This window comes from Clostridium pascui (genome assembly GCF_016908015.1).
GTDB lineage: Bacteria > Bacillota > Clostridia > Clostridiales > Clostridiaceae > Clostridium_AK > Clostridium_AK pascui.
Genome location: NZ_JAFBDB010000012.1, coordinates 1 through 43,332, shown reverse-complemented (window position 1 = coordinate 43,332; position 43,332 = coordinate 1). Strand labels below are relative to the sequence as shown.

Below are 43,332 nucleotides of genomic sequence, written 5' to 3'. Positions count from 1 at the left end.
GGGCCATAATGTGGTGGGAACAACAGGGATCGAACCTGTGACCCTCTGCTTGTAAGGCAGATGCTCTCCCAGCTGAGCTATGCTCCCACATTATAATGGTGACCCCTACGAGACTCGAACTCGTGTTACCACCGTGAAAGGGTGGTGTCTTAACCGCTTGACCAAGGGGCCTTATTTATCGGGTGTTTTGCTTTGTTGTGTCAGCCACCCGACATAGAATATAATACAGGAAAGTCTTCTAAGTGTCAACAACTTTTTCAAACTTTTTTTATATATTTTTTTATTTTTTATTTTTTCCCTGTTAAAGTACTGATTTTACTATATTTCTACAGACCCATATTTCTACAAAATTACACTTATTAAAATAAATTAATGATCTTTTGTTCCAATATAACCTATGGACTCCATTATTAAAAGTGCTGTATCTTCTATGGCTCTTTTTGTTACATCTATAATTTTACATCTTAATCTCCTCATCACCTTATCTGCAAATTCTAACTCCTGAAGTACTCTTTCTGCATTTGCATATTGTATTTCTGATGAAAGTGTAGAGAATTTATCCATTCTATGTTTTCTTATTTCTATTAATCTCATAGGTTCTATAGTAAGTCCTATTATCCTTTTGCTATCTATTTCAAGTAATTCCTGTGGCATTGGAATTTCAGGCATTAATGGAACATTTAAGGCCTTTATACCCTTGTTAGCCAAATACATACATAGTGGCGTTTTTGATGTTCTTGATAACCCAACTAATACTACATCTGCATGTTTTATACCACTATTGTCTTTGCTATCATCATACTGCATTGCAAATTCCATAGCCTCAATTTTCTTAAAATATTTAGCATCCATATCTCTGACTGCCCCTGGCTTGTAGTCAGGAAGCTTATTTAAAATTCTAGAAGCGGTACTAATGCAAGGTCCTAGTATATTTACAATACGTATACCCTTTTCAATACACCTCTCAACTAAAAATTCTCTAACATCAACTAAAACTATAGTATTTATTATCATGCTATGCTCAGGATCATCTATACTATCTATAAGCTCATCTACCGCCTCAAAAGTCTTCACATAAGTTATTCTCTTTACTTTTATATTTTCATTAAACTGCATTGCTGTAGCCCTTGCTACTTGTTCAGCAGTTTCTGCTATAGAATCTGATACCGCATAAATTGTAAGCATTAAAATATCTACCTCTTTCTATTGTAGTAGGAAAGTTCTACTAGTGCACATCCCTCTATAGCTATAATACCGTTTTCTCTACAAAAACTCAATATTTCTTCACTTTGTGCTCCTGGTTGTATTAAAACCTTATCTATTTCCAATTCCTTAGCCTCTATAAGCACTTTCTCACCTTGTATAGGATTTATACATAAGTCTATTACATCAATGCTATAAGGAACATCCTTTAACGATTTATATACACTTGGATCTTGACTACTAGGATGCATTCCTACAGCATTAAAATCATGCTCTTTTAAGCTATTTAATATTCTATGTGCATACTTTTCACTATTTAATACATCCCCTATTACTACCCAATTTTTATATTCTAGAAACTTTTGTCCATCCATAAAAAATCCTCCTTTATTCTCATTTTTTAGAACTATTATATGTTGAAAAATCATTGCTGTATTAATTATTTTTTACTATTTTTAAAAATATATAATTGATAAAGTAAAATTTATGATTTACTATATTGGTAAATAAACTTTAAAAGGAGAAAACTATCATGCATTATGATATTATAGTAGTTGGTGCTGGTGCCTCAGGTATTATGACTGCTATCACCTCTAAAGATCGTGGACTGGAAGTAGCTATTTTAGAAGGAAGCAATCGTATAGGCAAGAAAATACTCACTACAGGGAATGGTAGATGCAATATAACAAATAAATATTCAAATATAGAAAACTTTCACAGCTTAAACAATAACTTCCCCAAAAATGTGCTAAATAACTTTACAGTTAATGATACCTTAAACTTTTTTAAATCTATTGGTTTGCCACTAGTAGAGCTAGAAGAAGGAAAAATGTTTCCCTTATCCTTACAAGCTTCATCTGTATTAGATATATTAAGATTTGCTTTAGAAGAGCGAAATATACCTATACATTTAGATACAAAAATAAATAAAGTGAAATATGAAAAAAATATTTTTAAAATTTTTACAAAGGAATCTGAGACTTATACTTGCGACAAACTTGTACTTAGTTGTGGTGGCTCATCTGCTCCAAATACTGGATCTGATGGCAGTGGATATGCTTTAGCAAAGACCTTAGGGCATACTATAATATCACCAGTTCCTGGATTGGTGCAATTAAAGCTTGATTATTCTAAACTAAAAGCTCTATCCGGAATAAAACTTCAAGGTTCCGTAGAGGCCTTTTCAAATAGCATTTTTATACGTAAAGAGTATGGAGAACTTCTTTTTACTGACTATGGAATATCAGGCCCCCCTATACTACAAATTAGCAGCTTAATTTCCAGAGATTTATATAACAAACACCAAATAATCTTAAAAATAGATATGTTCCCTCATATAGACTATGAAAGCATGAAAGAATTTCTTGATAATCACTTTGGCGTATTTGGATATAGAAGCATTTCAGAGTCTTTAATAGGAATATTAAATAAAAAATTGATACCTATACTTTTAAAAGAAGCACATATTACTGATATACATAAACCTTGCTTTAACCTTTCATGGAAAGAACGAGAAGACATATTAAACCTTGTTAAGTCATGGAAATTTAATGTATATGACACAAATTCTTTTGCAAGCTCCCAAGTAACTTGCGGTGGAATAGATACTACTGAAGTTAACTCTATTACTCTAGAATCTAATAAGATGAAAAATTTATTCTTTACTGGAGAAATATTAGATGTAAATGGTGATTGTGGTGGATTTAATTTACAATGGGCTTGGAGTAGTGGCTATACAGTAGGAATGTCACTTTAAAAGATACTAATGATTTTTAATCTTTCAGGATTAAGGTATTAGGTCTGGGCTTTCAGAAAATTTCACTTAAGTGAAATTTTCAAATTTCCCAATTCCTAATCCTTATTCCTTTTACTTAAAAACTTCTAGCAAAACCTTTGCTATCTTGTCCAAGTAGTCTCCGCCACAGTTAATTCATTTCCTTCTTTATCCATAACTTTATGCTTACATACTGCCTTTCCATCTATCTCATGTACTTCAACACATGAATCTATAACTTCTCCATAGGTTGTTTCTTTTTCATAAGTTATAATTAAATTGCTTAAACTATATTGTGTAACTATATTTAATGGAACAGCTTCCAATATCCATGAGATATACTTAGAATTATTAACATGTCCATTAGTATCTATATCGCTATACCTTACATCAAAGGTTTTGCAAAACTCACTTTCATTAGGTGCTGTAATCCTTGGTATATCAATAATTTCATTATCATCCTTACTCAAACAGTAACCAGTATACATTTCCTCTTGTACCCTAACAGGCTTTCTAGTTTCAATGTCTATTAAAAACCACAGTGAATCAGCCTCTACTAGTACGCTTCCTTCAATATCTAGTATGTAAAACTTTCTATATGCATAAAACTTTCTAAATGAATAAGGAACTGTTCTTGCAATAATCTTTTCTCTATAAGTTGGATATCTATGTACTTTCACATTCCACTTATAAAGTACCCACGCCATATTAACTTTTTTTAAATAATCAATTCCCATGTTTCTATCTTCAGATTGCTTGCTTGATATATCCCCAAAATAATTCATCAAGCTAGTAAATAAAGCTCTTCCCTTATAATCAACTTCATAAAAGTGTATTTCATACTCTTTATCTGTTACAAGCTTACCCATTGTTATCCTCCCATTAATTAACCTTATTTTACAATAATTATATCACTAAAATATCTACATCTATATCTTATTAATATAAAATTAAGCTTTAAATAAATAATAAAAATACTCCTAGCTAAGAGCTAGGAGTATTTTTATTATTTATTTAAAGCTTCCATTAATTGATTTAAATCTAAACCATGAACCATAGCAGCCTGTTCTACTGTTTCAGCTTGAGCTGATGGGCAAAACACACAACCCATTCCAAAGCCTGCTAATACTTCTGCAGCTTCAGGTTTGTTTTTTATAACTTCACCTATAGTCATATCTTTAGTAATATTCATATTATCTACCTCGCTTTATTTATTTATTAAAGTATATAATAATAGTCTACTTTAGTTAATTATATACAACTAATATCGAAGTTTCAAGTACATACATAAAAATATTTATTAAATTTTAAAGTTCATCTACATTCATAGTTTGATTTCTCTTAGGACCTACAGATACTATAGATATTCTAGTTCCTGTGAATTCCTCTATCTTATTTAAGTATATCTTTGCGTTTTCTGGTAGATCTTCATAACTTCTAGCATTTTCAATACTTTCATCCCAGCCCTTAAATTCTTCATATACTGGTTCACATTTTGCTAAATCTTCTAAGCTTGCAGGTACATAATCTATTACCTTACCATTGAAATTATATCCTACACATACCTTTAAAGTGTCTAGGCCTGCTAAAGTATCTATTTTAGTTACAGCAAAGCTTGTAAGACCTGAAACTCTAGCTGCAGTTTTTAATATAACTAAATCTAACCATCCACATCTTCTTGCTCTTCCAGTAGTTACTCCATACTCATGGCCCTTTTCTCTTATCCATTCACCTGTTTGATCAGAAAGTTCTGTAGGGAATGGTCCTTTACCAACTCTAGTTGTATAAGCTTTTGCTATACCCACTGCATTAGTTATCATAGTTGGACCAACACCTGCTCCTGTACATACTCCACCTGCAATGGTATTAGAAGATGTTACATAAGGATACGTACCATAATCTATATCTAGTAGTGTACCCTGAGCTCCTTCAAATAATACTTCCTTTTTAGCCTTGATATTATCATGTACTACTACAGAAGTCTCTGCAACATATTCCCTCATCTTTTCAGCATAGTTTATATATTCGTTAAATATAGTTTCAAAATCAAGGGCTTCTTCTCCATATATCTTAGTTATAATATCATTTTTATCTTTTACATTTTCTGCAAGCTTCTCTTTGAAAACTTCAGTATGCATTAAATCACATACTCTTATACCGCTTCTTTCCATCTTATCTGTATAGCAAGGTCCTATTCCTTTTCCTGTAGTTCCGATATCCTTGCTTCCTCTAGATCTTTCTTTTATGCCATCTAATACTCTATGGTATGGCATTATAAGCTGTGCTCTATCACTTATTAAAAGGTTCTTAGGCGTAATTTCTACTCCAAGTTCCTTTAAATATTCCATCTCTTCAAACAACGCCTTTGGATCTAATACTACACCATTACCTATTATATTTAACTTATTTCCATAAAGTATACCTGATGGAATTAAGTGAAGTTTATACTGTTTCTCTCCAACTTCTACTGTGTGACCAGCATTATTACCACCTTGATATCTAACAACCACATCTGCATTTTCTGCAAGGTAATCTGTCATTTTACCCTTTCCTTCATCTCCCCATTGAGCTCCTAATACTATATATGCTGACATACAAATTCCTCCTAATCTTTAATTAAAATCATCTAAAGTTTTTTATCTATATCTCTAGCCACTACTACTCCTGTAACTGATGCTTGCATAAGCCCTCTAGTAATTCCGGCTCCGTCGCCTATTGTATAAAAGTTTTCTACGGCAGTTTCAAAATGATTATTGGTTTCAAATTTGCTTGAATAAAACTTTACTTCTACTCCATATAACAAAGTATTTTTGCTATATAGCCCTGGTGCTATTTTATCAAAAGCCTTTAAAGCTTGAACTATAGATGTCAGATGTCTTTGAGGTAATACAAAGCTTAAATCTCCTGGTACAGCTGACTTTAATGTAGGGATTGTCGTTGATTTACTAAGCCTTGAAGTATCTGTTCTTCTTCCATTTAATAAATCCCCAAGTCTTTGAACCATGATTCCTCCACCAGTTAACATGTTTCCTAACTTTGCAATATATTTTCCATAATCTATTGGTTGATTAAACGGCTCTGTAAAGGTAGTGGATACTAATAATGCAAAATTAGTATTTTCTGTTCTTAGCTCCTTTTCTGAGTAACTGTGTCCATTTACCACAGCTATATTTTCATCATAATGTTCCTCTGATACTACTCCTCCCGGATTCATACAAAAAGTTCTTACCTTATTTTCAAATTCATCAGAATAATAAACAAGTTTTGCCTCATAAAGATCCTTTGTTAAGTGATCCATAATGGAATTAGGTACTTCAACTCTGACTCCTATATCAACTGCATTATTTTTAGTTTTTATATTGTGAGCCTTAGCTTGTTTATTAAGCCACTCTGCACCACCTCTTCCTGGCGCTGCTATAACATAATCTGCATATATGGTTTTTAGTCCCTCTTTATTCTTAATAGTAATTCCTTTGATTTTTTCATCTTCCATTAACAGCTCTTCAACTTCTGTTAACTCACTAAAATCTGTGTTTGTATTGTTTATTAAATGATAATACATGGCTCTTAAAACATCATAAGCAAGCTCTGTACCTAAGTGCCTTACTGGGCATTCCACAAGTCTTATATTATGCTTACTTGCTTCATATTCTATTTTATCTACTTTCTCATTATTTAATCCATAAACTGTTTCATTTGCTCCAAATTTTAGATATATATCATCACAATATTTAATTAAACTCTTACATTCTTCTTCACTAAAATATTCTAGTATTCTTCCGCCAACTTCAGGGCTTAAAGAAAGTTTTCCATCAGAAAAAGCCCCTGCACCAGACCATCCAAATGTTATTCCACAAGGATTACAATTCACACATTTACCTGTGGTTCTAGCGGGACATGCTCTCTTTTCTATATTTCTTCCTTTATCTATTATAAGAACATTTATCTCTGGCCTCAATTTAGTAATCTCTAAAGCTGTAAATATACCTGCAGGGCCAGCACCTATTACTATTATATCATACTTATTTTTCATACTATCCCCTCCCGTATCATGGTAGCAAATTTGAAATCATCCGTCAATACATATACGAATATTTAAAGTAATTTTTCTTTTAAAATTCGTCAAAGCTGCATGTCATTAATTTTTTTATACATTTTCAAAATTTGTTTAATATTTTATATAAATTCATTATCAATTATTATATACATTGTTATAATATTAATATAACCATTTATTAAAGCTTACATTAATTATATAGGAGCGATTTAAATGAATATTCCTAATTTACTTACGCTTTTTAGAATGTTTCTTATCCCAATATTTATTCTTACATTTTTTTCAAATATAACTAATAGCTTTGCATATTCTATGTATGTTTTTTTTATAGCAGGTTTTACTGATGTATTAGATGGATATATTGCTAGAAAACACAACTTAATAACTAGATGGGGAACAGTATTAGATCCCTTAGCTGATAAATTAATGCTAATAACAGTATTAGCTTGCCTTACATTAAAAAATTTAATACCTAATCTAATTTTGATAGTTGTAGCTATCAAAGAAGTTGCTATGATTATCGCTGGAGTTGTGCTTTATAATAAAAACTTTATCATCCCTTCTAATATCTTTGGAAAAATGTCCACACTTATTTTTTATTTAGCCATACTAGTTTTAAGCTTTAATATTTTATATGGAAGATACGTTCTATATTTAGCAGTTATAAGTGCACTTGTAGCATTTTTTAACTATTTAATGTTATATATAAAAAAAAGAGATGAAGCATAACTTGCAACATCTCTTTTGCCACCTTGCTGAGCATTATTAATCCATAGCCACTAATTCAAGCTTTATTACATGATTCATGTCTCTAATCTCATCTAAAAAATCATTTAACTCTATGTTTAAACATGACATATCAAACGTAATATTTACATTTGCTGTATTATTCATAGGAATTTCCTGATTTATGGTTAATATGTTTCCCTTATAAAAAGCTACCTTATCTAATATTTTTGAAAGGGTTCCTGGCTCATGGTCTAAAGTTAAAGCTATTATAACCTTTCTACTATTTAGGTTTTCTGAAACAGCAAATACATAATCTTTATATTTATAGTAAGTACTCCTACTTATTCCAATAATTTTTACTGCTTCTGTTATTTCTTTTACTTTCCCTGATTTCATTAGCTCTTTTACTTCTAAAACCTTCTCAAACACATTTGGTAATACACTGGTATGTATCATTAAAAACTTACTTGTCATAATTTCACCTCATCAACACTATAATGATATGTTAATTATACAATAATGCTATCATATATAAAATAAACATACAACTGCTTTATTGTATTTAGTATAGGCTATTTAAGATTAATTATGAGTTTTTATTGACATATATATCTTTAGATGCTAGAGCAAACCTGTTTAAACCTTGGAAACACATGTATTTTTAAAGCAAACATGTTAATTCTTCCATATTGAAAAATTTAGAATTAATTTACTAGAACTTTTCATTAAACAACTGTCTATATATATGAAACCATGAAAATGGTTTAGGTACGCAAAAAAGGAGAACAAATCTTGCTCCCCTTTTTTATTTATATCATTGTTAATCTTGTATTACTACCAAAGCATTACGCGGAATATTATCATACATCCACTTAATATATGCATCTGGTAATCTTATACATCCATGAGATGCTCTTGTACCCAACTTTTCATATTCAGATGTCATAATAGAACCATCTAAGTTATGAAGTACACTATGGAACAAATAATCATAATTTATTCTTATAAAATTATAACATATATATCCCTTTTCTTGACCAAAGGATGGCCCTCTTCCCCCTACCAAATACCTTCCTGTAGGAGTAGGTGTATAATATCCTCCCGTTGAACATATAAAGGTTTTATAAAGCTGTCCTGATTTATATATATATACTTTTTGATCACTTATATCTACTACTATACTATATGAATTTACAGGAGTTATCTTTTTAACATAATCTTTTCTTATATATCCCTTTATAACATTTGAGGTTTCATAATCTCTTGTTTGTACATAATAAAAGTCTCCACTTGTTCCTAATACATTTAATACTTGAGTACTCCCATAAATATACCCTAATATTTTAGAAGAAGTGCTTGCACTCTGTCTTACATTAATTCGTTCAACTTCACTAGCATTACCTACATACACCGGCTCAATTTTTGGTGCTTCTGGATATGCTGGTTTAGGTGGTGCTGGCCTTTTTACAGCTTTTACATCATAACTTTGTAATGTATCGTAATCTCCTAAAGAATCTTTATACTTCCCTGGTATATTAGCTTTTTTTACTCTAACTTGTATTTTATAATCTCCTAAAGCAAGCTTGCCTGTCTCTATTTTTGTTTCTTGAGTTCCTAAATATGCAGTTGTGTATGCCGAAGTTACTTCAGACCACTTTTTACTACTATTTGAATATATAAAAACCTTGTATTGAACATAATCATTAAAGTTAGAGGTTAACTTTATTGTTACTTTATCTCCCTCATATACATTACTTGATGCTAAAGTAGCCTTTAATTGTGGTAAGATATCTTGCTCAGATGTTACATCTATCACTTTTAAATCTTCATATTTAACTTCTGCAGTCCCAATCTTCATGGATTTAGTCCCTTCTGAATCTAAAAGTTTAGCAAAGACATATACTTTATATTTTCCTGCTAGAAGTTGAGGCATTACTTTAACATAGCTATCTTTAGCTTTAATGCCTTCTGAATAATTAGTGGTGATGTCTGTCCATTCGTTTCTATCTATTGATTGAAGTACAACCTTATATTGAACTTCTTTATCATAAGTAGATTTTATAATAAGTGTTGCCCTATCCTTTTCAAAAATACTTTGCTTATCTATTTCTATTGTTGTATGTTTTAATATAGTGTCTTGTTCTTTAACATCGTTAGTAATTATTTCATCCTCGTTATCTTCTTCAGTATTATTTATAATTACTGTATTACCATCTTCTGCCTTAACTTTATTAACAGGTAAATACATAACCATGCTAAATACCATTAGAATAATAAAAAATAAATTAATACGCTTTAACTCTTTAACCATACCCGGCCTCCATTTTTATATAAGTTAGTACAAGCTATGACTATATTATAATACAAAACCAGACTTTTATGGCGATAAGTTTATATATTAAGTTAAATTTAATAATTGTTTTATTGATAAAAATCTCCCTTAAATTTCAATAACTTGGTGCTCCCGACAGGAATTGAACCTGCGACCTACTGATTACGAATCAGTTGCACTACCAACTGTGCTACAGGAGCATAATCCATATATATACTACCATAATTATACATTTATATCAATTTATAAATGTATAAAAACAAGTAGGGAATCCCTACTTGTTTCTTATTCTTGATGTATAACATCCAATCTTCCAAACTTACTATATTGTCCTAACCATGCAAGTTTAACTGTTCCAGTAGGACCATTTCTTTGTTTAGCTATAATACATTCTGCCACGTTTTTCTCTTCAGTTTCCTTATTATAGTACTCATCTCTATATAAGAACATAACTAAATCCGCATCCTGCTCTATAGAACCTGACTCTCTTAAGTCAGATAACATTGGTCTATGATCTGTTCTTTGTTCAGGAGCACGAGAAAGCTGAGATAGTGCTATTACAGGACATTGCATTTCCTTTGCTAGTGCCTTAATAGATCTAGATATTTCAGATACCTCTTGTTGTCTACTTTCATTACCCTTACTTCCTGACATAAGCTGTAGGTAATCTATAAGTATTAAATCTATTCCATGTTCTATCTTTAACTTTCTACATTTAGATCTCATTTCCATAACAGAGATACCTGCAGTATCATCTATAAATATTCTAGCTGTTGAAAGTGGTCCTGATGCCTTTGCTATACTTTCCCAATCCCTATCCTCCAGATTTCCTGTTCTAAGCTTCAACATATCTACATTAGCTTGTGAGCATAGGAGTTTGTATGCTAGCTGTTCCTTAGACATTTCCAGTGAAAATACAGCAACACTTTTTCCTTCTCTAAGTGCGGCATATTCTGCTAAGTTAAGGGCAAAGGTTGTCTTTCCCATAGAAGGTCTAGCTGCAATTAGCACCATATCTCCTCTTTGAAAACCAGAAGTTTTGGAATCCAGCTCAGGAAAACCTGAAGGTACGCCTGTTACACCGCCTTTATTATTGAAGAGTCGTTCTATTTCTAAAAATCCTCTTTCAAGTACAGTGTTCATGGCCTCAAAATCACTTGTATCTCTATTACTGCCTATATCAAAAATCTTTTTTTCCGCTATATCTACAACAGAAGCTACATCATCTTGCTTATTATAACTTTGTTCTATAATATCAGTAGATGCACGTATAAGTTTCCTTAGTGTAGATTTATCTTTAACAATCTTTATATAAGATTGAAGATTAGCTGTAGAGATAACTGAAGTACAAACCTGACTTATATAAGTTATTCCCCCAGCATCTTCAAGTCTCTCCTTTGATTGCAAATGTTCTGTAAGAGTTATCAAATCTACCGCTGTATCTTTTTGATATAAGTCCATTATTGCATTAAATATTACTTGATGAGCATCTTTATAAAAATCTGAGGCTTGTAAAACTTCTGCTGATTGTGCTATTGAAGTTTTATCTATAATCATGGAACCAAGCACACTTTGTTCTGCCTCTATATTATGGGGCATGCTTCTTAATACTGGTGTATCCAAACCTCATCTCTCCTTAGTCTTTAAACACTAGCTTCATTAATTCCTCTATATCTTCTACTGCCTTTACTTCTATATCCTTTAAACCAACAGGGACTTCTTTACTATTGTCCTTAGGTATTATAATTTGTCTTATACCTTTTCTTCTAGCACCGTATATCTTTTCAAATATACCCCCTACAGGCTTGACTTTTCCTCTTAAGGATATTTCTCCTGTTATTGCTATATCTTGTTTTATAGGTTTGTTTAATAGTGAGCTTATTATACACATAGTAATAGCAGCACCTGCTGAAGGGCCATCAATACGTCCTCCACCTATTATATTTACATGTATATCATAATCACTCATATCCTTATCGGTTATCTTTCTTATTACAGATGCAGCATTAAACACTGAATCCTTAGCCATAGAACCTGCAGTATCATTAAATCTTACCTTGCCTTGTCCTTTTTCTTTAGCATCAAATATAGCCGCTTCAATTTCGATGGTAGAACCTATATATCCACTAACTCCTAATCCATAAATGTGACCTATTTCATACCTATCTCCATTTTGCACTTCTTCATAAGGAGTAAGCCTATTTATGGATATAACTTGTTTTAAATCCTCTAGTGATATTATTACTTTTTCATTAGCATCTATATTATTCTTGTATAATACATACCCATATACATCTGCAAGTATATTTACTGCTTTTCTTCCTTCAATGGTATATCTACTTATAATTTCTGCTAATCCATCTTCCATTTCTATATTTAACTTTTTTGCTGCATTTTCAATTATAATTTCTATATCCTTCGGGGTCAATGGTTCAAAGTATACCTCAGTACATCTTGATCTTAAGGCAGGATTTATTTCTTCAGGTTCCCTAGTAGTTGCTCCTATAAGTATAAAATCTGCAGGAGCCCCTTTATCGAATAAGTATTTAATATACTTAGGTGTACTTTCATCATCTGGGTCATAATAAGAAGATGAAAATTCAACTCTTTTATCCTCTAAAACCTTAAGAAGCTTATTTTGAAGTATATTGTCTAGTTCTCCTATTTCATCAATAAATAGAACTCCTCCATGAGCCTCTGTTACCAGGCCTGGCTTTGGTTCAGGCACTCCGATTTCTGCTAAATCTCTCTTACTTCCTTGATATATAGGATCATGAACAGATCCAAGCAGGGGATTGGTTATTTCTCTAGGATCCCATCTTAAAGTAGTTCCATCCACTTCAACAAAGTTAGACTCTTCTTTAAATGGAGTATTTTTCATTTTCTTTGCTTCTTCTAAGGCTAATCTTGCAGCAGTAGTTTTGCCTACTCCTGGAGGTCCATAGAGTATTATATGCTGAGGGTAAGGAGATGCAATTTTAGAAAGTAGTGATTTTATTGCCCTCTCCTGACCTACAATTTCATCAAAACATTCTGGTCTCAAAAGAGATTGGATATTCTTAGTAAGCTTTTGTGAATCCAAAACTTCTAGCTGAGCATATTTTTTAAGTGTTTTGGCATTCTCTGGTCCTTTTTGCTTTTTAATTATTCCAAGCCTTATCTCATCTATATATTTTTCTTGCTTCTCATTCAAAAGGGTTTCAACTTCTTTTTCAATATTACTTTGAACATATCTTTTAGCAAGTATTTGTGATATCCATTCATTTGTATTTTGAAGAGCGTCATATACGCTTTTTTTATCTGGAATAATTTCTATACCTTTTCCATCACTTATTATTTTATTTAAGGCATATAACCTCTTATATGGGTCTACACCACTGATATATTTTTGCAACTTATATTTTACTATTCGTGATTTTATAGTTTTTTCATCTACTATTTTGCCTAACATTTCCCATAACACATTTACTTGTGTTTCCATAGATAGAGAATCAACTATATCCTTTTCAAATTCACCAACAAATTGAGATTTCAACTCATATCCTCCTTATTGATGGTCCACAACAACTTTAATCTTTGTAGAGATTTCAGGGTATATTTTTACTTCTACCTCATAAGTTCCTAACTGTCTTATAACATCAACTACTATCTTTTTCTTATCTATATCTATGTTAAACTTTTTCTTTAACTCCTCTGAAATGTCTTTACCCGTTATGGACCCAAATAATCTTCCATGTTCTCCAGTTTTAACTTTAATAAGTATTTCCTTGCCTTGTATTTCTTTAGCTAACTTTTGTGCCTGTTCTATTTCTGCAGTCTTTTGTCTTCTTTCTGCTTCCTTTTTATTATTTAATACATGCATATTAGAATCATTTGCCTCTATTGCTAATTTTCTTGGAAATAAAAAATTCCTTGCATATCCATCAGATGTATTAACTACATCACCTTTCTTTCCCAATTTTTTAACATCTTGTAATAATATTACCTTCATTTATAGTCACCTTCCCTTAAGTATTTATCTATAGCATTTTTTAATTTTTCTACAGCTTCTTCTATTGTATTAGACTTTAATTTAGCTCCTGCCATAGTCATGTGCCCACCACCACCTAAAGCTTCCAGTATTACCTGCACATTTATATCTCCTAAGGAACGACCACTTATGTGTATATCATCTTCTATTTTAGCAAAAACAAATGATGAATGAATACCTGTAATATTTAGTAGTTCATCCGCTGCTTGTGCAGCTAATACAATATTTTCTATTTCTGGCGGACATATCGATATGGCAATTCCATTTATTACTTCAGCTGACTTTATTATCTCATATCTTTTTAAATAAGTGTCTAAGTCATCTGAAAACAACTTCTTAACATCTATAGTATCAGCACCTAACTTTCTTAAAAAAGAGGCCGCCTCAAAAGTCCTTACCCCTGTCTTAAAATAAAAGTTCTTTGTATCTACACATATTCCTGCAAGCAAAGCCTCAGCTTCTAATACCTTTAATTGTGGCTTGTCACTCATATATTGTATCATTTCTGTTACCATTTCTGAAGTAGATGAAGCATATGGCTCTATATAACTCAATAAAGTTCCTTCTACAAAATTAGAGGACTTTCTATGATGATCTATTATAACTGTTTTCTTTGCCTTTTCTACTAATCTTATATCTTCCACATGGCCCTTACTATGAACATCCACTAATATAAGTAATGTATCTTCATCTAACTTATCTATAGCATCAATTGTACTTATAAATGCATTATTATAATCCTTTTCATTCTTAAGTTTCTCCATTATTATTTTAATACTGTTATTTACCTCATCTAACACTATATTACATTGCTTATTTAGAGAGTTAACAGTACTATAAATACCAACTGCTGCTCCTAAACAATCTATATCCATATTTACATGACCCATAATAAGAACTGCACTACTTTCATTTATAAGATCTAAAAGAGCATGAGCTATGACTCTAGCTCTCACCTTAGTTCTTTTTTCTACTTCCTTAGTTTTTCCTCCATAAAAGGAAAGTTTCTCTCCATTTTTTACAACCGCCTGATCTCCCCCTCTTCCCAGGGCCAAATCTTTAGCTGATGCTGCAAATTTTTGATTTTCTATAGGATTTTTTCCACCTCGTCCTATACCCATACTTAAAGTTACTGTAAGTTTATTTCCTATATCTATTTCACGTATATTATCTAAGACATCGAACTTTTTCTCCATTTCTTTTTGAATATACTTGTTTTGAACAGATAATACATATTTATTTGAATCGTATTTTTTTGACATAGCATTAAGATTTTGAGAATAGCTATTAATAACTTTTTCTATTTCTGCTATCAAAATAGGCTTCTTATCTTCTTCAGTACTCTTTATTACTTCATCTAGATTATCTACCTCAATAAGCATTACAGTTTCCTTATTTTCATCAACACTTGTCATCATATGATAAAAATCTGTTACATCATATAGGTATACAAGAATCATCTTTTCCTTATTACTTGCCTTGCTTTCATTACCTTCAACTATATTAGTATAAATATCGAAGTAACTATCCTGTAGTTTTACATATTTAAATGAATTTTTTTTACCTTCTAATATTTGCCTTATATTTAATTCTTTTATAAAATCGTTTATATTTTTATCTAATATATCTTGGTTACTTAAAACTTGAGAGAAATTTTGATTATACCATAATATGTTTCCCTTTTTCCCTATAATAAGCATTGGAAATGGTAGATTTACCAATGTGTTTCTAGTAGCATTATCTAATTTAGAAGAAAAGTTTTCTATAAACTTTTTCCACTTGTTTTTCTTAGTTTTATTTGTTCTTATATTGTATACTATAAGGCCAATATATATGAAGCTAGCTAATAAACCAATTATATAATTATAATAACTTACAAACATAACCAATATAGCTATCATTATCATATAAATTTTGTTGGTAGTAAAAAAATAATTATAATTATTATCCATACGGGACCCCCATTAACTTGTTTTCCAAATCCTATTTGGGTCAAGCTTCCTAAAATCTGCAATGATATCTATTACTCCAAGTATTATATACACAATTGCTAATTGAGAAACTGTTGTAAATACTATTAATGCAACAATAACTCCCTTGGATAAACTTAATTTATTACTTAGATAATAAGTTACTAGTGCTATTCCATCAAATAAAAATGCATACAAAAGCATTAACTCCGAAGAAATCGATATATACTCACCTACAGTTATATTTAACCTTATAAGTATAATTCCTATAAGCATTATTATAGCTAATACTGTTACAAATCTTATATCAATATACATTCTGGAAAACTTAGGCATTTCCTTTATATTATATCCTAATTTTCTGAGTATTAATCGAGTAATTATATAACTTAAAAATGCAAATATAACCGAAGAAATAAGAAGAGCTGATGGTATAAGCTTCATCATATAATCTACTGTAAAAATACCTATCATACTTTTAAACATCTTAATTTGCTCTGACGGCATTCCCATTTTCTCGTAAAAACTTATACTCATATTCATAGATTCATTTATAGTCCTAACAACTTCACTCATAAACTTTGTTACACTTGTTCCACTAATTAATGTTATATATACAGTAAAGTCAATAACAGATCCTATTAAAGATGCTACTGCTAAAAGCATTATAGTGGTAGGTACACTTAGTTCTCTTTTTATACTATACCCTAATGCAATACCCGTAAGCCCAAACATTATTGCACTAGTTAATCCGGATAGCGGGTTGTTAATTAAAGAAATTAATATACCACTTGCAGCTAAAGCTGTAAATGTAACCTTTGAATTATGTCTTAAATACAACAATGTAACTGGAATTGGAAGAATAAACTTTAATACATATGAAAATATAGGCATGTATATATTTATTAACATTAGAATTAAAATAATACATGTCATAATTCCAGCTTCTACAGTACTTTTAGTAGCATATTTTTGATCTTTCATATTATTCCACCTTACTGCCTTTCCTTAAGATGAGAATATAATCTGCTTAAATCCTTATTTTCTTTTTCTACTTTATCTTCCTCGAGTATTCCCATTTTTAATTTTCTTTTCATATTTTCATCTACTGCAGTATAAGAATATCCAAGTCTTTCTGCTAATATATATAATACTGTTATTGACCCTGCAATGCAGTCAAGTATAGCTTCTTGAGCTACATTACTTCCACGAGTTAATAATCTAAAAAAATCTCCTATTAAACATAACAGTTCTGCCTTTAGTTCCTCTATTACTTTTATGTTATGCATTATATTAAAATCATCCTTTTTCATGTTTTCACCTCTTTTAATCCCTTTTTGCTAAAACCCGGTTATCTAAAGTTATACACATAATATAATTATAAGTTTACTATAAATATTTTACAATAATTATATTCCATTTTACCATTTATAATCCTTTATTGCATAAGGTTATATATCGATTAAAGCTCATTATATATTTATATTGTATATAAAAAAAAGAAAGGATAAATCCTTTCTTTAAGCAATCTATATAAACTTTATTATTCTGTTGTGAATGGTAATAAAGCTATGTTTCTTGCTCTCTTTATTGCATCTGTAAGTGCTCTCTGATGCTTTGCACAAGTTCCGGAAATTCTTCTTGGAAGAATCTTTCCTCTTTCAGTTATATATTTTCTTAATTTGTTTATATCTTTGTAGTCAATGCTTTCTGCTTTGTCTACACAGAACATACAAACTTTTCTTCTTGATCTTCTCATTTTTCCAGAAGATCTTCTGTTTCCGTTATCTCTATCTCTATCTCTACCAGATTCTCTGCTCATTTTTCAACCCTCCTTTATTATTAAAATGGTATCTCTCCATCATCTATAGGAGTGATATCATCAGAATAGGAACCATCAAATCCTCCTGGCATGCCAGTCTGTGGGTAGCCTCCATTGATTGGGTCTGCTGTGGATTGTCTGTTTCCCCATTCAAGAAATTGAACCTCTTCTGCAACTATCTCGGTTATGTACCTTCTAGTTCCGTCCTTAGCTTCATAACTTCTTGTTTGAATTCTACCGCTAACTCCCATAAGTTTACCTTTGCTCATGTAATTAGCTGTAGATTCTGCTTGTTTTCCCCATACCACTACAGGGATAAAGTCCGCTTCTCTATTGCCATCTTTAGAAAATCTTCTATCGACAGCTAATGTAAAGGTGGCTACTGCTGTACCATTCCCAGGAGTAAATTTTAACTCTGGGTCTTTGGTAAGCCTTCCTATTAAAACTACTTTATTCATTTTAGCACCACACCTTATTTTTCTTCTTTAACTATTATATGTCTTATAACTGAATCATTGATTCTAAATAATCTATCTAATTCTTTTGGTAATTCTGGGCCAGCGTTGAAGTTAAATAATGTATAATAACCTTCGCTGATTTTGTTAATTTCATAAGCTAATTTTCTTCTACCCCAGAAATCAACATTTTCTACTACTCCACCATTGCTTTCAATAGCACCTTTAAATTTTTCCACAGTTGCTTTAACTGCTTCCTCATCTAATGATGGATTAAGTATAAATATAGTTTCATATTTTCTCATTAGATTTCACCTCCTCCCCTTGGACTTACGGCTGTGATTTTCACAGCAGGGACTACCGATATATTTTATCATCTATTTTTATAAAAATCAATAGTTTTTATATCTATTTTAAAATATCTTCTTTATTTTCTTCGTTACTACATTTTACTACCTTTTTCATATCCTTTTCAAATTTACTTCTTGGAAGCATTATTATTCTTCCACATCCGCAGCATTTTATTTTTATGTCTGCTCCCATTCTTATAATTTCCCACTCCTTACTTCCACATGGGTGATCCTTTTTCATTTCAACGATATCTCCCAAATTAAAAATTTTAACCATTTTGCTCCTCCTTTATTATTTTCATTTTAGTGTATGGTCTCTTAATATTTTCTCTATCTAATAAATGCATTATTTTTTCTCTTAATTCTACTTCAACATCCCAATGTGTTAAAGGCTTAGACTTTCCTACTATCCTTATAGTAAATGAAGTTTCATTCATTGCTGTAACTCCTATAACTTTTGGCCCTTCTACTATATTTTTATTTTCTATCTTAAATTCCTTACACATTTCTTTTATCATCTTCATTACATTATCTAAATTCTCATCATTTGAAATACTTATATCAAGAAGAAATCTCACATTTCCTCTAGAATGATTTGTTACATTGCTTATAGTACCGTTAGGGATTATATGTAAATCTCCATTAAAATTTCTTACTCTCGTTATTCTAAGCTCTATAGTTTCTACAATGCCAGCATTTCCATCTATTGTAACATAATCTCCTACAGCATATTGATCCTCAAATAATATAAAAAATCCGTTTATTACGTCCTTTATGAGATTCTGAGCTCCAAGACCTATAGCCACACCACCAAAGCTTGCAAAGGTAAGTCCTCTAATTCCAAATAACATTTCTACAATTATAAATATTCCTATAGAATATATGGAATATTTTAGTATACTTTTAAGTATTGCACCTAATGTATTAGATCTCTTTTCATTTAGCGAAAACCTCATATTACTTTGTTTACTTACAAATCTATTTATTACGTTATTTCCTATTTTTCTTAATAAATACATTAAAATAAGTATAATTAAAACCTTAATAGTTGTATAAATTGCTCCATATATATTTAGCTTATCTAAAAAACTACTTATATTACTAAAACTATACACTATGTATTCCTCCCTGATAATTATAAAGCACTATTCTTCATTATTATATATTCTCCTATATGCACTTTCCTCTCTTCCAAATATAGCCTTTGCTGTGAGCTTATTTTCTGTTATTAGTTCCTTTATTTTATTTATATCATCTGAACTTACTTTAATGCTTATGCCACAGCTTTGAGTAATTCCTGTAGGGGTGGGCATTATAGTCATATCTATACTATTTTCTTTTAAAAATTTTTCTGCCTTTATTGAGTCAAGTGTATTTTTAAAAACTAAAACATAATACTGTGTCATTATTATCACTCCATTTACAACTTTATCACTTTACTAGAATTACTTATTTTCTCTACTATAAAATACATGTTGGAAATCTCACCCAATTTCAACTTATCTTTTACATTGTAAAAATCTAAACATGTTCCACAACTTGAGATAGCTACCCCCTTTTTACTCATAGCCTCTAAAACATCTAATATTTGAGATCCTTCTGTTGTAAGAAAAACACCGCTATTTAAAAATATTATATTTGAAGGAAGTTTATCATTTTCTGAAACAGCATAAAAATAACTTTTCATTAATATCTTCCCTAGTTCTTCACTTCCCTCTCCCAATTTATCCGTGGTAATTAAAATAGTATACCCATCATTTAATGAATCTTTATCTTTTATATTATCTACTTCTTTAACCACTTTTATATAGTACAATTCATTTTCCATCTTTATTATTTCTGATAAATAGTTATTATTTTTAGCAAACTTTATTATATTGTTTTTAGCAACTTCATTATCTACTATTACTGTACCTTCTCCTTGACTAATAGAATCAAAATACTTTTTTGTATTAATTACAGGTTCTGGACAATTAAGTCCCTTGCAATTTATTATATTATCCATTTTTTTCACCTCTACCTTGTAAATTTAATAGTAATTACCTTATAATATATTTAACACTTTTATTATACTATAACTTTGTAAATAATTTTTAATATGAATTTATTTTTACAAATATATTGATACAAAATTTATTACATAATTAGGATGGTGATTACTATAAGTATATATTTAGATAATGCAGCAACAACCTTTCCAAAGCCCAATGAAGTTACAGATTCTATGATAAAATACATGACAGAAGTAGGTGGAAATCCCGGGAGAGGTGCCTATAAAAACTCAATTAAAAGTAGTGAAATTGTTTTTGACTGTAGATTAAAACTTGCTGAACTTTTTAACTTTGATAAATTGGAAAATGTAATTTTTACACCAAATATTACTACATCATTAAATACTTTATTAAAATCATCTATAAAAGATGGATGGCACATAATTACTACTTCAATGGAGCATAACTCTATATTAAGGCCTCTTGCATCTCTTCAAAAATCTAAAAACATTGAAGTTGACATAATATCCTGCAATGGAAATGGGATCATTGATATAAATACTCTTAAAGAAACAATAAAAGAAAATACTAAATTGATTGTTCTTTCTCATGCTTCTAATGTAGTAGGTAGTGTACAGCCAATTAAGGAAATAGGTGATATATGCAAAGAAAAGAATATATACTTTATTATAGATTCTGCTCAAACAGCAGGAAATTTAAATTTAGATTTTAAAAGTCTTAATTGTAGTGCATTAGCATTCACAGGACATAAATCATTATTAGGACCTCAAGGAATAGGTGGATTTTTACTTACAGATAAGTTTAATGATGAAATGTCCCCCTTTATAGAAGGCGGCACAGGTAGTGAATCCTTTAATACAGAACAACCTACATTTTTACCAGACAAGTTTGAAAGTGGCACATTAAACATGCCTGGAATAGTAGGCTTACTTTCTTCTTTGAAATTTATAGAAAACTTCGGTTTACATAATATAGAAAGCACAGAACAAAGCTTATTTAAAATGTTTATACAAGAACTTTCGAATATAGATAATGTAAATATTATAGGATATAATAGTAATTTAAAGTATGTTCCTACTATTTCCATGACCTCTTCTAAAATTGACGTTGCCGAACTTGGTATGCTGCTTGAAAGAGATTTTGGTATTATGACAAGAACAGGGCTCCATTGCGCTCCATTAGCCCATAAAACAATAGGAACCTTTCCTACTGGAACTTTACGTTTTAGTCTAGGACTATTTAATACTAAGGAAGATATTGACTATACTATAAATTCATTATACAAACTTTTAAAAAGGGAGTGACATAATGGGACGGTTTTTACAACGATTTGATAGAACAATATTGTTCTTTATAATTTATACACTTATATTTGTAACATTTTTTAAGACCTTGCAGTATACCTTACCCTTTGTATTAGCATTAATTTTTGCACTTATATTAAGAAAACCAAGTAGATTTATTTGTAGAAAATTGAAGTTGAAAAACTCTATATCTTCTTTGTTAGTTACATTGGCTTTTTTCGCAGTGATTTTATCTCTCTTATATACTGTGATTTTTACTCTTACTAGAGAAGCTATACAATTAGCTAAGAATATTCAGCTATATTTAAATACTAATAGCAATAACATAAACTATCTTCTTCAAGATTTAGAGCAATATTATAATAATTTAGATCCATCAGTTATAAATGCTATAGAGAAAAACTTATCATCTTATATATCTAAAATTTCTAATTTAACTGTATCAATTACTGGTAAGATAATACAAGGAGCTATATCATTTTTAGGGTATATACCTTCTGTTTTTATGGTAGTATTATTCACTTTAATATCAACATACTTTTTTACAAGAGACTTAACCTCTGCCAAAACTAAGTTTTTGCATGCTCTAGAAAATGAAAACTCAGATAGACTTATTCATATAACTCATGAAGCTAAAAGAATGCTTACAAATTATGCCATGTCTTATTTGCTTGTTATCTCTATTACATTTATAGAGACACTAATTGGCTTTACAGTCTTAAAAGTAAAGTATTCTGGTATATTAAGTATTGTAGCTGCTATATTTGATATTCTTCCTGTGCTTGGAGTTGGCGGCATATATATTCCATTAGCTTTAATTTACTTCTTTATAATTAAAAATTACTTTACTGCCTTTGGAATATTAATATGGTATATAGTTGTAACTGTAGTAAGACAAATAGTGGAGCCCAAAATAGTATCTGCATCATTAGGGCTACATCCAGTATCAGTAATTGCTGCTATATTTATAGGATTAAAGGTAAATGGCATCTCGGGAATGTTCTTTTGTATCTTCTTAGTAGTTTTTTATAAAGTATTAAAATCTGTAGATGTATTATAATTCATGTATAATAAACCTCCGTTTGGATATAATCCTAAACAGGAGGTTTTGCTTATATGGAAAAAAAAATTATGTTTGATTCATCTGTTACATCTTCTATATTTTCTTTAAGAGATACCTTAACTGAATTCTTAAGTCCTGTAGTGAAATCCAATAAAACTATTGTGCTATTATGTATAGGTTCTGATCGTTCTACAGGTGATAGTTTAGGTCCTTTAGTTGGACACAAGCTTAAATTCTTAACTAGGGATAATTTCTATATTTATGGAAATTTAGAAAATCCAGTTCACGCTAAAAACTTATGTGAAACAATTGAAGAAATACATATAAAATTTAAAAATCCATATATAATAGCTATAGACGCTTGTCTTGGAAGTATTCAAAACATAGGTAAAGTTTGCGTTGAAGAAAAGCCCTTGAGCCCTGGCTCAGCTATGAATAAGAATTTGCCCGAGATTGGAGATTTAAGCATAACAGGAATTGTAAATATTTCTGGTTCCTTAGAATTTATGGTTCTTCAAAATACTCGTCTTTATACGGTTATGCAGTTAGCTGAAATCATATCTGAAGGTATATATCATTCTGTACTTAAAACCATAGGTGGTAAAAAGATTGAAAAAAGTAGAAAGGTAATTTTAAATAACTAATACTTGTAGTTTTTAAAAATGAGGCGATACTTAATAATTTAATTATTATCATATATAATTGAGCATCGCCTTATATAAAATAATCTAAAATATAGAGCTATACGTTCTATTGTTAAGTATGTTTTCTATTTCATCAATATTTTTACTTCCAAGGTCTACTATAAGAACACCCTCGTTTTTCAAGGTATGTTCCATAGTTAATCTATTTAATCCCCCATCCTTTAGATTGCATATAATAACATCACAATTACATTCTCCAAGAGATTTTATTATATTATATCCTCTTTTTTTTAATTCATTTGATATATGATTAAGTTCTTCTGAAACACATATGACCATAGTAAAAAACCTCCTTTAAGGTAAATATTGCCCTAAACGAGATTTTTTATACTTAAATATTATTCACTATCATTCATTGCATCTTGTAATACTTGATCTTCTTCATCAGATAATTCATATCTTGATATACCCTTATCTATAGGTTTTGCATAAGTTGTGCTTTCATTTCTTCCATAAAGCCCAGTAAGAATTATTCCATTATTATTGCTATCTAATAAAGCTATTGAATAGCTTAGGTCACTTCCAACATCCTCAAACGCCCTATATCTTACAATTGAAAATTTTTGAATGCATGAGTTAATCTTAATGTTTAACTCATTATATAAATCATTGATATGTTCAGTTTTTTCTACAGATTCATCTATTTTATCTAAATAACTCGTTATTATCTTTTCTAAATTTTTATTATCTACTCCCCTCACAAGTCTTTTATACTTTACCTCTAATCTACTTATTGCCTTTCCCTGTACAGCTATAGCTATAATTAATATAATTACAATTGCCACAAGAGCTATTATTATAAAGGGCTGAACCTCATTTAGTGCTGCAATTAAGCTTTCCATATAGTATCTCCTTTCATATTATTGTTTCACGTGAAACATTTTATAATTTACTTAAAGTTTTAATATATCTAATATTCTTTGAAGATCTTCTTCAGAATAATATTCAATTTGAATCTTCCCTTTATCATTATTGCTATTCAAAACTACCCTTGTTCCAAATAACTCTTCTAACTTATTTTTTATATCTTGATAATATAGGTTATTAATTTCATTATTATTTCTTGACTTCTCTTTTTCTCTATTTAGTGACTTTATTAACTTTTCAGTTTCTCTTACACTTAATTTATCATCTATAATCATTTGAGATATCTTATATTGTAATTCCTTATTTTCAATAGCAAGCAATGTTCTACCATGACCTTCAGTTAAAACTCCATCTATAACATAATCTTGGACCCTTTCGTCTAAATTTAAAAGCCTAATACAATTTGTAATAGCTGTTCTAGATTTGCCAACTCTTTTACTCAATTCTTCTTGAGTCAACTTAAAATCTTCTAAAAGATTTTTATATGCTTTAGCTTCTTCAATGGGATTTAAATCTTGTCTTTGTATATTTTCTATTAAAGAAATTTCCAAAATTTCTTTTTTATTTAGTTCCTTTATAATAACAGGTACTTCTTTAATACCAGCAAGCTTTGCTGCTCTCCATCTTCTTTCTCCAGCTACAATTGTATATGTATGGGTACCATCATCTTTTGTAATAAGTATAGGTTGAATAACTCCATACTGTTTTATTGACTCTGATAATTCCATTATCTTTTCTTCATCAAAGCTCTTTCTAGGTTGAGTGTTATTAGCTCTTATAAGAGAAATATCTATCTTTTGCATCCCATTTAGCAAGACATTATCTTCTGATGTATCCTCAGGAATTAATGCACCTAATCCCTTTCCTAATCCAAACTTCTTGCTCATATTTTATTTTTCCTGCCTTTCTAAGAATTCCTTAGCTAGTTTTTCATATGCCTCTGCACCCTTGCATTTATTATCGTACAACATTATAGGCAATCCAAAACTAGGGGATTCTGCCAACCTTATATTTCGTGGAATAGTTGTATTATATACTTTGTTCTTAAAGTACTTTTTAACTTCACTAACTACTTCATTAGAAAGATTAGTTCTACTGTCAAACATACTTAAGACTACTCCCTCAATATCAATATTAGGGTTTAATGACTTTTTAACAAGTTGAATAGTGTTAACAAGTTGTCCAACTCCTTCTAATGCATAAAATTCACATTGTATAGGAATCAATACACTATTAGAAGCTGTTAAAGCATTAATAGTTAAAAAACCCAATGATGGAGGGCAGTCAATGAATATAAAGTCAAACTTTCCTTCAACACTTTTTATTTTTTCTCTCAATATTTTTTCCCTATTAACCTTATCTATTATTTCCACTTCTGCTCCCGCTAAAGACATAGTTGAAGGAACTATGTAAAAATTTTCTACAAATTCACACTTTATCATAGCATCTTCTATAGATGTATCATCAGTGATTACATCATAAATAGATGTTTTAATTTTTCTCTTATCGAAACCCAATCCACTAGTGGTATTTCCCTGTGGATCTATATCCATAGAAAGAACTCTGTACCCTTCCATCGCTAAGTATGAACATAAATTAATATTAGTTGTTGTCTTACCCACTCCACCCTTTTGATTAAATACTGTAATTACCTTCACCATATTCACCGCCTCATAATAATAGTTATAGTTTTATTATATAGTCATATAATACATAAAAAAAGTACTTATTTAAAAAAGTTGTATAAAAATAAAAAAACTATGTGCTAAAATGTTATTTTCACTCATCACATAGTTTTTAATGTTTCACGTGAAACATTTATTATCATATTATTAAATTATTTATTCTTTGGAATTGTAATCATAATTTGAATACTTTCTTCTGAATCCTGAGATGAATACTGTGCATTTAAACCATACTTATCAAATACTTGCCTAATGGTATTTATATAGACCTTAGGACTAAAAATACCTTTAATTTTTTTTCTTTCCTCTTTTGAAGAACTCTTTTCTATTAACTTATTTAATTCTTTTTCTATAAGCTCTTCTGACTTTTTTACATTTAAACTTTTTTTAATTATAACACTTAAAACCTTTTTCTGAAGTTCTTCTGCTGGCAACTTAAGAAGAGCTCTAGCATGTCTTTCTGTAAGATTATTTTCTATCAAAATCTTTCTAACTCCAGAAGTTAATCTTAGCAGTCTTATTTTATTAGCTATAGTAGATTGCTTTTTACCTATAATTTCTGATAACTGTTCCTGAGTGTAATTATGTTCTTTGATCAAGTTGTAATATGCTTCGGCTTCTTCTAAAAAATTCAAATCTTCTCTTTGTATGTTTTCTAATAACGCTATTGCTGCTGAATCCTTATTAGACACATCAACAATTATAACAGGTACCTCTTGTAAACCTGCCTTCTTTGCTGCCCTTAATCTTCTTTCTCCTGCTATTAATTCAAACTTATCTTCACTAACCCTTCTTACAGATAAAGGTTGAATAATGCCATAAACCTTTATAGATTTTGATAATTCCTCTATGGCTTCTTCGTTAAAAAACTTTCTAGGTTGATACACATTAGGAGAAATCAATTCAGTATTTATATAACTAACTTTTTCTTCCATATTAACCCATCCCTCTTGTGCTTTCATTTATTTAAAATTTCTCTATTAACCGTTAAAATTCCTTCTATAATTAAATAAAATTTTTATCTTAAAGGACTCTTAGTAACTAATCCAGCCTTTCTAGGATACTTACCTGGGGTTTCTTTTATCTTCTTTATAATAACTAAATTATGTCTTAAGTCACTTTCTTCTATGTCGATTGCTATTATATCTTCTATCTTTCCTCCTAAAGTACTTATTGCATTTTTAGCTTCTTTAATTTCTTCCTCTACAGCTGGCCCTTTCATTGCAATAAAGTATCCATTTAATTTTACAAATGGTAAGCAAAACTCACTTAATACACTCATATTCGCTACAGCACGAGAAACTACACCATCAAAACGCTCTCTATAAGCTTTATCTTTTGCAACATCTTCTGCTCTTCCATGAACAGTTTGGATATTCTCTAGTTTAAGCGTATTAATAACTTCATTTAGAAAATTTATTCTTTTGTTTAGTGAGTCTAATAAAACTACCTGCTTCTTTTCATCAACTATTTTAATAGGTAGTCCTGGAAATCCTGCTCCAGTTCCTACATCTATAATCCTCTTCATATCCTTTAAAGGAGAAAATTTATATATTTTCATGCTATCTATAAAATGTTTTTTTATTATTTCTTCATCTTCAGTTATAGAAGTAAGGTTAATTTTTTCATTCCATTCTTGTAATAAGTTTTTATATTGTATTAACTGATTATACTTATTTTCATCAAAATCAACATTTATATCTTCACAAGAAGCCTTAAGTATATCAAAATATTGCATGTTTACCCTCCATAAATCACTTATATATGAATTATATGATTCATATATAAGTGTAATTTATATTTTACTTAAAATTAATTTATTACTTTGAAATTCTATATTTATGTTCTAAATAAATAAGAAGTACAGAAACATCTGCTGGAGACACTCCAGATATTCTAGATGCCTGACCTATGTTCATAGGTTTAATTTTACTCAATTTTTGTACTGCTTCAATTCTCAAACCATGCACTTCACTATAATTGATTTCAGATGGAATAAGCTTTTTCTCAAATTTCTTGAACTGTTCTACCTGGTCTAATTGTTTTTGTATATACCCCTCATATTTAGCCATAGTATTTACTTCATATTGAACTTCATAAGGCAATTCAATTCTATCTTTATCTAATTCGTCAACTTTAAAATAATCTAATTCAGGTCTTTTTATAAGCTCATATAAGCTTATTGGCTTTCTCAATTCTGATGAATTTAAAGCTATTAACATCTCATTTATCTCTTTTTTATTTGTTATTTGATGGGCTTTTATACGGTCTATTTCTCCCTCTATGGCTTCTTTTCTACTTATGAAGCTTTTGTATCTTTCTTCAGTAACAAGTCCTATTTTATAACTCATTTCTGTAAGTCTCAAATCTGCATTATCCTGTCTTAATAATAGCCTATATTCTGAACGTGAAGTCATCATTCTATATGGTTCATTAGTTCCCTTTGTAACTAAATCATCTATAAGAACTCCTATATATGCATCAGACCTTTGTAGTATAAAAGGTTCTTGTGCTCTAACCTTCAAAGCAGCATTTATTCCTGCTACAAGTCCTTGTGCTGCTGCCTCTTCATATCCTGAGCTTCCATTGACCTGCCCTGCTCCAAATAATCCTTCTATTTCTTTAAATTCTAAGGATAACTTTAATTGTGTAGAATCTATAGAATCATATTCTATTGCATATGCTGTTCTTAAAAATTCTACATTCTCAAGACCAGGAACACTGCGATACATTGCAATTTGAACATCTTCTGGTAAGGAACTAGACATACCTCCTACATACATTTCCTCAGTATTTTCTCCTTCAGGCTCGATGAATACTTGATGCTGTTCCTTATCTGGGAATCTCATTACCTTATCCTCTATAGAAGGGCAATATCTAGGGCCTACTCCTTCTATAGAACCGTTATATAACGGAGATCTATGTATGTTTTCTCTTATTATTCCATGAGTCTTTTCATTTGTATAAGTTAAATAGCATGAAACCTGATCTCTAGTTATTTCCCCACTCATAAATGAAAATGGAACTATCTTTTCATCTCCTGGTTGTTCTATCATTTTAGAAAAATCTACTGTTCTTCTATTTATTCTCGCTGGCGTACCAGTTTTAAATCTTCTTAAACTTATTCCTAAGTCTATAAGGCTTTGTGATAAGTCCTGCGCAGGAAACAATCCATTTGGTCCACTGCTATAGCTTACATCCCCAATTATCACCTTACCTTTTAAGTATGTTCCTGTGGCAAGAATAACAGCTTTAGTGTTGTAATACGCACCATTTTTTGTAAGCACACCTTTAATTTTACCATCTTCTACATCCAATGCAACTACTTCTATTTGTTTCATTGTTAGATTTTCTTGGCTTTCTAAAACATTTTTCATTCTTTGAGAATACTTCTGCTTATCTGCCTGTGCTCTTAATGAATGTACGGCAGGTCCCTTTGAGGTGTTAAGCATTCTAGATTGAATAAAGGTATTATCTATATTTATACCCATTTCCCCACCTAAAGCATCTATTTCTCTTACTAAATGTCCTTTTGCTGTTCCTCCAACATTAGGATTACAAGGCATCATACCTACACTATCTAAGTTTATTGTACATACTAGCACCTTCGATCCCATTCTAGCAGCTGCAAGACCAGCCTCACAGCCTGCATGGCCTGCTCCTACTACTACTACATCGTAATCTCCTGCATAATACTTCATATACTCTCCCTACTTTCCTAAACAAAATTCTGAAAATATCTTATCTATAATATCTTCTTCTAATGTATCGCCTGTAATTTCTCCGAGCTTTGACCATGCATTTCTTATATCTATAGATGATAGATCTATTGCTAAAGTATTATTTAACGTATCTAGAGCTGAGCTTAAGCTTTCCTGTGCTCTAATCAGTGCTTCTTTATGTCTAGCATTAGTTATAATTATATCTTGATTCTTTACTTCCCCTTTAAAAAATAGCTCTTTTATAGAATCTTTAAGCTTATCTAGTCCCTTGCCACTTTTAGCTGAACTTTCAATTATATATTTTAAATTTAACCCTATTAAATCTTCTTTAACTACTTTATTTTCCAGATCACTTTTGTTTAGTAAAACAATATATTTCTTATCTCGTATATAATCCATTATTTCTTTATCTTCATCGTCTAATTCCCTGCTTAAATCTATCATGAAAATGATTAAGTCAGCTTCTATTATCTTTTCCTTTGATTTTTCCACACCAATTTTTTCAACAATATCTTCTGTTTCTCTAATTCCTGCTGTGTCTACTATTTTAATAGGTACACCATCTAAATTTATATATTCCTCTATGACATCTCTTGTAGTTCCTGGTACCTCAGTTACTATAGCTCTTTGTTCTTTTAATAAAGCATTTAATAAAGAAGATTTTCCTACATTAGGTTTACCTACTATAACTACATTTAATCCTTCTCTTAAAATCTTGCCTTCATCTGCAGTACTTAAAAGTTCACTTACTTCATTTATTATATTTTCAACTTGGATACTAACTTGATTAGATGTAACTTCCTCTAAGTCATCCTCAGGAAAGTCTACTGTTGCTTCAATATGAGCTATAATCTGAAGTAATCTATTTCTTAGAGAGTCTATCTCCTTAGAAATTCTACCATTGGATTGAAGTACCGCTGACTTCATGGATAATTCTGTTTTAGCTCTTATTATATCTATAACAGCTTCTGCCTGGCTTAAATCAATTCTACCATTTAAAAAAGCTCTCTTTGTAAATTCACCTGGCTCTGCAACTCTTGCCCCAGCCTTTATAATTTCTTGAAATATTCTTTTAGTTGGCGTAACGCCACCATGACAATTTATTTCTACTGTGTCTTCTGCAGTGTAACTTCTTGGTCCCTTCATATACGTTACTAAAACTTCATCTAATATATCTTCCGTTTCTTTTTCTATTATAAAACCATATCTCATGCTATATGGATTTATATCCAATAAATTTCTATTGTTTTTCCCCTTGAAAATACTATCCACAATATCTAAACTCTTACTTCCAGAAATTCTTATAATAGAAATACCGCCTTCGCCGAGCACTGTTGCAATTGCAGCAATAGTATCAAACTCTTTCATAAGTTTCACCTCATATTTAATAATGTTTAACTAATTAACTCATTTTACTATAAATTTAAAAAGAAAGCCATATTAGGCTTTCTTTAAATCTACTACAACTCTTCTATAAGGTTCTTCTCCCTCACTATATGTTTTTACTTCTGGGTCATTTTGAAGAACAGAATGTATAACCCTTCTCTCATAAGGATTCATAGGTTCTAATTTAACAACTTTTCTTGTCCTTCTAGCCTTATTAGCTATCTTTAAAGCTAACCTTTTAAGAGTTTCTTCTCTCTTTTGTCTATAATTTTCTGTATCTAATATAACTCTCTTATACTCTTCTTCATGATCCTTATTTATAACAAGGCTTACAAGATACTGCAGCGAATCTAATGTCTCTCCTCTATATCCTATAAGTAAGCCCATTTCAGGACCTGCAAGAATTATCTTTAAAGCATCTTGTTCTTCTCTAATTCTTATTTCAGCCTTTATCCCCATAGAATTTAAAACTTCTCTTAAGAATTCTCTTGCTTCAGATATATAATCCTTTTTAACTGTAACCCTTATCTTTGCTGGTCTAGAACCAATTAAATTAAACAGCCCCTTATTTCCTTGATCTAGAATATCTATCTTTACCTTATCTTCTGTAACATCTAATTCCCTTAAAGCGTTCTTTGTAGCTTCAGCTATGGTTCTTCCAGTTATATCAATATATTTCATACCGCAAGCCCCCCTTTAAGCATTAAGTGCCTTATGTCTTTCCTCTAATTTCTTTGTAAGAAGTGTCTGACCCATTTGAATTATGTTACTTATTACCCAATATAAAACTAAGGCTGCTTTAAGCCTCCAGCTTATAAATATCATAAATAATGACATACTAATATTCATTGTGCCAGTTTGCTTAGCCTGAGGACTGTCTCCCGGAGGTGCCATTAATAATGATGCATAATATTGAGTAGCTCCAGCTAAAACTGCAAGCACTACATCTGCCTGTGCTAAATCTTTTACCCATAAAAAGCTTACACCATTTATTCCTGAAATATTATTAAATACATAATATAAAGCTATTAATATTGGCCATTGAATTAATATAGGTAAACATCCGCCTAATGGATTTATACCTCTTTCCTTATAAAGCTTCATTACTTCTTGCTGAGATTTTTGTGGATCATTTTTATATTTTTCTTGAATTTTCTTTGTCTCTGGTTGTATTTCATTCATTCTCACGCTAGAACGAATTGATTTAATATTTAACGGTAACAATATTAATTTTATTATTAATGTAACTAATATAATGGCTATACCATAGGAATAGTTAGGATTTGTAATAAAACCTGTTACTAACTGATGAATGAAAACAAAGAATTGAACTAACGCATTGTTTAAAATACTCATTATATACCTCCAGTCAAATTATTCAACAGGATCATATCCGCCTGGATTAAAAGGATTACACCTTAAAATCCTTTTAATTGACATAAAACTTCCTTTTAATGCTCCATATTTATTGATAGCATCTAATGCATATTGAGAGCAAGTGGGGTAAAACCTGCAACATGGTCTTTTAAGAGGTGAAATATACTTTCTATATGCTTTAATTATTAATATCATAATACTTCTCAATTCTTAATTAGTCCCGCCTTATCTAATAAATTTAATATGGATTTTTCTATAAGATGATAATCCTTATCTTTAGCAGGATTTCTTGCTATGATTACACAATCGTATCCTTCTTTTATGCTATTATATTTAAGACGTATATTCTCTCTAATTAACCTTTTAACCCTACTTCTTACTACACTTTTGCCTACTTTTTTACTAACTGATATGCCAAATCTGCTATCTTTATTTTTATAATTTTTATACACATATAAAACTAATAATTCATTAGAAAAAGACTTTCCTCTTCTGTACACCACTCTAAATTCTGCATTCTTTCTTAACTTATACTTCTTCATATACTATTGCTCCTTTTTTGCGGTTGCAGAAAAAGGCCACAATATGCGGCCTTATGCTGTCAATCTCTTTCTACCTTTTTGTCTTCTTCTTTGAAGAACATTTCTTCCTGATTTAGTCTTCATTCTTTTTCTAAATCCATGTTCTTTCTTTCTCTGCTTCTTTTTTGGTTGGTATGTCATAAACATTGAGCTACACCCCCTTTTTGTATAATGTGTATAGCAATTAACTTACTACCTTATTTATAGTTTTACTATTAAATTATATATATACCTACCCTTTCTGTCAAGAAAAAGGGTTTGTTAATATTTTAAAATTATTTTTTGTGGATAACTTCTTGAATACCTATATACGTTTTGATATTATTAATAAAGGACTGTTGATAACCTTTGTTTATATTAACTTATCCACAATTGTTGATAACTTTGTGTATAAGTTGTTATATTTATTCTTTTTATTCTTTATGATATATATTCTAAGCCTGTTTTTACCTGGTTATTCATATGTTAATAGTGTTATCAATTATTTATTAACACATGTTGATAAATAATTGAATAAAAAACTATGTACAAAAATATTAACATGTGAATATTTTTATTAATAATTGTCAACAACCTATAGTGATGTGTATAAATTTGTAGATTTACTGTTAATTAGGGAATTTTCTATTTAAATTTAATATTTAATATTTTGAACTGGAGGATAAAATATGAATGCCCAATTAAAAGATATATGGGAAAATGCATTAACTATTATTAAAGGAGAGCTTACAGAGGTAAGTTTTAATACTTGGATTAAAAGCATTGTTCCTTTAAAAATAGAAGCAGATTGTTTTTATTTATGTGTCCCTAATGATTTTACTAAAGGCATTTTGAGTAGTAGATATAAAGATCTAATTATTAATGCTTTAAAACTCATAACTTCTAAAAGATATAGTGTAGAATTTATAGTATCTACAGAAGAAGTAATAGACTTAGAAAAAAGTCCTTCTAATAATATACCTGAAAAAAGTAATAATATAGTTGTAAGTGATGAAATGTCAGCTATGCTAAATCCTAAGTATACTTTTAAATCTTTTGTCATAGGCAATAGTAATAGATTTGCTCATGCAGCATCTTTAGCAGTAGCTGAAGCCCCTGCAAAAGCTTACAATCCACTTTTTATATACGGAGGAGTCGGACTTGGAAAGACTCATCTAATGCATGCTATTGGTCATTATATTCTTGATAATAATCCTAACTCTAAGGTTGTATATGTTTCTTCAGAAAAGTTTACAAATGAACTTATTAATTCTATAAAAGATGATAGAAATGTAGAATTCCGTAATAAGTATAGAAATATAGATGTACTTTTAATAGATGATGTTCAATTCATAGCAGGAAAAGAAAGAACTCAGGAGGAATTTTTCCACACATTTAATGACTTACATGAGTCAAATAAACAAATAATTCTATCAAGTGATCGACCACCTAAGGAAATACCTACACTAGAGGATAGGCTTCGTTCTAGATTTGAATGGGGACTTATTGCAGATATTCAGGCTCCTGATTTTGAAACTCGAATGGCAATACTAAAGAAAAAAGCTGATGTAGAAAACTTAAGTATTCCAAATGAAGTGTTAGTATACATAGCCACTAAAATAAAGTCTAATATAAGGGAACTTGAAGGAGCATTAATTAGAATAGTCGCCTTTTCCTCATTAACCAACAAGGAAATTAGTGTAGACTTAGCTTCAGAAGCACTTAAAGATATTATATCTAATAAACATTCTAAGCAAGTTACTATAGAATCTATACAAGATATAGTTTCTAGTTATTTTAATTTGCGAGTTGAAGATTTTAAATCTGCAAGAAGGACACGAAATGTAGCTTTTCCAAGACAAATTGCCATGTATCTTTGTAGAAAGCTTACTGATACTTCACTGCCTAAAATAGGTGAAGAATTTGGAGGAAGAGATCATACTACTGTTATACATGCATATGAAAAAATTTCTTCAAGTTTAAAGGAAGATGAGTCATTACAAAACGCAGTTAGTGAACTAACTAAGAAAATAACTCAAAAATAGCTAACACTTGTGTATTATTATTTTATTAATAGCTGTGGATAAAAATAAAAACTTTTATTTTATATAATTATGTGGATAAAGTTAGTTGATGCAGAACAACTTATCCACAATTATTTTTTCTTATTTTTCGTTGATTTATCTGACCTAATGGTACTTATCAACAATTCCACAGCCCCTACTACTATTACTACTATAAATATCTATTATATCTATTCTATCTAAGAAGAATATTTAGTGTTGATAATTAAGGAGGATTACATATGAAATTCACATGCGAAAAAAGCAATCTTCAAGAAGGTATATCTATTGCTCAAAAGGCTGTTACAGGAAAATCAACAATGCCTGTATTACAAGGTATTTTATTAAAAGCTTTGGGCTCATCTATTATATTAACAGGATCAGATATTGATCTAAGTATAGAAACAAAAATAAAAGCAGACATAATTGAAGAAGGAGACATTGTTGTTGATTCAAAAATATTTGGAGAAATAATAAGAAAATTACCCAACGATATCATTGAAATAACTACAAAGGACAATAATTCAATAGAAATAATATGTCAAAAATCTAAGTTTACTTTAATTCATATGAATGCAAAAGATTTTCCTGAGCTACCGACTATAAATGAAAATACAATTTTTCAAATTCCTCAAAGCATACTAAAAAGCATGATAAAATCAACCATATTTGCTGTAGCACAAGAAGAAACTCGTCCAATACTTACAGGATTATTGTTTGAAATAAAGGATAAAAGGCTTAATTTAGTAGCGCTTGATGGGTACAGACTAGCAGTAAAATCTGAATATATCGATAGCGAAAGTACAATAAACGCTGTTATACCAGGGAAGACTTTAAATGAAGTATCTAAGATATTAGAAGAAACTGATGAAAATGTTAATATAACATTTACTCCAAATCATATTTTATTCACAATAGGAGAAACTAAAATAGTATCAAGACTCCTAGAAGGTGAGTTTATTAAATATCAATCCATAATCCCAGATGAATATAATCTTAAAGTAATAGCTAAAAGATCAGAATTACTAGGATGTATAGAAAGAGCATCGTTAATGGGCAAGGATGGGAATACGAATTTAATAAAATTAGATATACAAGGAGAAAATATGATTATCACTTCAAATTCTCAATTGGGAATGGTAAGAGAAGAGTTGAATATAATCTTGCAAGGGCAGCCGCTCCAAATTGCATTTAATTCAAAGTATTTAATTGATGCCTTGAAAATAATGGATGAAGAAGAAATATCAATGGAATTATCTAGTAGTGTAACGCCTTGTATTATAAAGAATAATGAAGTAAACAATTGTACTTACCTTGTATTACCAGTTAGATTATTAAACAACTAAGGGGAATAAATGATATGATTGAAATAAAAATAAATACAGATATAATAAAGCTAGATGCCTTTCTTAAATGGTGTGGGGCTATATCAACGGGTTCAGATGCAAAGTACTATATTCAAAATGAAATGGTAAAGGTAAATGGAGAAGTTGAAACCAGGAGAGGAAAGAAGTTAACAAAAGGTGACAGAATAGAAGTAGATGGGGAAGAATTTATAATAGTTTAATATAATAAGAGTTAAGAGAGTTTAAGATATATAAATAAAAGCTTTGACAAAGGCATGATTTTAGGCGGATCTTAACTCTTTTATTTATATTTAGCTGAATTGAAAATATTATGATATAATTATATAATAGGTGTTTTGTATGTATATAAAGTATTTACAGTTAATTAATTATAGAAATTATAAAGAGTTAAGTATAGAATTAAGTAAAAATGTCAATGTTTTTATTGGAGACAATGCTCAAGGAAAAACCAACATTTTGGAAAGTATTTATTATTCAAGTATAGGAAAATCCCATAGAACAATTAGAGATAAAGAACTCATAAGTTGGCAAGAAGAAAGTGCTTATATAAAACTTTACGTTAAAAAAGAAAGATTAGATAAAAAAATTGAAATAAAGGTTTTTAAAGAGGGAAAAAAAGGAATTAACATAAATTCTATTAAGATAAATAAAATTTCAGAGCTTTTAGGAGTATTAAATGTGGTAATGTTTTCCCCAGAGGATTTAAAAATTGTAAAAGAATCCCCATCCTTTAGAAGAAAATTTTTAGATATAGAATTATGTAAGTTGAGTAAAGCATATTATTATAACTTAGTTCAATATAATAAGATTTTAAATGAACGAAATATGATTATTAAACATAAAAATGAATCTTTAATCAATATGTTGGATATATATGATGAACAATTGTCTAGTTATGGAGCAGCTATTGTAAGGGACAGAAAAGCCTATATTAAAAATTTGAATAGTAAGGGAAAGCTTATACATAAAGAAATAACATCTGGAAAAGAAGACATAAGTTTTTCTTATTGTTCATCTATAAATTTCAGGGAGTGTAATAAAGGGGAGTTTCTAGATGCAATTACAAGTAATAGGGAAAAAGATATAGAAAAAAGGACTACTTCCTTGGGTCCACATAGAGATGATTTTATTATTAAAATAAATGATATAGATGCAAGAAGTTTTGGTTCTCAAGGACAGCAGAGAACTTCAGTTTTAACTATAAAATTTGCATCTTTAGAGATAATAAAAGAAATTGCAGGAGAATACCCAGTACTATTGTTAGATGATGTACTTTCAGAACTTGATTCGAAGAGACAAAGGTATATATTAAACTCCATTAATAATATACAAACAATAATAACATGCACTGGATTTAATGATATAAAAAATTATCTAAAAAAAGATGATTCAAAAATATTTACAGTAAGTAATGGAAATTGTATGGAAAAAAATTATACACTCTAAATTAAGGAGGAATATTGGTGTTTTTACATTTAGGTGAAAATGTTGTAGTACCTTTAAAAGATGTAATAGGTATTTTTGATATAGAAACTTGTATGTATAGTTCAGATACAGCACAATTTTTAAGAATGGCAGAAGAGGATGGATTTATATATCGCATAACTAAAGAAAAACCAAAATCATTTATTATTGCAGAGGTAGATAAAAAAAGTAAAATATATCTATCTCCAATTTCATCGTCTACTTTAAATAAGCGATCAGAAGCAATATATTATGAACTTTAAGGCTAAGGAGGATATATATGGAACAAAATAAGAATGAAGCATATGATGAAAGTCAGATACAAGTCTTAGAAGGATTAGAAGCAGTAAGAAAAAGGCCTGGAATGTATATAGGAAGCACAAGCCTTAGAGGTTTACATCATTTGGTATATGAAATAGTAGATAACAGTATAGATGAGGCTTTAGCGGGTTATTGTGATGAAATAAATGTATTTATACATGAAGATAACTCCATTACAGTTAAAGATAATGGTAGGGGGATGCCTGTAGGTATGCATCCTAAAATGCAAAAACCAACAGTAGAGGTTATTATGACCATACTACATGCAGGAGGCAAGTTTGGTGGAGGAGGATATAAGGTTTCAGGAGGCCTTCATGGAGTTGGTGCTTCTGTTGTAAATGCTCTTTCAGAAACTTGTCAAGTTGAAGTTGCAAGGGAAGGATACATTTGGAAGCAAATTTATGAAAGAGGAAAGCCAATTACAGGTCTTGATAAGTTAGAACCTACAGATAAACATGGAACTAGAACTTATTTTAAGCCGGATCCTGAAATTTTTGAAGAAATTGATTTTGATTATGATACATTAGCTCAAAGATTAAGAGAACTAGCATTTTTAAATAAAGGAATTAAAATTATATTAATAGATGAGAGAGTGGATAAAGAGGATGAATTTTATTATGAAGGAGGAATAAAATCCTTTGTAACTTATTTAAATAGAAATAAGGAAACTTTACATGATGAACCTATTTATATTGAGGGCAATAAGGATGATTATCTAGTAGAAATAGCTCTTCAATACAATGATAGCTATACAGAAAATATATTTTCATTTGCAAATAATATAGACACTGTAGAAGGGGGAACCCATTTAACAGGTTTTAAAAATGCTTTAACTAGAGTATTTAATGATTACGCTAAGAAATTTGGATTTTTAAAGGAAAATGATAAAAATTTTTCAGGTGAAGATATAAGGGAAGGCCTTACAGCAGTAGTTTCAATTAAATTAACTGATCCACAGTTTGAAGGACAAACAAAGACTAAGCTTGGAAATAGTGAAGTTAGAGGTATAGTTGATAGTATAGTTGGTGAAGGCGTATCTATTTTCCTAGAAGAGAATCCTCAAATTTCAAAAACTATAATAGACAAATCATTAACAGCTTCTCGTGCAAGAGAAGCAGCAAGAAAGGCAAGAGAGCTTACTAGAAGAAAATCTGTTTTAGAAAATACAGCATTACCAGGAAAGCTTGCTGATTGTTCATCAAAGGATCCAAAAGAATGTGAAATTTATATAGTAGAGGGAGATTCTGCGGGGGGATCTGCGAAGCAGGGTAGAAACAGAAGATTTCAAGCCATTTTACCTTTAAGAGGAAAGATAATGAATGTCGAAAAACAAAGATTGGATAAAATACTTAATTCAGAGACTATTCGATCAATGATAACAGCTTTTGGAGCAGGGATCGGAAAAGATTTCGATATCTCAAGAATACGATATGACAGAATAATAATAATGACAGATGCTGATGTAGATGGTGCGCATATAAGAACACTACTACTTACTTTTTTCTATAGGTATATGAGAGAATTAGTAGAACAAGGGCATGTTTACATAGCACAACCACCATTGTATAAAATAGCTAAAAATAAAAAAGAACAGTATGTTTATTCAGATAAAGAGCTAGAAAAAATACTATTTGAGATGGGTGGAAGAGATAATAATACAGATATCCAAAGATATAAAGGTCTTGGAGAAATGAATGCTGAACAGCTTTGGGATACAACTATGAATCCAGAAAATAGAGTTCTTCTTAAAGCTACAGTAGAAGATGCAATGGCGGCGGATGAAATATTTACCATACTCATGGGTGACAAGGTAGAGCCTAGAAGAGAATTTATACAAGAAAATGCTAAAAAAGTTGTTAACCTTGATATATAGTTGGAAGGTGAGAAATTAATGTTCAATGAAGGTAAAGTTTTAGAAGTAGATATAAAGCAAGAAATGAAACGATGTTATATAGATTATGCTATGAGTGTTATAGTAGGTCGTGCACTTCCTGATGTACGTGATGGTTTAAAACCTGTGCATAGAAGAATATTATATTCTATGCAGGAATTAGGACTTTCTCCAGAGAAAAGTTATAGAAAGTGTGCCAGAATAGTTGGGGATGTATTAGGTAAATACCATCCTCATGGAGATAGTTCAGTTTACGATGCATTAGTAAGATTGGCTCAAGACTTTTCTATAAGATATACAATGGTAGATGGCCATGGAAACTTTGGATCTGTAGATGGTGACTCTGCAGCAGCTATGAGATACACAGAAGCTAAGATGAGTAAGATTGCGGTAGAAATGCTAAAAGATATTAACAAAAACACTGTGGATTTTGTACCAAATTTTGATGGTTCTGAAAAGGAGCCATTAGTACTTCCTTCACGTATTCCTAATCTTCTAGTTAATGGTTCAGCTGGGATAGCTGTAGGAATGGCTACCAATATACCTCCTCATAATTTAGGTGAAGTAATAGAAGGTATACACTTATTAATAGATAATCCTGATGTTACTGTGTTAGATTTAATGTCTAAAATAAAGGGACCTGATTTTCCTACAGCAGGTATAATACTTGGAACTAATGGTATAAGGGAAGCTTATGAAACTGGAAGAGGGAAGGTACTTGTAAGAGCTAAGGCTGAAATAGAAGAAGAAAAGGGAAGACAAAGAATTATAGTAACAGAATTGCCTTATCAAGTAAATAAGGCAAAACTTATAGAAAATATGGCTGACTTAGTAAAGGATAAAAGGATAGAGGGAATTTCTGATCTTAGAGATGAATCAGACAGAGATGGTATGAGAGTTGTAATAGAAATTAAAAGAGATGCTAATGCAAATATCGTTTTAAATCAACTCTATAAACATACAAAAATGCAAGATACCTTTGGAATAATAATGTTATCACTAGTAAATAATGAGCCTCAAGTTTTAAATTTAAAGCAAATACTAGTTTATTATATAGAATTCCAAAAGGAAGTAATAAGAAGAAGAACTAAGTTTGAGCTAGATAAAGCAGAAGCTCGTGCTCATATTTTAGAAGGATTAAGAATAGCTCTAGACCATATAGATGAAGTAATTAAGGTAATAAGAGGTTCCAAAAATACAGAAGAGGCTAGAAATGGCCTTATGAGTGGATTTGGATTATCTGAAAAACAAGCTCAAGCAATTCTTGATATGAGACTTCAAAGGCTTACAGGACTAGAAAGAGCTAAAATAGAAGAAGAATATGCAGAACTTTTAAAGACAATTAATTATTTAAGAGAGATATTAACAAGTGAAGAGCTTGTGCTAAAAATTATAAAAGATGAGTTAAACGAAATAAAGAATAAGTATGGAGATGAGAGAAGAACTCAGATCGAAAAGAGAATAGATGAAATAGATATAGAAGATTTAATACAAGAGGAAGAAGTTGTTATAACTCTAACTCATTCAGGATACATAAAGAGAATTTCATCTGATGCATACTCCTCACAAAAAAGAGGAGGAAAAGGAATTCAAGCTATGACCACTAAGGAAGATGACTTTATAGAAAGAATATTTGTAACATCCACTCATAGTAATTTACTATTCTTTACTAATTTAGGTAGAGTATATAAGCTTAAGGCTTATGAATTACCTGATGCAGGAAGAGTAGCAAAAGGGCTAAATCTTATTAATCTTATACCATTAAGTCCTAATGAAAGTGTTAGAGAAGTTATATCTATAGCCGATTTAAATGATGATGGATACTTATTAATGGGAACTAAAAATGGAATCATTAAGAAAACTCCATTAAGTGAATTCTCTTCTATAAGAAAGAATGGATTAAATGCTATAAACTTAAGGGAAGATGATGAATTACTAAAGATTAAGAAAACCAGAGGAGATGCAGAGATATTTATAGTAACTGCAGATGGGTTTGCAATAAGATTTAGTGAAAAAGATATAAGACCTATGGGAAGATCAGCTACAGGGGTAAGAGCTATTACCTTAAGAAAAGGTGACATAGCTGTAGGTATGGACATAGTTGAAGAAGATAAAGATGTATTAGTAGTTAGTGAAAATGGATTTGGAAAAAGAACACATCTATCTGAATATAAAGTTCAAAGTAGGGGTGGTAAGGGACTAATTACTTATAAAGTTACAGAAAAGACAGGCAAGATAACAGCAGCAAGAATTGTAAAAGATGAAGATGAAATTATGCTTATTAATAGCAGTAATATTGCTATAAGAATATTAGTTTCAGATATAAGCATAACAAGCAGAAATGCTATGGGTGTTACCTTGATGAAAACAGAAGAAAATGAAAAGGTACTGGCAATTGCAAAAATAAATACTTCAGTAGAAGCTGAATAATTTTAATAAAAATGCCCTTTAATTAACTTAAAGGGCATTTTTATGTTTAAACTTAAGTACAACTTTTTCCGGTGTATCAATATGAGAAAAATTAAGAAAAAATAAGAAAAACAATGAAATATGAGTATATTATTCTATAATAAAAGATATAATAATAGAGCAATAGTATATACATGATAAAATAACACATATCGTCACAATAAACGACAAATAAGTCGACAAAGATTTAAAAAATATTTTAAAAAGTTGTTGACAAGAAGAAATAAAAGTGTTAATATGTAAAAGTCGCTTGAGGCGATAGGGTCTTTGAAAATTGAACAGAGAATAGAAACCAGTCAATTACTTAACAGTTAAATGTTAAGAAACGCGATGAGCGAAACAGATTAAACTTTTA

46 protein-coding genes and 3 tRNA genes are annotated in these 43,332 nt (G+C 30.2%); 12 read left to right on the top strand and 37 right to left on the bottom strand.

Features of this window, described 5'->3' with window-relative positions:
• Positions 1–11: 11 nt before the first annotated feature.
• The 4 genes from JOC70_RS18475 to JOC70_RS18460 form a co-directional block, all read right to left on the bottom strand.
• A tRNA-Val gene (locus JOC70_RS18475) sits at positions 12–87 on the bottom strand.
• Positions 88–96: 9 nt separating this feature from the next.
• Positions 97–171: transfer RNA gene (locus JOC70_RS18470), tRNA-Glu, on the bottom strand.
• Positions 172–369: 198 nt separating this feature from the next.
• A complete protein-coding gene (locus tag JOC70_RS18465; protein ID WP_204600339.1) occupies positions 370–1,185 on the bottom strand; it encodes a pyruvate, water dikinase regulatory protein in 816 nt (271 codons plus the stop codon).
• 8 nt (positions 1,186–1,193) lie between these two features.
• A complete protein-coding gene (locus JOC70_RS18460; RefSeq protein WP_204600338.1) occupies positions 1,194–1,577 on the bottom strand; it encodes a CoA-binding protein in 384 nt (127 codons plus the stop codon).
• Positions 1,578–1,735: 158 nt separating this feature from the next.
• Here JOC70_RS18460 and JOC70_RS18455 point away from each other — a divergent pair, with 158 nt between their 5' ends.
• A complete protein-coding gene (locus JOC70_RS18455; protein WP_204600337.1) occupies positions 1,736–2,959 on the top strand; it encodes a BaiN/RdsA family NAD(P)/FAD-dependent oxidoreductase in 1,224 nt (407 codons plus the stop codon).
• Positions 2,960–3,099: 140 nt separating this feature from the next.
• Here the strand turns inward: JOC70_RS18455 and JOC70_RS18450 are convergent, their stop codons facing one another.
• From JOC70_RS18450 to JOC70_RS18435, 4 genes are all read right to left on the bottom strand, one after another.
• Positions 3,100–3,846 carry an acyl-[acyl-carrier-protein] thioesterase gene (locus tag JOC70_RS18450; RefSeq protein WP_204600336.1) on the bottom strand — a complete coding sequence of 249 codons (747 nt, stop codon included), beginning with the start codon at positions 3,844–3,846 and terminating at the stop codon, positions 3,100–3,102.
• 137 nt (positions 3,847–3,983) lie between these two features.
• A complete protein-coding gene (locus JOC70_RS18445; RefSeq protein ID WP_035310136.1) occupies positions 3,984–4,169 on the bottom strand; it encodes a DUF1858 domain-containing protein in 186 nt (61 codons plus the stop codon).
• A gap of 115 nt (positions 4,170–4,284) precedes the next feature.
• On the bottom strand, positions 4,285–5,571 hold the full coding sequence (locus tag JOC70_RS18440) for an adenylosuccinate synthase (RefSeq protein ID WP_204600335.1): 1,287 nt from the start codon (positions 5,569–5,571) through the stop codon (positions 4,285–4,287).
• Positions 5,572–5,603: 32 nt separating this feature from the next.
• Complete coding sequence (locus JOC70_RS18435; protein ID WP_204600334.1) at positions 5,604–7,010, bottom strand: NAD(P)/FAD-dependent oxidoreductase; 1,407 nt, start codon at positions 7,008–7,010, stop codon at positions 5,604–5,606.
• Between the two features lie 237 nt (positions 7,011–7,247).
• Here JOC70_RS18435 and pgsA point away from each other — a divergent pair, with 237 nt between their 5' ends.
• Entirely contained in the window at positions 7,248–7,763 is a 516-nt protein-coding gene (pgsA, locus tag JOC70_RS18430) for a CDP-diacylglycerol--glycerol-3-phosphate 3-phosphatidyltransferase (RefSeq protein WP_204600333.1), read from the top strand.
• Between the two features lie 36 nt (positions 7,764–7,799).
• On the opposite strand, the gene JOC70_RS18425 is transcribed toward pgsA, so the two are convergent.
• The 16 genes from JOC70_RS18425 to yedF all read right to left on the bottom strand — a co-directional run bounded on the left by JOC70_RS18425 (position 7,800) and on the right by yedF (position 20,727).
• Positions 7,800–8,237, bottom strand: coding sequence for an ACT domain-containing protein (locus JOC70_RS18425; protein ID WP_204600332.1), 438 nt, complete (start codon positions 8,235–8,237; stop codon positions 7,800–7,802).
• A 346-nt stretch (positions 8,238–8,583) separates the two neighbouring features.
• A complete protein-coding gene (locus tag JOC70_RS18420; RefSeq protein ID WP_204600331.1) occupies positions 8,584–10,074 on the bottom strand; it encodes a L,D-transpeptidase family protein in 1,491 nt (496 codons plus the stop codon).
• A 145-nt stretch (positions 10,075–10,219) separates the two neighbouring features.
• Positions 10,220–10,295 (bottom strand) — tRNA-Thr (locus JOC70_RS18415).
• A gap of 85 nt (positions 10,296–10,380) precedes the next feature.
• A complete protein-coding gene (locus JOC70_RS18410; protein WP_204600330.1) occupies positions 10,381–11,718 on the bottom strand; it encodes a replicative DNA helicase in 1,338 nt (445 codons plus the stop codon).
• Positions 11,719–11,731: 13 nt separating this feature from the next.
• Positions 11,732–13,576 carry a Lon family ATP-dependent protease gene (gene lonC, locus JOC70_RS18405; RefSeq protein WP_204600342.1) on the bottom strand — a complete coding sequence of 615 codons (1,845 nt, stop codon included), beginning with the start codon at positions 13,574–13,576 and terminating at the stop codon, positions 11,732–11,734.
• A 66-nt stretch (positions 13,577–13,642) separates the two neighbouring features.
• A complete protein-coding gene (gene rplI / locus JOC70_RS18400) occupies positions 13,643–14,086 on the bottom strand; it encodes a 50S ribosomal protein L9 (RefSeq protein WP_204600329.1) in 444 nt (147 codons plus the stop codon).
• Positions 14,083–16,077 carry a DHH family phosphoesterase gene (locus JOC70_RS18395; RefSeq protein ID WP_204600328.1) on the bottom strand — a complete coding sequence of 665 codons (1,995 nt, stop codon included), beginning with the start codon at positions 16,075–16,077 and terminating at the stop codon, positions 14,083–14,085. Before JOC70_RS18395 ends, rplI begins: the two co-directional genes overlap by 4 nt.
• Before the next feature lie 12 nt (positions 16,078–16,089).
• Positions 16,090–17,079 carry a YybS family protein gene (locus tag JOC70_RS18390; RefSeq protein ID WP_204600327.1) on the bottom strand — a complete coding sequence of 330 codons (990 nt, stop codon included), beginning with the start codon at positions 17,077–17,079 and terminating at the stop codon, positions 16,090–16,092.
• Positions 17,080–17,090: 11 nt separating this feature from the next.
• Positions 17,091–17,408, bottom strand: coding sequence for a MazG-like family protein (locus JOC70_RS18385; RefSeq protein ID WP_035310118.1), 318 nt, complete (start codon positions 17,406–17,408; stop codon positions 17,091–17,093).
• Between the two features lie 230 nt (positions 17,409–17,638).
• Positions 17,639–17,917, bottom strand: a complete 279-nt coding sequence (gene rpsR / locus JOC70_RS18380; RefSeq protein ID WP_204600326.1) for a 30S ribosomal protein S18 — start codon at positions 17,915–17,917, stop codon at positions 17,639–17,641.
• A 20-nt stretch (positions 17,918–17,937) separates the two neighbouring features.
• On the bottom strand, positions 17,938–18,375 hold the full coding sequence (locus JOC70_RS18375; protein WP_204600325.1) for a single-stranded DNA-binding protein: 438 nt from the start codon (positions 18,373–18,375) through the stop codon (positions 17,938–17,940).
• A gap of 14 nt (positions 18,376–18,389) precedes the next feature.
• The gene (gene rpsF, locus JOC70_RS18370) at positions 18,390–18,677 is read right to left on the bottom strand and encodes a 30S ribosomal protein S6 (RefSeq protein ID WP_204600324.1); all 288 of its coding nucleotides are present in this window, start codon (positions 18,675–18,677) and stop codon (positions 18,390–18,392) included.
• A 103-nt stretch (positions 18,678–18,780) separates the two neighbouring features.
• Positions 18,781–18,999: a DUF951 domain-containing protein gene (locus JOC70_RS18365; RefSeq protein ID WP_035310110.1), complete on the bottom strand. Its 219-nt coding sequence runs from the start codon at positions 18,997–18,999 to the stop codon at positions 18,781–18,783.
• On the bottom strand, positions 18,992–19,837 hold the full coding sequence (locus JOC70_RS18360) for a mechanosensitive ion channel family protein (protein WP_341534923.1): 846 nt from the start codon (positions 19,835–19,837) through the stop codon (positions 18,992–18,994). Before JOC70_RS18360 ends, JOC70_RS18365 begins: the two co-directional genes overlap by 8 nt.
• A 30-nt stretch (positions 19,838–19,867) precedes the next feature.
• Positions 19,868–20,128 carry a putative Se/S carrier protein gene (locus tag JOC70_RS18355; protein ID WP_204600323.1) on the bottom strand — a complete coding sequence of 87 codons (261 nt, stop codon included), beginning with the start codon at positions 20,126–20,128 and terminating at the stop codon, positions 19,868–19,870.
• 14 nt (positions 20,129–20,142) lie between these two features.
• On the bottom strand, positions 20,143–20,727 hold the full coding sequence (yedF, locus tag JOC70_RS18350) for a sulfurtransferase-like selenium metabolism protein YedF (protein WP_204600322.1): 585 nt from the start codon (positions 20,725–20,727) through the stop codon (positions 20,143–20,145).
• Positions 20,728–20,883: 156 nt separating this feature from the next.
• On the opposite strand from yedF, the gene JOC70_RS18345 reads away from it, so the two are divergent.
• The 3 genes from JOC70_RS18345 to yyaC are packed head-to-tail and all read left to right on the top strand — an operon-like array spanning position 20,884 to position 23,745.
• Positions 20,884–22,038 carry an aminotransferase class V-fold PLP-dependent enzyme gene (locus JOC70_RS18345; protein WP_204600340.1) on the top strand — a complete coding sequence of 385 codons (1,155 nt, stop codon included), beginning with the start codon at positions 20,884–20,886 and terminating at the stop codon, positions 22,036–22,038.
• Positions 22,039–22,042: 4 nt separating this feature from the next.
• A complete protein-coding gene (gene ytvI / locus JOC70_RS18340; RefSeq protein ID WP_204600321.1) occupies positions 22,043–23,098 on the top strand; it encodes a sporulation integral membrane protein YtvI in 1,056 nt (351 codons plus the stop codon).
• A 56-nt stretch (positions 23,099–23,154) separates the two neighbouring features.
• Positions 23,155–23,745 carry a spore protease YyaC gene (gene yyaC, locus JOC70_RS18335; RefSeq protein ID WP_204600320.1) on the top strand — a complete coding sequence of 197 codons (591 nt, stop codon included), beginning with the start codon at positions 23,155–23,157 and terminating at the stop codon, positions 23,743–23,745.
• Between the two features lie 84 nt (positions 23,746–23,829).
• Here the strand turns inward: yyaC and JOC70_RS18330 are convergent, their stop codons facing one another.
• The 13 genes from JOC70_RS18330 to rpmH all read right to left on the bottom strand — a co-directional run bounded on the left by JOC70_RS18330 (position 23,830) and on the right by rpmH (position 33,570).
• The gene (locus JOC70_RS18330) at positions 23,830–24,084 is read right to left on the bottom strand and encodes a YkuS family protein (protein WP_204600319.1); all 255 of its coding nucleotides are present in this window, start codon (positions 24,082–24,084) and stop codon (positions 23,830–23,832) included.
• 59 nt (positions 24,085–24,143) lie between these two features.
• The gene (locus tag JOC70_RS18325) at positions 24,144–24,647 is read right to left on the bottom strand and encodes a DUF4446 family protein (protein WP_204600318.1); all 504 of its coding nucleotides are present in this window, start codon (positions 24,645–24,647) and stop codon (positions 24,144–24,146) included.
• A 51-nt stretch (positions 24,648–24,698) separates the two neighbouring features.
• Entirely contained in the window at positions 24,699–25,559 is an 861-nt protein-coding gene (locus tag JOC70_RS18320) for a ParB/RepB/Spo0J family partition protein (RefSeq protein ID WP_204600317.1), read from the bottom strand.
• 3 nt (positions 25,560–25,562) lie between these two features.
• The gene (locus tag JOC70_RS18315; RefSeq protein WP_341534924.1) at positions 25,563–26,330 is read right to left on the bottom strand and encodes a ParA family protein; all 768 of its coding nucleotides are present in this window, start codon (positions 26,328–26,330) and stop codon (positions 25,563–25,565) included.
• A 179-nt stretch (positions 26,331–26,509) separates the two neighbouring features.
• A complete protein-coding gene (locus JOC70_RS18310) occupies positions 26,510–27,292 on the bottom strand; it encodes a ParB/RepB/Spo0J family partition protein (RefSeq protein ID WP_204600315.1) in 783 nt (260 codons plus the stop codon).
• Positions 27,293–27,375: 83 nt separating this feature from the next.
• Positions 27,376–28,095: a 16S rRNA (guanine(527)-N(7))-methyltransferase RsmG gene (rsmG, locus tag JOC70_RS18305; RefSeq protein WP_204600314.1), complete on the bottom strand. Its 720-nt coding sequence runs from the start codon at positions 28,093–28,095 to the stop codon at positions 27,376–27,378.
• 82 nt (positions 28,096–28,177) lie between these two features.
• Positions 28,178–30,058, bottom strand: a complete 1,881-nt coding sequence (gene mnmG, locus JOC70_RS18300; protein ID WP_204600313.1) for a tRNA uridine-5-carboxymethylaminomethyl(34) synthesis enzyme MnmG — start codon at positions 30,056–30,058, stop codon at positions 28,178–28,180.
• A gap of 9 nt (positions 30,059–30,067) precedes the next feature.
• A complete protein-coding gene (gene mnmE, locus JOC70_RS18295; protein ID WP_204600312.1) occupies positions 30,068–31,447 on the bottom strand; it encodes a tRNA uridine-5-carboxymethylaminomethyl(34) synthesis GTPase MnmE in 1,380 nt (459 codons plus the stop codon).
• 72 nt (positions 31,448–31,519) lie between these two features.
• Entirely contained in the window at positions 31,520–32,146 is a 627-nt protein-coding gene (jag, locus tag JOC70_RS18290) for an RNA-binding cell elongation regulator Jag/EloR (protein ID WP_204600311.1), read from the bottom strand.
• A gap of 15 nt (positions 32,147–32,161) precedes the next feature.
• Positions 32,162–32,821, bottom strand: a complete 660-nt coding sequence (locus JOC70_RS18285; RefSeq protein ID WP_204600310.1) for a membrane protein insertase YidC — start codon at positions 32,819–32,821, stop codon at positions 32,162–32,164.
• 18 nt (positions 32,822–32,839) lie between these two features.
• A complete protein-coding gene (yidD, locus tag JOC70_RS18280) occupies positions 32,840–33,037 on the bottom strand; it encodes a membrane protein insertion efficiency factor YidD (RefSeq protein ID WP_423880690.1) in 198 nt (65 codons plus the stop codon).
• An 8-nt stretch (positions 33,038–33,045) separates the two neighbouring features.
• A complete protein-coding gene (rnpA, locus tag JOC70_RS18275; RefSeq protein WP_204600308.1) occupies positions 33,046–33,384 on the bottom strand; it encodes a ribonuclease P protein component in 339 nt (112 codons plus the stop codon).
• A gap of 51 nt (positions 33,385–33,435) precedes the next feature.
• A complete protein-coding gene (rpmH, locus tag JOC70_RS18270; RefSeq protein ID WP_035310078.1) occupies positions 33,436–33,570 on the bottom strand; it encodes a 50S ribosomal protein L34 in 135 nt (44 codons plus the stop codon).
• A 521-nt stretch (positions 33,571–34,091) separates the two neighbouring features.
• Between rpmH and dnaA the strand changes: the two genes are divergently transcribed.
• From dnaA to gyrA, 7 genes are all read left to right on the top strand, one after another.
• Positions 34,092–35,447, top strand: a complete 1,356-nt coding sequence (gene dnaA / locus JOC70_RS18265) for a chromosomal replication initiator protein DnaA (RefSeq protein WP_204600307.1) — start codon at positions 34,092–34,094, stop codon at positions 35,445–35,447.
• Positions 35,448–35,707: 260 nt separating this feature from the next.
• Positions 35,708–36,811, top strand: a complete 1,104-nt coding sequence (gene dnaN / locus JOC70_RS18260; protein ID WP_204600306.1) for a DNA polymerase III subunit beta — start codon at positions 35,708–35,710, stop codon at positions 36,809–36,811.
• A gap of 14 nt (positions 36,812–36,825) precedes the next feature.
• A complete protein-coding gene (yaaA, locus tag JOC70_RS18255; RefSeq protein WP_204600305.1) occupies positions 36,826–37,032 on the top strand; it encodes a S4 domain-containing protein YaaA in 207 nt (68 codons plus the stop codon).
• A 139-nt stretch (positions 37,033–37,171) separates the two neighbouring features.
• Positions 37,172–38,278: a DNA replication/repair protein RecF gene (gene recF, locus JOC70_RS18250; protein ID WP_204600304.1), complete on the top strand. Its 1,107-nt coding sequence runs from the start codon at positions 37,172–37,174 to the stop codon at positions 38,276–38,278.
• Positions 38,279–38,295: 17 nt separating this feature from the next.
• Positions 38,296–38,559 carry an extracellular matrix regulator RemB gene (remB, locus tag JOC70_RS18245; protein WP_204600303.1) on the top strand — a complete coding sequence of 88 codons (264 nt, stop codon included), beginning with the start codon at positions 38,296–38,298 and terminating at the stop codon, positions 38,557–38,559.
• Between the two features lie 17 nt (positions 38,560–38,576).
• Positions 38,577–40,490 carry a DNA topoisomerase (ATP-hydrolyzing) subunit B gene (gene gyrB, locus JOC70_RS18240; protein WP_204600302.1) on the top strand — a complete coding sequence of 638 codons (1,914 nt, stop codon included), beginning with the start codon at positions 38,577–38,579 and terminating at the stop codon, positions 40,488–40,490.
• Positions 40,491–40,508: 18 nt separating this feature from the next.
• Entirely contained in the window at positions 40,509–42,938 is a 2,430-nt protein-coding gene (gene gyrA / locus JOC70_RS18235) for a DNA gyrase subunit A (RefSeq protein ID WP_204600301.1), read from the top strand.
• Positions 42,939–43,332 lie beyond the last annotated feature (394 nt).

Bases quoted from the DNA above. Each gene is read 5' to 3' on its own strand.
- JOC70_RS18465 (WP_204600339.1), bottom strand. From the start codon at position 1,185: ATGCTTACAATTTATGCGGTATCAGATTCTATAGCAGAAACTGCTGAA.
- JOC70_RS18460 (WP_204600338.1), bottom strand. From the start codon at position 1,577: ATGGATGGACAAAAGTTTCTAGAATATAAAAATTGGGTAGTAATAGGG.
- JOC70_RS18455 (WP_204600337.1), top strand. From the start codon at position 1,736: ATGCATTATGATATTATAGTAGTTGGTGCTGGTGCCTCAGGTATTATG.
- JOC70_RS18450 (WP_204600336.1), bottom strand. From the start codon at position 3,846: ATGGGTAAGCTTGTAACAGATAAAGAGTATGAAATACACTTTTATGAA.
- JOC70_RS18445 (WP_035310136.1), bottom strand. From the start codon at position 4,169: ATGAATATTACTAAAGATATGACTATAGGTGAAGTTATAAAAAACAAA.
- JOC70_RS18440 (WP_204600335.1), bottom strand. From the start codon at position 5,571: ATGTCAGCATATATAGTATTAGGAGCTCAATGGGGAGATGAAGGAAAG.
- JOC70_RS18435 (WP_204600334.1), bottom strand. From the start codon at position 7,010: ATGAAAAATAAGTATGATATAATAGTAATAGGTGCTGGCCCTGCAGGT.
- pgsA (WP_204600333.1), top strand. From the start codon at position 7,248: ATGAATATTCCTAATTTACTTACGCTTTTTAGAATGTTTCTTATCCCA.
- JOC70_RS18425 (WP_204600332.1), bottom strand. From the start codon at position 8,237: ATGACAAGTAAGTTTTTAATGATACATACCAGTGTATTACCAAATGTG.
- JOC70_RS18420 (WP_204600331.1), bottom strand. From the start codon at position 10,074: ATGGTTAAAGAGTTAAAGCGTATTAATTTATTTTTTATTATTCTAATG.
- lonC (WP_204600342.1), bottom strand. From the start codon at position 13,576: ATGGAAACACAAGTAAATGTGTTATGGGAAATGTTAGGCAAAATAGTA.
- rplI (WP_204600329.1), bottom strand. From the start codon at position 14,086: ATGAAGGTAATATTATTACAAGATGTTAAAAAATTGGGAAAGAAAGGT.
- JOC70_RS18395 (WP_204600328.1), bottom strand. From the start codon at position 16,077: ATGGATAATAATTATAATTATTTTTTTACTACCAACAAAATTTATATG.
- JOC70_RS18390 (WP_204600327.1), bottom strand. From the start codon at position 17,079: ATGAAAGATCAAAAATATGCTACTAAAAGTACTGTAGAAGCTGGAATT.
- JOC70_RS18385 (WP_035310118.1), bottom strand. From the start codon at position 17,408: ATGAAAAAGGATGATTTTAATATAATGCATAACATAAAAGTAATAGAG.
- rpsR (WP_204600326.1), bottom strand. From the start codon at position 17,917: ATGAGCAGAGAATCTGGTAGAGATAGAGATAGAGATAACGGAAACAGA.
- JOC70_RS18375 (WP_204600325.1), bottom strand. From the start codon at position 18,375: ATGAATAAAGTAGTTTTAATAGGAAGGCTTACCAAAGACCCAGAGTTA.
- rpsF (WP_204600324.1), bottom strand. From the start codon at position 18,677: ATGAGAAAATATGAAACTATATTTATACTTAATCCATCATTAGATGAG.
- JOC70_RS18365 (WP_035310110.1), bottom strand. From the start codon at position 18,999: ATGGTTAAAATTTTTAATTTGGGAGATATCGTTGAAATGAAAAAGGAT.
- JOC70_RS18355 (WP_204600323.1), bottom strand. From the start codon at position 20,128: ATGACACAGTATTATGTTTTAGTTTTTAAAAATACACTTGACTCAATA.
- yedF (WP_204600322.1), bottom strand. From the start codon at position 20,727: ATGGATAATATAATAAATTGCAAGGGACTTAATTGTCCAGAACCTGTA.
- ytvI (WP_204600321.1), top strand. From the start codon at position 22,043: ATGGGACGGTTTTTACAACGATTTGATAGAACAATATTGTTCTTTATA.
- yyaC (WP_204600320.1), top strand. From the start codon at position 23,155: ATGGAAAAAAAAATTATGTTTGATTCATCTGTTACATCTTCTATATTT.
- JOC70_RS18330 (WP_204600319.1), bottom strand. From the start codon at position 24,084: ATGGTCATATGTGTTTCAGAAGAACTTAATCATATATCAAATGAATTA.
- JOC70_RS18325 (WP_204600318.1), bottom strand. From the start codon at position 24,647: ATGGAAAGCTTAATTGCAGCACTAAATGAGGTTCAGCCCTTTATAATA.
- JOC70_RS18320 (WP_204600317.1), bottom strand. From the start codon at position 25,559: ATGAGCAAGAAGTTTGGATTAGGAAAGGGATTAGGTGCATTAATTCCT.
- JOC70_RS18310 (WP_204600315.1), bottom strand. From the start codon at position 27,292: ATGGAAGAAAAAGTTAGTTATATAAATACTGAATTGATTTCTCCTAAT.
- rsmG (WP_204600314.1), bottom strand. From the start codon at position 28,095: ATGCAATATTTTGATATACTTAAGGCTTCTTGTGAAGATATAAATGTT.
- mnmG (WP_204600313.1), bottom strand. From the start codon at position 30,058: ATGAAGTATTATGCAGGAGATTACGATGTAGTAGTAGTAGGAGCAGGC.
- mnmE (WP_204600312.1), bottom strand. From the start codon at position 31,447: ATGAAAGAGTTTGATACTATTGCTGCAATTGCAACAGTGCTCGGCGAA.
- jag (WP_204600311.1), bottom strand. From the start codon at position 32,146: ATGAAATATATTGATATAACTGGAAGAACCATAGCTGAAGCTACAAAG.
- JOC70_RS18285 (WP_204600310.1), bottom strand. From the start codon at position 32,821: ATGAGTATTTTAAACAATGCGTTAGTTCAATTCTTTGTTTTCATTCAT.
- yidD (WP_423880690.1), bottom strand. From the start codon at position 33,037: ATGATATTAATAATTAAAGCATATAGAAAGTATATTTCACCTCTTAAA.
- rnpA (WP_204600308.1), bottom strand. From the start codon at position 33,384: ATGAAGAAGTATAAGTTAAGAAAGAATGCAGAATTTAGAGTGGTGTAC.
- rpmH (WP_035310078.1), bottom strand. From the start codon at position 33,570: ATGTTTATGACATACCAACCAAAAAAGAAGCAGAGAAAGAAAGAACAT.
- dnaA (WP_204600307.1), top strand. From the start codon at position 34,092: ATGAATGCCCAATTAAAAGATATATGGGAAAATGCATTAACTATTATT.
- dnaN (WP_204600306.1), top strand. From the start codon at position 35,708: ATGAAATTCACATGCGAAAAAAGCAATCTTCAAGAAGGTATATCTATT.
- yaaA (WP_204600305.1), top strand. From the start codon at position 36,826: ATGATTGAAATAAAAATAAATACAGATATAATAAAGCTAGATGCCTTT.
- recF (WP_204600304.1), top strand. From the start codon at position 37,172: ATGTATATAAAGTATTTACAGTTAATTAATTATAGAAATTATAAAGAG.
- gyrB (WP_204600302.1), top strand. From the start codon at position 38,577: ATGGAACAAAATAAGAATGAAGCATATGATGAAAGTCAGATACAAGTC.
- gyrA (WP_204600301.1), top strand. From the start codon at position 40,509: ATGTTCAATGAAGGTAAAGTTTTAGAAGTAGATATAAAGCAAGAAATG.